Consider the following 57,671-nt stretch of genomic DNA (forward strand, 5'->3'; position numbering starts at 1 on the left):
CAAACAAACGGAAATATTGCGATTGCAGGAAATAAAATGAAATTACCGAAACTTGGCTTTGTTCGTTTTGCAAAATCAAGAGAAGTAGAAGGGCGTATTTTAAATGCTACCGTTAGACGTAATCCAAGCGGGAAATACTTTGTTTCAATTCTTGTTGAAACAGAAGTGCAACCATTAGAAAAAACAGGTTCGTCTGTTGGTGTTGATGTTGGATTAAAAGACTTTGCTATCCTTTCGACTGGTGAAGTATTTGGAAATCCTAAGTGGTTTCGTACATTGGAAAAGAAGTTGGCTGATACACAGCGGATTCTTTCCCAACGTGTAAAAGGCTCTTCAAATTGGAATAAACAGCGTGTCAAAGTCGCTCGCATTCACGAACGAATCACCAACGCAAGAACAGACTACTTGCAAAAAATCTCTACCGAAATTGTCAAAAACCACGACATCATTGGTATTGAAGATTTGCAAGTGGCAAGTATGCTAAAAAATCATAAATTAGCGAAAGCAATAAGTGAAGTATCTTGGTCACAATTTAGAACCATGCTCGAATACAAAGCCAAATGGTATGGCAAACAAGTCATTGCTGTGTCAAAAACATTCGCTTCCAGTCAGCTTTGTTCTTGTTGTGGTTACCAAAACAAGGACGTTAAGAATCTAAATCTTCGTGAATGGGATTGCCCTTCTTGTGGCACGCATCATGACAGAGATATTAACGCAGGACAAAACCTTAAAAACGAAGCCGTAAGACTTCTAACCGTAGGAACTACGGGGTTAGCCTACTAAGATAATCAAAGGATACTTTGATGTTCGTAGGAATCCCCCACTTCAAACAGTCCGCAAGGACGTTAAGTGGCGGGTAGTTCAACCAAATGATTGAATAATAGAGAAAAAACTTCATCATGTATCCAAAAATCTTTAAAAATCCCTCCAGCAGATTTGGAGGGATTTTTTGTTTACAAAAGTGGGATTATCGGATTATTAGTTGTTATTTATTTTTTTTGAAAAAGATTTTTGTTCCTTCTTTTGTTTCAAGAAAACCTTCCTTAATCTGTGAATTTTCTATGGCTTCTTGCTGTTCTCTTGTTACAACTAAATAGCGATCTCCATTGATGTTTTCAGAAGGCGTTTGTTTTATCTCAAACTGTTCATTAGCAGCAAATACCTTTGCATTTTCAAAATTGATTGATAGGGTAAGAGCTCCTGTAAACCAAGGGGTTAAAGCTAATTTAGATATTTTTTTCATGATAAAAACCTCCTAATCCTCTAATATAGTACAAATATCCAAAATTATACAATTCTGTTTGCCTAATAAAATCTCCTTCAGTTCCAGAATAAAGCGTTTTTTATTTAACAGAAACTTCTACATAAAAGAAGAGGACAATCTTAATTTTTTTGAATTTCCTATATGTATACGATAGACATACACTATAAAATTAGATTTAAACCGTATTATTAAAGTAATTAATTTTTGATTGGAGTACTTTATATGGTTGGCATTAAAAGAATTAGGTATCTTTAAAATAAAAAGTAATAAGATTGTTGTGAGTGACCCTTGTTATCCAATAGAATTTGCAATTACTGAAGATGAATTATTTAATAACAAGAAGGCTTGTCCGTAATCATGTTAACAATGTCATGTGGAGGATTGCAAAGAAAAGAAGTATAAATTGCATCTTTTTTTGTCATTGGGGGATAATTTGCTTTTTTACTTTCGATAGTGATAAGTTATGTAAATCTCACATGTATGGAATATATAACAGGGAATTTATCTTTTGAATGAGAATGTAATAACTTATAAAAAGGAATTATAAGAATACCTTGTCAATATTTATCCATTTTAAGTATAAAGGAGAGTAAATAATGAGCGAAGGTAATGTTCCACTTAAAGAGCAAAACCAGGAAGATTTGAAAGGAGATCAACAATATATAGAAAAAGTACCTTGGAGATTAGGGAAAAATCTAAACGACAATCATGTAGAAAAATTAAATAGGCTAATAATAAATCATCATCAACGTATGTTTCATTTACTAAATAACAAGTAGCTTTTACAAACATGATGAAAATATATGATCTAGGGTATATTCATAAACCAGTATTTATATGCATTTTATTATGTGAAAATGTAAGATAATTAAAATGTAGTTTTCAATAATCACATAGTCAGAAAAGACAAGATAACATATAATGAGAAAGGATTAAAAAAAAAGGTGAGGTGGAACTATTTTATGAGTAATCCGAGCATAGGAGAGTCGGATATAAGATCGACATCAGAGGCAGTCATACAACTGAATATTCGAAGCGGATTACTTCGTAAAGATAGTTACCGCTTCATGTGAATTTCGGAAAGATGACTTCCTCTATAAGTGAGGAGGTTTGTACAATGGTACAAAAAATCTGGAATCAAATTACAGGGCAAAAAAAAGAAGCTACGAAAATTCAAGGTTTTGATATTGACTTAAATCAAGAAAGCTTAACACGTATTGACCGACTTGTAGATCGCTACGAATCAGAAATCCTTCACCAACTTGATAGTGCATATACACAGCGAACAAAGTGGGCAGATCGACTAGCTGATAAAATTGCACAGTTTGGAGGTAGCTGGCGATTCATTATCTGGTTTGCATGTTTTCTTGGTGTCTGGATTATTTGGAATAGCCTGTCTATCACAAAAGGAGCACACTTTGATGCTCCGCCGTTCATTTTATTGAACTTATGTTTATCTTTTATAGCAGCATTTCAAGCTCCTGTTATTATGATGAGCCAAAACCGTCAAGCTGCGCGTGATAAACATGAATCTGTTATTGACTTTGCGATTAATTATAAAGCAGAGCAGGAGATTGATGATATGCAAAGTCATCTTCACCGTATAGAAGGTGAATTAAATGAAATTAAAGATTTATTGAAACAATTAAAGACAAAATAAATATATTGCTTTTATAAATCAAAAGCTAATCATCTATTTACAGAATATAAATAGATGATTAGCTTTTTTTATATTATTTGTTTGTATCAATAAAAAAGGCTATGTTTTAAAACAATGTTGAAAATTGATATATCTTTACAGATAAGCTCCAATTAATCCTATATACATGATTGGAGGTCGCATTATGGGCAAATGTAAAGCCTTTAATTCCAGATATTCAAAAATTATCATTATATCGACAAAAACAATTGCTTTCTTATTTAGAAGAAATGCTTGTATTAGGTTTACAAGCAGGAATTACATACTTACCAAATAAGTCTAAGGATGAAAGCACTTTATGATGTTCTAAGCCACCAAAGTTCATTACTGCCATAAAGTTTGTAACACCTATTTCACGGTAAGACTGAATTTGTTTAATAACTTCATCGGGACTTCCGATTACTGGATTAAAATTCTCTTTAAGGACCTCATATGAGATATTTTTCCCATGCGGAGTGTTCATAAATAATTGATAAGGACCTTTTGCATTTGATTCAGCTTCTGCAGATGTTTCACCAACATGAACATGGAAGGCAACGGGGATTTCTAATTGATCTGGATTACCGTGTCCTGATTTTTGATACACATTTTTGTATGTATCGATCAGCTTTGCTAATTCATCTCGTGATTTGCTAAATCCAAGCCCCATGAAATTGCTTCCCATACTGGCAACATGAGTAGCACCTTTTTCACTAGAGGTTGCAATCCAGTGAGGGGGAAACGGAGTTTGAATTGGCTGGACACTAAGCTTGATTTCTTTATATTGAAAAAAGTCCCCTTGATGAGAAAAAGACTTACCTGACCATGCTTTCTGTAACACTTCTAGAGATTCGTTAAATCGCTCCGCTTTATCCTCTAATGAAATATTATAACCATCAAATTCCTTCTGATCATATCCACTACCTAATCCCAAATCTAATCTCCCGTTTGATAAAAGATCGACAACCGCATAATCCTCAGCAATTCGTAAAGGATTATGTAATGGAAGTACTGAAACACCTACACCAAGGCGGATTCTATTCGTTCTTTGAGATACCGCAGCGAGTATAACTGCTGGAGAGGGGTTGATGCCAAAATCTGAGAAATGATGCTCTGTAAACCATACCCCATCAAAATTCATTTCCTCAGCTCGAATGGCTTGGTCCAATACCTCGTTGTAGAATTGTCTGGGTGTTCGGGATGATTGATTTGGGTAATGGTCAAATATCGTTAATGTACTAAATTTCATTTCATTTCACTCCAGGAAATTTTATTTAACTTCTTTACTTCACGGATAGATTACAAAAACTTAAGATGATACTGTACTTAAAAATAATCATTTTAGTTTTCCGAATCATTCCACTGACGACTCATTTCTAAACCATAATCCATGTCGTAAACTTCTTTTATAGCTTTAACCTTTTCAAGACTCTCTTGGCTAAACATGGGTTTGTTTTCAAAAGCATGAAGAACAATTCTTTCAAGAAGAACGCCTAGTGAAACATCGTGATACTCTGCCATTGCTTTTGAAACTTTTACCATTCTTTTTTCCATTCTCATGCCAGTTTGTACACGTTCAACTTTAATTTTTTGATCTTTTCCACTTGCTTGTTCGTTATGTTGTTTCATAATTACACATCCTTTTTGCTCAAAATCACCATTATGTTATTTTTATACCGATGTACCATTATAACGGTGTTGGGCATATTGTCAATTATGTTATTTTATTAGAGCTTTAAAAGAAAAAACAGCAAATGTCCTGGTTAAACAGGATATTTACTGTTTTTAGTTGGAAAAGTGTTTTTTCTTTTCTTCAAGTTTTCCAGTTAATTCGTTAAAATTTTGAACTACATCTGGCATCGATAATTGCTTTGCTAATGAACACCCTTTTTGAATGGATTTAGAGGCTTCTTCCAATAAATTTGCTTTTATTTGAGCATCCGCAAGACAATACCAATAAAACCAGGCATTCATTTCTGAAATTTTATCGTTATAGAATTTTTCAATGGCAGGGTAGTATTGGGAATATAATTCAGCATCAAAAGCGAGTTTTTTACCGTTCCATTTTAATACATCTACAAGGTAGCTATCAGCAAGGTACCACTGCCAAACTGCTAAACCTATCTTTTGATTTCCATACAAAATATCCATCTTATGATAAGGAACATCTGCAATCTTTTTGAATAAGTTATTATTCCATTGGAAAACTTCAAGTTTATTTCCTGCTGCTGCACCAATCGTAACACCAAATAAATATTCTTTTATACCATCACCGGTAATATCAGCTAAACCTGAAAGTTCCAAATCAACACCTTGAGTTTTTGTCTCCCAAATTTTTTGCCAATTATTATGTTCTCTCTTTAAAACTATTACTTCAAACTGAGAGGGAGAGGGTTGTTCTTTTGCTTTAATTTGAAAAGTAGCGATTATTTCTTTCTGTCCATCCTGGTTGAAGTCGTAGAGTTGAATTGGCTTTGTAGAAAAAGGATTTTCAGGGCTTACAAGTAGCGAATTTGACGGTTTAAACTCCTTAACAATTTTCATTAGATTTTCTTGCTGATTCTCTTTAGCGAAAATAAGCATTGAAGAAGAGTTTAAAATCCTTAATGAGAGTAAGATAATGAGCATTATTTTCATTTCAATATATCCCCTTCAGGGTGGTATCAAAGGTTATAATTCCCTGACATTACTTTGTATATTATGGATATATAAATTTATCTTAGTATTGGGATAACGCTGTGGGATCTTATTCCTTTAGTATTAATAAAATCCTTGGGAATTGAACAATTTATCTTTTTCTTATTCTACTTATTTAATTTCCTGTACATTTGTACCTATAGGAATAGAATCACTAGTTAATCTCTGACCGAATACCAATTTCCATTGATTTGATTCCTTAAACATAGGAATCGTTTCTGAAATCTTATAATTACCAAAGTCTTGTTCTAGTTTAACTAAAGCCAAACTCGTTCCAACAACTGTTAACTGCTTAAGCTCTGTTTTTAACTAATCTCTAAGCTAGTTTGAAGAAAGGGATATAACTTTATGTATCATGCAGGAATTTACACATAGCTATTTGCAATCATTGTTATTGATATGCAAAGTTAAAACCCTTTGCTTTATAAAACGTGAATTTACACACACACATATATATATGTAAGAATAGTTACTTGTCCCGTTGGGCCGATTTTGCAAATGGTTGCATATAAAACCTTTTCAATTGAAACGTTTAACCCAGCTTCATCATCATTATCCCGTTACGTAATTAATGCCTTTTTTAAATTTGTTGATAATATTTAAATGCTCCTGTAAAATTATACTAGTTCCTATTTGTGCAAACGCTTTCGTGATAAAAATGAGAGGGGAATGTTAGCTTATAATCTTTCCAATGAATGTTAATAAATCTTTATTTTATAAGAGGCAGGTGTAATAGGATGAAGGAATTTATTTGATTGCTATAATACTTTAGCTGTATAACGGCTAATATTTGTAAAAGGGGAAGTAGGGGATTTATAAATGATTGAAGTAAAGAATGTTACGAAAAGCTATAAGATTTTAGAGCGAAAGCCAGGTTTAATGGGTGCAATAAAAGCTTTAATAAAACGTAAATATTATGATAAGCAAGCGGTAAAACCAATTTCTTTTTCTGTTGAAAAAGGAGAAATGGTCGGATATATCGGATTCAACGGTGCTGGAAAGTCAACCACTATTAAGATGTTGTGTGGAATCTTAACTCCAGATACTGGCGAAATTAGGGTGAATGGAATTATTCCATACAAAAACCGACAGGAAAATGCTAAAAATATTGGAGCTGTTTTTGGCCAACGTACACAACTTGCTTGGGATATACCAGTGCGGGAATCTTTTGAACTATTAAAACATGTTTATGAGATACCAGAAACAAAATATCAGGAAATGTTGCATTTATTTGAGGATGTATTGGATTTAGGGACTTTAATGCCATTACCTGTTCGACAGTTGTCACTGGGACAAAAAATGCGTTGTGAGTTGGCTGCTGCCTTTCTTCATCAACCTTCTGTTGTGTTCCTAGATGAACCTACAATTGGTCTAGATATTGATGTAAAGGTGAAAATACGTAGTTTTATTAAGGAAATGAATAAGAAACTGGGCGCAACAGTTGTATTAACTACACATGATATGCAGGATATAGAAGAGCTTTGCCAGCGGATTATTATTATTGATAAGGGGTCTATTATGTATGATGGGGACTTACAGGATCTTAAAGATCGTTTTTCTTATAACCGCATCCTATCTTTAGAATTAGAAGAGCACACAATGTTTGAAATTCCTGTATCATTACAAAATGACATCGTGATACATAAGAGTGAGGCAGAAAATATATCTCACGTAGAGCTGAGTTTTCACACAAAGACTGTTTCATCTGAATTTGTACTTTCAGAACTCGCAAGGCACAATAAAATATCAGATTTGACTATTTCAAATCCTAAATTAGAGACGATTATTAAAGATCTTTATCAGCATGGAGGTGAGGAATCCCTTGAGGAAATATTGGGAAATGCTTAAAGTGCAGATAAAGCTAGATACTTCTTATGCAGCATGGTATTGGGCAGGTACATTTGCAATTATTGTTAAATTATGCACGTTATATTATTTTTGGACTGCTGTTTACGAGAATAAAGAGACTGTTGGAGCACTTTCACTAACTAATATGCTAACTTATATGGTGATTGCTTTATTATTGGAACAATATGTATCAGGCGTTGGGGACAATTTAGCTAGAATGATTAAACAAGGTGACATAGCACTGGAACTTATGAAGCCGTACCATTTGTTAGACAAACTGGTAGCTATGGATGTAGGACAAAAAGTTTCTAATTCTATTCGGACAACGTTTCCTATGTTACTGTTTTCCATTTGGTTTATAGGGATAGAACTCCCACAATCATTAGAGTCTTTTGGATTATTTATCATCAGTGTAATATTAGGTGTTTTAATCGGGACACAATTAGACCTTATTATTGGTATATTAGCATTCTGGACCGTTAACGTATGGGGGCTGCGCCTTCTGCGAGACTCTATTATTCAGTTCTGTTCTGGTGCACTCGTCCCATTATCGCTTTATCCACATTGGTTTCAAGAGATTAGTATATTCTTACCATTTCAGTCTATGGTCTATATACCTGTTTCTATTTATACAGGTGCTATTTCAGGTTCTGCGGCTTACATAGCCATTGCGACACAATTTATATGGTTCATTCTCATTGCAGTTCTTGCCCGATTCTTATGGGCTCTCGCAATTCGGAAAATCACAATATTTGGGGGGTGAGTGACGTGTTACACACTCTTAAACGGTACGCATTCTTGTACACTGTCTATTTTAAACAGCATTTAAAAGTTATGATGGAGTATAAAGTAGACTTTTTTATAGGGATTTCGTCTGTTTTCATTCAACAATTTGCATCTATTTTTTTTATAAAAGTGGTATTTGATCATATTGAAACTTTAAAGGGGTGGAATTTTTATCAAATCCTTTTAATCTATGGAATTGCCTTTGCAGGAAGGGCAATTCATCATATTTTCTTTGATAACTTGTGGACGATTGGATGGCAATACATTCGGACAGGAAATTTAGACCGTTTGCTTATCCGTCCTATTAACCCACTGTTCCAAATTGTAGCAGAGCGCGTTCAACAGGATGGATTTGGCCAACTTATAATAGGGGGAGTTGTTCTTTATTATTCCATTAGTAATCTAGATATTGCTATGACAGTAGGAAATGTATTAATGCTGCTTGTCATGATTATTTCCAGTGGGTTTATTTTTGTTGCATTAAATCTGTTTTTTATTACGTTTTCCTTTTGGATGACAGATAGTATTCCTGTTGTATCAGCGGTATTTAGTTTAAGCGATTTTTCACGTTATCCAATTACTATCTATAATAAAGTTATAGCATTTATTTTAACATTTATTATTCCTTACAGTTTTACATCTTTTTATCCAGCTGCCTTTTTCTTTGATAAGGGGTACAAATGGATTTCTTTGTGCACACCATTCGTTGCTATAATACTATGTTTCATCGCTTATCGTTTCTGGAAATATGGATTAAGTGTATTTACTAGTACAGGAAGTTAATTTTAAGAAACCACCTGAAGTAACTACAAATTTATTATCAAATTTAAAGAATGACCCTGATGAATATGCAAGAAAGTCGATTGGAAATGCAATTCTTGATATTTCTAAAAAACATCAAGAATTAATGCAAAAGGAGTTAAATAATTGGAACTCTAAAGAGGCATTTGTATTATTTACTTATCAAATTGCAAATCGTTATTTGATTTATTAGCTTAATGGGCAAAGTGTTATATTACAAATTTGATGTGTAGCGATTGCAAAAAAAGAAGTGAAAATTGATGTGCACCCTAATAGTTAGACCAAAAATCTAACGATTGGGGTGTTTATTTTGGTTAAATATGATTTTGAATTAAAATTGCGTAGTGTGAAGAATATCTTGAATGAGTTAGACAATGGATTAACCTGTATAAAAAGTTTGGTGCTGAGGGATTAAAAAGAAAAACTCCTCTTACTCTATTCGCTTTATTCTGAATGTTATAAACTGGAATAAAAAATGATATAGGAGAAAGATGATGACAATGAAATTAGTAAAACCAACACACCACCATAGGGAACAAATCATGGCTTATCGGCAGGCATTCCTAAATTCAAGAGAACAACCGTATGGTAGTTGTTCCTTACAACATTTTGATTCCATTGACGAATGGCTTGAAAAAGTTAAAATTCAAGAAAAAGGAGAAAACTTACCGCCAAATCGAGTTCCATCCACTCAGTTTTTGAGTATTGAAAATGGGGAATTAGTCGGTTTAATCAATATCCGCCATCGATTAACGCCAGAATTACTGATGGAGAGCGGACATATCGGTTATAGCGTGCACCCTGAAGAGCGTCGAAAGGGTTACGCCACTGAGCAACTTCAGCTTTCCTTAATTGAAGTGAAAAAATTAGGGTTAGAGAAAGTGTTGATAACTTGTGACAAAGCAAATATTGGTTCTGCCAAAACCATTCAAAAGGTTGGTGGTATCTTAGAAAATGAAGTAATTTCCCCTAATACTGGCGAAATTGTTCAGCGTTATTGGATAGAACTATGATTTAGCAGATTTTCAAAAATCATACTTGAAATCATATCGAAACTGGATGATAACTAAAAGAAAAATTGGAGTAAGGAATCACTTTGAAAAAGTCTAACTTTTGGAGTTCAGTACAAATTGCACCTCTTTTTGTCATTGGATGGATAAGAAATGATTCGCTTTTTTACTTTCAATAACATGCGTTATATCAACTTTGTATATATGATATTCATACCTAAATAGATGATAAAAAGCTCTCTATAAAACAGGAGAGCTTTTTATCATTTACTTTTGATCGAACACAAATATTTCTTTATATTTTCTCGCTTTTATCGTTTTACTATCAGAGAATGTCTTAGGTAGCTCTTCCTCCCATGTAATGATAACAGTAATACTCTTTGCTTTTACTGACACAGGAAAGTTAGAAAAATGGCATTCATTATTTGGAACTGTTCTTTCAGTTTCCGGTGCGTCCATGTTTGCCCGCAAAGTTTTGGAATCGTTAAAGTTACTGTATATATCTACATCTAAATTATAAGCATTTTCCCCCATGTTTTTCACATCTAGACTATATGTATTAACTAGGCCCAGTTTTGGTTTTGAAAGCCTGGGTTCATTGTCAGATTTATTAATTTTTAAATACCAACGTTCAGAGGACTTTGATATAGGAAGGTTACTAAACGAAGAAGCTTTCGCTAATATATTACTATTGAATATAAAACACATCATACAAAAAAGAACAATTGTTATTTTTCGCATACTATAACCTCCAAAGTACAAGATTTCATCGTATTTATCATTTTCTTAAATACAAGGTAATATGTACCGAGGAATTAGTAACAAAATATGGGGGAATTGATGGCAGCTTTCGATAACACCGATTATTTGAAAGGTGAGTAATCCGTAATGTTTTCTTTTATTTAATAGGGAGGAACTGAATTATTTAATAACAAGAGGGCTTGTCCGTAATCATATTAACAATGTAATGTGTAGGGATTACAAAGAAAAGAAGTGCGCTTCGCACTTCTTTTTGAAGTCCCGCCGACGGCGGGTTGTAATAAATGGAGGTCTAATTCACATTTATCATAAAGTTATATTATGTATTTTTATAATTAATGTGACTATTGAAAATAATTTGGTTCACTACTACATAAATTCCTATATTTCATACTTATCCTTCCTCACATTTAACATCGCTCAGAATAATATGTATCTAGAGGGTGTGACAATATTGGAAAAAAACATTGAAATTACAAAAAATATACAAGTCATACGGTCTATCCAACGCGATCTCAATATTGTGACAGTCGCACTATTGTTAACTGGACAAATCACCATTATAGGAGTTTTTGTGACATCAGGAGGGTTTCGCGTTGCATTAGGAGGACCATTAACAGGGGAACCTCGAATCGAAGGTAAATTTGAAAAACAAACTACGAATGTGATTATTGATGTAATAGACGTTATCCTCGCCGTTTTAATACTCAATGATGAAATTGGTGTTACGGGTAGCTTTATTGGACCTGGCAGATTTACCATTAATGTTAGTGGACCCATTTTTGGTGTTCCTAAACTCGAACCTACTCTTCCTCACTTGAAAAGAGATTATACTTTCTTTCAAAAGGTTGTGTCCAAACATTTTGATGTTAATCCTAATTTATTAAAAATACTTACAAAGGAATGATGACATGGCTTTAACGGATATTCCTACTATTCAACCATCTAAAAATGGAGTTTTTCTTCTAGCTATTTCTTTAATTACTTTTATCTTCTTTTTTACCCAACCTAAAGAAGAGATCATACAATAACCCCCAACAGTCCATATTGGGATTCCGCCCCATCGCCATCAAGCTAACAAATAAAAATACCCCAAAACGAAAAAAGTGAACTTAATTATCATAAATGAATGTAGCGAGAAAAAATTTCGTTTTGGGTGCACTTCAAAATCTTAAGTTGATGGGTATGTGGTGCTACCCCAATAATAAACCGAAATCTCTTGATTAAATAAAAGAGATTTCGGTTTTCTTATTGTATGTTACAAGCTAAGCTTTCGAAGTACTCCAAAAACAAAAATGAACTAAATTCTCACTATAGTTGTCTATGAGAATCTAGTTCATTTTTGTCGTTTTGGAGAACGATTAATTTTTTAACTTGATGGCGATGTGGCGGGACCCCATCTTTATGTTTGCACGTATATTTTCGTTAAAATGTGAATGGGAACCCTAGATACATTATTTTAATTTTGCTAAACGACCTGTTAACGGTTCACGCCAATCTTCTGCTAGTTCTGGAACAGCTACAATTTTCTCCATTGCCTCTATATCTTTCCGTCTATGAAAATATACTTCGTTAGAAAATAGAATAGAAACTGAGTCCGGATGACGTTCCAGCAGTTTTATTTGTGAATCTTTACGAACGATACCTTCTTCAAGAACGCGACATAAATAACCAGTATAACCGGTCGCTACAATGCGAGGTAAAATCCCAGGAATGCCAAGTCTTTTTGAAATGGAACTGCATGGGATTCGGCTTTGTGTAACTTGAATAATGGCCTCGCCTAATTGATATGTATCCCCGATGAATACATCACGTTCTAACATATTTGTTACAGTAATGTTTTCACCAAATGTAGACGGAGGGAGCGTCGTTTGAAATTCTTGTTCCCACTGTGCGTAATGTTCATATGGATAGACGCAAACGGCTCGATCAGGTCCACTGGAACCTTAGGTCAGCTACAACGTCTCCCAGAAATCCATCTTTTGATAGGAAAACCTCTTCCGCAAGTTCTTTACAGATACCTGTTGTCATTTCTTTATTTACTCCATATTTCATTGGTTTCGGTTTACCAATGCTAAAATGAACAAGTTCGATTCCCATATATGTTCTCCTTTATGATTGTTTTCAATATTGTTGTAGCTTTGAAATAAAGTTTGATCAAACACACCTTACAAAAAATAAAAAGAATCCATTTAAAAATAGATTGATCAAAATGGATTCTTTTCAAGTAGATTTACATCTTGTTTTTATAAAAAATTTTGTTCACTTCTGTGGCCCTTATGCCATTAAACTACCCCTTTGTTGAAGTGCAATGCCTAAAACCCCATAAGATCCTTTACATGTTTAGCGTTCTTTTTAGATGTTAGTTTTTCAAGTAATAAAAATGCAACATCAAACGCTGTACCTGGATTTGATGATGTAATAATATTCCCATCCTGAACAATTAAATCATTTTGTACTATTGCACCGAAATTCTTTAACTGCTCTTTTCGTTTACTCGTTGGATGACTGTATGTGGTGGCTTTTTTATCTGTAAGAATTCCGCTTTTACCAAGCGCTAATGATGCAACACAGATACTGGCAATAGGCTTCTGCTTGGCATAAAAATGTTGAATAACATTTAAGAATTCTCTACTGTATGCATCCCGATAAAAACCAGCTTCTTCAAACCCTCCTGGAATAGCCAGTGCATCAAACTCATCTAATTGAATATCATCAACCGTTTTTTCGGGTATGACAGTAAAATTCCAAGTACAGGTTAATTTATTCCGAAGACCAACTGTTACGACCTCAGTTGATCCATCGCCCTCCCATTTATTCCAACCTAGTACATCTGTAAATACACTAGCTTCTACTGCTTCAAATCCGTCAGCTAATAATAATAAAATCTTTTTCATATCGCAAATCGCCTCCTGATATCCTTATTTTATACAAATATAGAAGGCTGATAAATAAGTTAAATAAGGATATTCGATTGTTTGGCTTTATTATATAAAGAATTTAGGTTATTCTATTTTATAAAAAAAGGTTGGATAATTTATGGATCAAATTGATAAAAAAATCGTGGGATTATTACAGTCAAATGCAAAAATTTCAATGAAGGATTTAGCAGAGGCCGTTCACTTATCTTCTCCGTCAGTAACTGAGCGAGTACGGAAGTTAGAGGAGCAACAAATTATTGAAGGTTACCATGCACATGTTTCTCTAAAAAAAATAAACCGTCCAATTTCTGCACTTATATTGTTTAAATCAAAGGATTGTAAATCATTAGCTAACTTTTGCTATAATCATCCAGATGTACTTGAGTGTTACAGAGTAGCAGGGGAAATTAGCTATATTGTCAAATTAGCAACGTACTCTGTAGAAAGTTTAGAACAATTTATTGATGATTCAATGCAATATGGTACGCCATCAACGAATATCGTGTTATCTTCTTATGAAAAAAAAATAATTGCTCCCTTTATTAGTGAAGAATAAAAATACTAGCATAATCAATTAACTATTGCTTACTCAATAATCCTTTAAAAATAGCCCTGATTTTTCTGCCTTGTATAAAAGAATCAGGGTCTCTAATCGTTTTTATCGTTTTGAGGTAACCCATTTTTATTAGCTTGATGGCGATGTGGCGGTACGCCTATTAGTTTAAAAACAAGAAGCTGTTAAAATGACATATCAGTTCGCTTTAACATTTATTGTTACTTTTTTATTTATAGGAGTTATAGGAACATTGGGATTTCTACGATACAAACGAAAAGATAAAAATTGGCATTACTATCTTTCATTTGCTTTTGTGTGTTCAATGCTGATTCATACGTGGCTCTAAATTGAACTACCCCCACGTAGACGCAAACGCGTCTTGAGGTGGATTTCTAATATGGAAGTCATTTTTTAAAACAAAAATGAAACAAAACAGTGGTTGGTTTGTATTGAATAAGCAATCATAAAACATTGTTTCTTGTTTCGCTAATGGGGCGTTAGTTGAATAAGAGATTCGTTTCTTTTTTACTTGCTAGATTATCAACATTATTCTTTAACAGAGCCAATAGCAAAAAGGTTTGTCCGTAATCATATTAACAATGTAATGTGTAGTATTTGCAAAGAAAAGGGGATTTAATATAAAAAAGAAGGTTAACACTATTGAAAGGGTCCTGTCGGAATTTTGTACGCTAAGCGATTTTTTACATAGAGAAAGCCAATTTCCTGTACACTAAGGAAGGATTGGCTTTTTTCGTTTATTGAGCTATTGATTCTTGTTAGTCATTCATGTCGCGCCTCGCCGCATGGATGGCTAACAGGAGATTTTGAGGGTTTATTTTTTATCCATTCTTAAACTCTTCAGAAAAATATGAGTAATTCCTGCATTCTATTTTTTTATATGACAAGGTGGTGTAGATGTATCTTTAGTTTCCTGCGTTTTATTGCTGTAGTCTATAAACAAGTACACACCAATTGCTACTAAAACACTAGCTGCTATATAGGATAAGATTTTCTTTTTCATATAGTCTCCTTTACTCTATAAGTACTCTAAAATAGTACGCTGCAATTTATTATCCTACCCATTTTTTCACAGACGGTATTCTCTTTATTACCAACCAATCCAGTGCAAGAGCAGCAAGTAATGAAGCACCCACTAACGGGAACACAATACCTAGTACAATAATAAGAACTACTGTACCTTTCATTAATTTGAAGTTTTTGGGTAAAGAAGGAGCACCCAACGTACCAGAGGGCTTGCGTTTCCACCACATCATAACACCTGTCAAAGAAATACCAATTAAGCCAAGACAGATAATGAGATCTAACAATTGGTTTGCTAGGCCAAAGTAATGCCCTTCATGTAATGCCACTCCGATAGAAATTGCTTTGGCCAGAATTCCATAATCCTTAAAACGTAAATCTGCCAGCACTTTCCCGCTATATTGGTCAATATGCAAAGTTGCTTGTCCTTCTGGCTTATCAGGAGAAACAGTTACTGTGTATACACCTTTTTCTCCTTTTGGAAAGGTAATAGAGTATCCTTTCCCTACTTTATTTTCATCTGCTATTTTCATGATTTGTTCCACAGAAAGAGGGGCTACACTTACTTTAGACTCTGGAACTGGCAAATTTTCTGCAGCCCAAGGAACTTTCGCTACATCTTTAGATGGAACTGTTGACGTTGGTAAATTACCGTCCCATAATCCTGTTGGATATCCTGTGTGTGTAGTTGTTGCAATTCGGTTAATGAAATCTCCCCATAATCCAGACCAAGGAAGACCTGTTAGTATAAAAATAGAGACAAATAAAGAAAACCAGAAAGCAGGAACGGAATGTAAATCCCTTAACATAATACGCTTTCCTTTAGAAAATCTCGGGATGAGCGTGCCAAAGATGGATTTTCTATTGCGTGGCCACCATAAATATAATCCAGTAATAAGTAAAATCATTGCCCAACAAGCAGCCATTTCTACGATTCGATCTCCTGTTGTCCCCATCATGAGTTCACCGTGCAGGCGTTCCACTTCATTCATGAATTTCTCGTCATTCTTTAAGTCTCCTAAGATTTTTCCATTGTAGGGATTCACAAATACTGTCATTGCTATGTCTTTATCAGTGATGCCGACTTCTGCTGGACGGTCTGCTGCAAAAGAAGGTTTATATCGTGTGATAGAAGCATCAGGGTAAGCTTTTTTAACAGCTTCTATCTGCTTTTCGGTTGTCATCCTTTCTTGCCCTTCTTGTACATAGTAATAATCTTTGTACATTACATTCTCAATTTGCGGTTTAAATAAATAAATGATACCTGTAATTGCCAATAAAATAACAAATGGAGCAAAAATAATACCAGCATAAAAATGCCAACGCCACACAGCTCGATATAAGGATTGCGCTTTTGAAAGCTCTGACTTATCTGCATTTTTTGTGGCAGTGTGATCTACTTTTTGTTGTTCTGCAAACATACTTTGTTCTCCCCCTATCTCTTTCATGTCTTATTTCTCTTTATACATGTCAGCAAGGATTATAAATCCGATTTTTAATATATATAATAGGTGTGAGGGATTTGTGAAATCTTCTTGAATTCATTTAAAATTCTTCTACATGGCTAAAAGAAATAATGTAACATACACTAAGTAAGAGTTTTGAGAAACAAGTTTGTATTTAAATTTAAAATGTTCTGTTTGAAAAAAACCTGTAATAGTTGATGTTTCAATTAAAAAGTATAATGGTTTAGTTAGGTGTATACAGCTGATTGAGGGGATAAATTTATGTTACGAATTTTAAGAGTGATTCACCGAATCGCTGGAATAATTGGGGCTTTGTTAGTTTTAATAATGGCGATAACGGGAATATTGCTTAATCATCGTTCTCTTATTGGATATAATTCAGATACAGCAATGAAAATGCAAATGTTCCTTTTTTCTCTTCATTCTGGGACTTTGGGTAATATATCAATAAAGTGGTTAACTGACTTGGGTGCAATTTGTATGGTTATTTTGAGTATCACAGGTATATGGATGTGGTTTAAAACAAAACATCATACAAAACTGTAGTAGTTAAACAAATGAAAAGGAGATATAAATAATGAGAGTAAAAGGTTTTTTAACAGTTTCACTCATTCTATTATTGGGTTTAGGCCAAGCTGGATGTAGCACTGCACAAAAACATACACATGATCAATCGGATCAATCGAAATCCGTACCTGGTAAAACCGAAATAGCAAAAGCAATACAAGATGAATTAAATGGACTAGCAACCATCGAGTCGGACGTTAACAAGGACGATTTTAAAGGTGCTGGTGATACCTTTGAAGGAATGCATGAGGAATATCACTCTAATATTCTTGGTCCTCTGAAAGACAAAAAGGGAGATACATATGCGAATGATATGCACAGTAAATTTGATGCATTGGAAGATGCATTAAACAATAAAGATAAAAACAAGGCTTTAGATCTTATTAAAGTTAACCGCGATAACCTAAATACAGCTGCTAAAGATTTAGACGTATCTATAAAATAACATTAACTCATAATGTACTTTTGATAAAAAGCACAGAAAGAAGCTGCCCGTTTTGATTATTGGGCAGCTTTTTAGTTATAAAATTAGATGAATTTTTTCGCCACATAATAATTCCAGTGTATGAATTCTTGTGATAATGAAAATGGAGCATTGTAGTAATATATATATAATTTTTTTAATCATCCAAAATGAAATGGAGTTAGTTTTAATCTTTGATACAGGTCAACCGGAATGGGGAAAGCATATTGGTGTCCACCGCTTCACAAATGTGATGTGTAGGTGACGAAATACACTTTTTTTCTTTAGGTACAAGCACAAAAAGTGCGTTTTACATGATTGTAAAACGCACTACTGTTGCTATTGCATAACAGATTGTTTTAGTGCATCCAAGTTCTTTTTCATATAGCTAATATAGTCAATTCCCTTGTCTTGTTCTTCTTTTGTAATTCCTTCAATGGGACTTAATACAACTGTTTTTGCTCCCGTTTCATCCGCTAGGGTTTTTGCTATTTTTGGAGAAGCGATTTCCTCAAAATAAATGACCTTAATATTGTTGTCCTTTACATACTTTTGAAGTTCCGCTAATTTGGCTGGACTTGGTTCTTGATCAGGAGCAAGACCAGCAATTGGAATTTGAGTAAGGCCATATTCTTTTGCTAAGTACCCAAATGCTGCATGTTGCGTCACGAATTCTTTACGTTTTGCATTACCGAGAGTTGTTCTAAACTCGTTATCTAAATCTTTTAGTTTTGCAGTAAATTGATCTGCATTTTTTTCATAGTCTTGTTTATGAGTTGGATCTGCTTCTATAACTACTTGCTTAATATTTTCTACTTCTTTTTGGGCTAACACTGGATCTAACCATACATGGGGATCCATCGGATGTTCTTGCGCCTTATCAGCATGCTTATCTTCTTCCTCAGCGGTTCCTTCCATAAGTGAAATATCCTTACTTGCATCCACCACTTTTATTTTTTTATTATCAAGGCTTTTTAATACTTTAGGTACCCATGTTTCCATGGAGTCACTGTTGTATACAAACACATCGGCACCTTCAATTTTAGCAATATCTTTTGGAGAGGGTTCGAAATCGTGTGGTTCTGTCCCAGCAGGAATTAACACATCTACTTTTCCATTGGATCCAACCACATTTTTTGTAAAGTCGTACATAGGATAAAAGGTTGTTACGACCTTAAGAGACTTGTCTTGTTTTGTAGTACCCTTTGCCTCATCTTGTTTAGAGCAGCCCGCAATAGCAGTCGAAAGGGCCAAAGCGGTTATTAATGCACCATATTTCCATTTTTTCATGATGTACTCATTCTCCTTTTGAAATTTAATATAAATAATAATTATCCATACTCATATGATTCTTTCCAATCAAAGGGTAGGGGAGCCACTTTTTTCATTTTATATCAATCTCAAAATTCACTTATTGTAAAGAAAATTGAGACGTATAGGTGTTTTGAACGTGAGTAATATCTACATCTCATCCAATTAAAACTATGCAAGGTTCCATAGTTTGCTCTTGAGGGAATTTACTAATGTACAATTGGTTGGAACTATATTGAAATGGATAAACACCTTCTCTTTCTTTTAATGCTATATATCCTTTGCCTCTCACTATGCCTGCTGGTAAAGAAGTAAACCATTTTTTAAATTGTGCCCTAGATATTGGAGGTACATCCTGGATTGTAATAGTTTTAATTCCATTGTGATGTTCATGATGATGTGTATGATCATGATTACAAGAGTGATGATCTTGCTCAGGATGATTGTGACTACATGTAGAATGATGAGATGAATATACAATAGTATTTGCTCGCTTTTGTAATAATTCTTCTACATCTACACTTCCATAAGAAGCTTCCATCACCTGTGTGTTTGCATCTATAACCTTCGCAAGTTTCATTTGAACTTTCTGTAATTGCTTTTTATTTACTAAGTCTACTTTATTTAGCACGACCACAGTGGCGCCTGTAATCTGATTCTTAAGTAACTCACGAACAGATTTAAATGAAAAAATACTTTGCTCATCTAAATAACTACTTGCATTCACAACACTAATAATAGATTGAATATCAAACAAATGAACAAGAGGTGGGCTAGCTATAGCTTCTACAATTTCTAATGGATTAGCAACACCTGTTCCCTCAATGAATAGAACATCAATAGGGCTTTTAACATGTGAATCTAAAAGAGAAGTTAATGTTGTCTTTAAGTCTTCCTGAATCGTACAACAAATACATCCATTTAACAGCTCAAATACGTGACTATCTCCAAATAAATGTGCCTCAACGTTAACTTTCCCTAGTTCGTTTAGTACAATGGCAGGTTTCATGTTCTTGGTTTTACAGTACTCTAGAATATGAGTTAATAGCGTTGTTTTTCCGCTTCCCAAAAAACCTGAGATGATATAAACGGGTATATTTTTCATATTTCTCCTCCTAATATGGGGAATTTAAAACGTAATGATTACGATTTAAAGTATAACAAATATATAGTCATAAATACATACTATATACTGACAATATTTTATGAAAACATTGTACTACTTGTAAGAAAGAATTCTCTTATTATAGGGAATAGCTTATCTAGTAAGAAAAGTGAGTGTCTTTGAAATATATAAGTGTTCATAAAGTGGTTTCCTAGGTATAGGAATAAGAAATCCCTTCAGCTCTCATGTCTGAAGGGATTTTTTCTATTCCAAATTGTTAACTTGATAGCGATGTGGTGTGACCACAACATCAAAAGGAATTTATCTACAAACGGTTCGAGTTAGATTTTTACTCTTCGAATGCGAAAGAAATGAATGGCCCTGTGTTTCTAGTAAATATTTTGCACTAGAGCCTTATTTTCAATCTTGATAACACTGCTTAACTTAAAACTTTTGATACACATATTGTGTTTTCGGAGGAGTAATTTTTTTTATTGCAGTAATTTTTATAAGGGGTGATGAAGTATCCTTCTCAGTTGTTTGATCTAAAACACCTGTGGCCGTAACCCATTCTCCGTTCTTTAGAGAGGCTGCTTCTTTACCTGTTGCTAACATCCCCCATACTGTGGCATCTGCCACACAGCAGGTAATTTCATATCTTGCAATAAAAACTTCATTTTTACTATAATCTTTTCCTTTGTAAATAAATCCAGTAAGCGTAATGTTCTTTCCTTTAAATCCTTTGACATTACCCAAAATTAGTTGCATTGCAGGCAGATAATTATCATCATCTATCTGAATTGTATTCATACTCATCAACTTTTTTTGTAATGTATCATAATACTCTCCTGGAGATTGCTCTCCTCCGTCCGTGGACGATTGAGTTGTAGTGGAACCACTTGAATCCTGCCCTAATTGATCTCCTGTATTTTGTCCTGATTGTCCACTTGAACTTTGCCCTGATTGATCTCCTGTATTTTGTTCTGGTTGTCCATTTGAATCCTGTTTTGGTTGTCTCTGTGCTAAACTCACTCCGCGTTTCGCAACGATGCTTGCATCAATTGTATGATCTGAAAACAGGAACGCTGTAATAATTGGAGTAAGAAAGAGAGAATAGAACAACAGGGCTCCTTTTTTAGTGCGAGGAAGAGAATGATCATGATCACAGCATCCACACCCAGATTTCTCTTTTTCACCACTTCTCCAGATTTGGACAATACCTAACAATGTCACAACAGAGAATGTAAAATAAATAAATTTCACCATTTTAGGAGCAATAAAGTTCTCAATGTGTCCCGTTATAAGTAACTTAAGCAGCAGCATTCCAAAACCAATTAAAATAATTCCACGAACGTACATATGAAACGATTGTGTTTCTCTGTGGCCCATACTTTTCTCTCCTCTCTCACCGTATTCCTATGAAAAGAATAGGAACAGCTAAAACGGCAATATATACAACTGCTGCAACAATACATATAAATTCTATAACAAACCCTTTTTTAAAATAAGCAAATAACATAAGGGTGTTTTTGAAATCAATCATTGGTCCAAACACTAAAAATGCCAGCAAAGAAGAGGCAGAAAATGTATGACTTAAAGAGGCGGCTATGAAAGCATCAGCCTCTGAACAAACAGAAAGAACGAATCCAAACCCCATCATGACAAGGGGGGACAGATGTATATTTGAAGCAAGTCCCATCAGAAAACTACGATCAAAAAACGTTTGAAAGAGACTAGCGGCAAAAGCGCCTATAAGAAGAAACTTTCCTGTATCAAAAAATTCATCGCTGGCATGATACAATGTTTCTTGCCAACGGCTTCTATGAACATGATGAGTTCCATGATGATGTGTTTCTGGTTTCTTGCTTTCGCGTAATACATCGCTGTTTCCGTATAGAAAATAAACGATAAGTCCAATAATTACAGATACAAAACCTGCAAGTCCCAAGCGATAATAAGCCATGTTGGGAAATGTTGAGAATGCATAGTACGTTGAGGCAAATACAATAGGATTAATAATAGGTGTACTTACTAAAACAACCATTCCAACATGAAGAGGCATTCCCTTTTTAATAAGTCTTCTTACAATAGGTACAATGGCGCACTCGCAGACGGGAAAAATAAGTCCTACGAGTGCTGCAGGAATAATGGCAAGAAGATAATTCTTAGGAAGCACTTTTTTTAATGTATCCTCTGAAATAAATGTTTGGATAAAAGCCGAAATAAATACACCAATTAACACAAACGGAATGGCTTCAAAAAAAATACTTAAAAAAATCGTATTTACATTTAACCAACTTGTCGGAATGACGCTTTTTAAATAAGTAAGATTTGTATAATCAATAAAGAAAAAAAGAAATATAAAAAGTGTTATCAATAAAATTCCAATTATCATCTTATAATTTTTTGATAAAGGCAATGTAATTTCTCCTTGTTGTACTATCCATCTGTAAACGAAAACACGTTTAATACTCTTAGCTTTAAAAGGGAAGTTAATGTTGTTCTTACATCTTCTTGGATTGTACAACCAATACACCCATTTAATAGTTAGAAAACGTAATCATTTCGATTTGGATTATAACAAGTATATAGTCATAGGTACATACTATATACTGACGCTGCATTGTGAAAATATTGTACGAATTGTAAGAAAGAATGCTCGTATTATAGAAAACAGCCTATTTGATGAGACAAGTAGAGTTAACTGACTAATGGATAAATGAAATATTTTTTGTGTCAGTTTTTATAGTTTATTAGACACATTGAATTTTAATAATGAGATGTATAGAATATACAGTTTATCCCGTATTAACGGGCAGTAAGCCCCCTACCTCAAGATTGAGAGAAAAGCGAAGAAGATAGGTGGGAGATAACTGCTGGCATGCGCCCGATTGGTTCAAATAACCATCAGTGGGGGATGAAGAAAACCCCACTGATGGAAGTTTCACTTTATGTAAAGGGGAGAGGTAGGTGAGTATAAATATGCTTACTTCTGCGATGAAACATATGTACTTGTTAATAGAAAACACAGGAAGCCTGAGAGGATTTTACTTGGTATATGCTATTAATGTTATTTTAAGTTGTATCTCAGTTGAATTCCAAAAGTGTATTTCTAAATAAGGTATGAGTTTTTTTATCCCTAGACGAACCTAAAACCGAAGGAATGGACAAGGAGGGGACTTATCCCATGGGATTTCTGGCTTCTTGTCTTTTGCTAGGAGAATCAAATATGTAAGTGAAAATTAATTTCGGTTTTTAGAGAGGGACAATTCAAGACAAGTTTAAGGTCTTCGGCTTTTAGTGTATAGATATTGAGATGCACTTTCAAAGTTTGATAGGGATTTTTGTAATTTGTATAGTTCGTATGTTGGAGAAGGGGTACTGATGGTAAAACGTGGATTTTATACGCTAAGGATATGCAGGATTTCATGCAGGCTACGAGAACGGTTTGAACTGTCAAATGCTGTTGTGACAGGGAGGTATGAAATCCTGCATACAGCGGAAAGAACGGAAGGCTGACAAACTCTTGGTATGAATGGCTTTCTAGGATTTGGTTACTGCTGATAATGATGTGTTATGTAAACTTCACATGAATACGGTATGCATTGTTTCTTGTTCAACTAACGGGGCAGAATAGTTGAACAACTTCGCCGTTTATTGTGGATTTAAAATAAAGTCACGATGTTTATAAAAAAGATACGATGTTTTGAATAAAGTCGCGATGTTTGCAAAAAAGTTACGATGCTTTACCCCTTTGTATATAGTTATCTAAGGGGTTTTTATAGTGAAAGGAAAAGTACGTCTGAATTAAAATGTCATTATGCATAATAGAGAACTATGTAAAGATCCTAATTGTAAATTTTGTGCTTCTAATAACCAATAAATAGAAAAGTTTAAAAAAACACATTAATTATTTAGTTTTTGATCCACTTACATATTAATCAAAAATATAATAATGGGTAAGGAGGAGAAAGATATGGCTACTATTCGTAAAGAAATCGTAATTGAAGCAAATGCTGATCAAGTATGGGACGCAGTGAGTGATATTGGTGCTGTACATCAACGGTTTGTACCAGGGTATACTTTGGATACCCAGTTAGACGGTAATGATAGAATTCTATATTTTCCACATGGAGGAGTAGTACGTGAACGGATTGTTTCGATTGATGCCAAAACATATCGGCTCTCTTATGCAGTTGTCGAAGGAAGTAATCCACCCTTAATTCATCATCATGCTTCTTTTCAAGTTTTTGCAAAGGATGAGAACGAAAGTATTCTCGTCTGGATCACTGATTTTCTACCAAATCATACAGAACCTGAAATGAGAATCCGCATTGATCGAGCATCTCAAGTAATAAAGCAGACCATTGAGAAGGAAGTAAAATAGTAAACTTAGAAAAATAATATTGAGCCATCATCGCTCAATCAATCTAGATTGTGAAATATTGTATTTAAAGTAACGGGTAGCGTTAGTTGAAGAAGAATTAAGTGATTTTAGGATTGAGATCATATTTTAGTTATTCCATTAAAGGGCGCGATTGTGGAGCAACATAGATAGGAAATGATCAAACTTTTTTATAAAAAGAAGGAGCCGATTAAAAATATTAAGAGCGTTTATCAAGGTTATTAGTATCAATTTGATCAAACTTTATTTTAAAGCAACATTTATTAAAAGGAACTGCACTACATTAAACAATTACCATATAAAAGAGGTTTATAGCCCAACAAGGATAGATCTGTCTCATTACCTCATACGCACTAATATTGCTCAACTAAAGGAATTTGTTGTGGAATGATGCCATTGGTCCTTTCTTACGTGTTTATAGGAAGTGTGAAGAAATTCAATTAGAAGGAAAGAGATATGTATTAGTAGAAATAGCATTTATCAATGTAAATAATTGGAGGGGTAAATATGCCATATATTAATCTTCAAATAACGAAGGGTGCAACTCGTGAACAAAAAGCTCAAATAGTAAAAGAATTTACAACTACTCTTGTTAACGTACTCGGTAAAAAGCCAGAACATACTCATATCGTTATCCAAGAAATTGAGGATGAAAACTGGGGGTTTTCTGGAATATTGACTGATGATTTTCGAAAGATGTCGTAAATATTTTGCTATAGGGTCTCGAATGTTCAATAAAGGGTAGCATCAGGATTTTGACAATTTACAACGCTAAGACAGAAAACTTTGTATCAATAGGGTTTAATCTATTGGGACCTAACCAATTTTGTGTTAAATAAAGCTTGCTAGTGTCTCATATGATTTGTCTCAAAAGTCTTATCGTTGTTAAATCCTTCATTTTTAACGTTGCAAACAGCTTAACGTTGTAAATCCGCATTTTCGGGACGCTACCCCATTATAGAAATGTTCATCTACTGTTAAGTATAATTAGACGTATTAATGTTCCAGAAAATCAAACAAAAATCAAAGGATTAATTATTGTACAACAAACTTATTTACCGAAATGGAGGACCATTATGAAAATAAATACCGTTAAACAAAATAATATTGAAATTGCTGTTATAAGCAGTAGCGAGATACTAATAAAAGATGTTCAGTCGGCATTGGATTTTATGGCGACAGTAGCGTATGAAACTGGCTGTAACCGTATAATTTTGAATAAATCGGCAATATGTGAGGACTTTTTTCATTTAAGTACGAAACTTGCAGGGGAAATATTACAAAAGTTTATCAATTATCATGTGAAAATAGCTGTTATAGGGAACTTTTCTGTATATTCAAGTAAGAGTTTGAAGGACTTTATCTATGAGAGCAATAAAGGGAAGGATATATTTTTCTTTCCAGATGAAAAGCAGGCAATTGAAAAATTAAGTTTAGTGTAATCATTACTAAAGAACATAATTCTTTTTATATATCAAGGATTGTGAAAGGTTGTACTTAAGGTAGCGGAGTCTGTTAGTTAAACAACAATGGAGGAAGCTCCTTAAAATAGGGTTTCCTTTAATTTTCTCCAATTTTCAACATTAAAATTTAACAGAGCCAAAATAATAACTACCGATAACACTGATTATGTGAAAAGAGAGTAGTCCGTAATCATGTTAATAATGTAATATGATAACTAACAGACGAGAGATGCATGTCCAAAAGTTTCTCCGCATGAAAAATATGAACAGTGGGAAGAAGTATTAAAAACTAACTAATAAAAACAAGACCCCTAACTCATTTATAGTTAGGGGGTCTTGTTTTTGTACAAGGATAGAAAAATTTAATAGTTTACTAGCTATTTCTTAAATCGGAACGGAACAGTTGAAACGATAACATTCTTTTTATATAAAAGGTATACCCTTAATAAAACACTTGATTGGTTGTGTAAGATGTTATGCCAACTTTTTTTGGTTATAAATTGTGGAATGAGTACAGTAACTGACTGATGATTTTCCTGTGCTTTATCTTGAATCATAGCTACTAATTTTGTAAGAGGTCTCATTAAGCTTCTGTAAGAAGAAACGACTGTAATAAGACGAACATCTGGTTTCCATTCTTTCCATTTTTGTTGCATTTTTATTTCACTTTCTTTGTCGAAGGCTACATATACGGCGATGACAGTATCACCAATAGCCTCGGCATAATTAATGGATTGTTCGACTACTTTTGTGATTCCTGCAACGGGTACGATGACAATGTTTCCTTCAAATTTGTGAGAAACTGCATTTGGATTGATACGTAGTTGTTCTCCAACGGAATCGTAATGTTTATAAATACGATGACAGGTGTACACAATAATTGGCAGGAATATAACGACATACCATACTTGTGTAAACTTTGTGATAAAGAAAATCAGTAATACAGATAGTGAAATAAGCGCCCCTACTAAATTTGTTAGTAATTTAGGTAACCATCCTTTTGGCTTTTCGCGTAACCATTTTACAATCATTCCTGTTTGCGACAAGGTGAAAGGAAGGAATACACCAACTGCGTATAGCGGGATTAGTTGCTCTGTTTTTCCTTGAAACGCAATTATTAAAATAATAGAAGCGATTCCTAGTGTCAAAATTCCATTTGAATATCCTAAGCGATCACCGCGCATTAAAAACATGCGAGGCATGTATTTATCTGATGCTAGGTTGAAAGCTAATAATGGGAATGCAGAGAATCCTGTATTAGCAGCTAATACTAAAATAAGTGCTGTTGTTCCTTGTATAAAGTAGTAAACATAATTTCTTCCGAATACATCTGATGCAATTTGAGATACAACAGTTTCAGTAGGCTTCGGAGCAATACCGTACCAAAATGCCAAAACCGTGATTCCAGTAAATAAGACTCCTAGAATTGTTCCCATCATAACTAATGTTTTAGCCGCATTTTTAGCAGCTGGTTCTTTAAAATTTGGAATAGCATTTGAAATAGCCTCTACCCCTGTTAATGCAGAACATCCAGATGAGAATGCCTTTAATAAAAAGAATAATGTAACGCCAGGTACTGCAGTACCAATAGGTGTATGTAAAGTTGTCGGCGCTTGTCCAGTTACAATTTTAAACACTCCAACAGTAATTAATAAAATGAGTGCTAATACGAAGAGATAGACAGGATAAGCTAGAATAGAAGCAGATTCTGTTACTCCTCTAAGATTCAAGATTGTAATGAAAATAACAAGTATGACCGCGATTGGAACGGTATACTGATGTAAAGCCGGAAACGCAGACGTAATCGCATCTGTTCCCGCTGATACACTTACAGCTACGGTAAGGATATAATCTACCAGTAAGGAGCCGCCAGCAACGAGTCCGGCATTTATACCTAAATTTGTCTTAGAAACAACGTAAGCTCCTCCTCCATGCGGATAGGCAAAAATAATCTGTCTGTACGATAAAATAAGTGCGGTTAATAAAATAAGAACCCCAATTGCAATTGGAATAGAGTACCAAAAGGCAATCGATCCAAGTGCTGCAAGAATAATTAAAATCTGCTCCGTTCCATAAGCAACGGAAGAAAGAGCATCGGATGAAAGAATAGCCAATGCCTTTAGCTTATTTAATTTTTGTTCGCCTAAGGCGTTTGATTTAAGGGGTCTACCAATTAAAAACCTTTTGAACGATGAAAACATGGATGCACCACCAATATATAAATTTTCCAATGAACAGAATATCACAATTGGTAGCAAGTGAATAGATATTTTTATTATGAAATTTGTATCCTTTTATAATAAATTGACGAAACAGTGACAGAATCACTTTTTTACTACATAAAAAGAATGGATATAGCCGAGATAGAAAGAAAGGGATTAAGTCACTTTTCATTGTATTGGGAAGCTGATGAATGATTGTATATATAGTAATTTGAAATAAAATTCAACAAAACTCTTTTTCTATCATTTCGTATTATTCATTCTTGCATTGTATAATAAATAAGCAAAGTATCAAGGATATATTACCTAAAGTAAATGGTGTAGCTTGTGATACGTATTGGTATTCTTTAATGAGATATGTATACAAAAAATACTGAAAATTATGTTAAAATAATGTTAATCGTTTGAAAAGGGGGATTCTATTATGAAAAAAGATCGTCTTGCAAAAGTAGATTTAACCAAAAAAATTGAATCGAAACAAAAATATAATAAGAAGCTTGAAAAGTATCAAATGCGTTTACTAGCGTTGCAGCAGATTTTACGAGAAGAAAAAATAGCCGTTATTTTGGCTATGGAAGGATGGGATGCTGCTGGAAAGGGGGGAGCAATTAAACGAATTACCGAGCATCTTGATCCGCGTGGCTTGCAAGTAAATCCAATTGGTGCGCCTGCTCCTCATGAAAAACGTTATCATTATCTGCAACGATTTTGGCGGAAAATCCCGCAATATGGCCAAATCACTATTTTCGATCGCTCTTGGTACGGTCGTGTATTGGTTGAACGTGTAGAGGATTTTGCTACAAAAGAAGAGTGGACTAGAGCATACGATGAAATCAATGATTTTGAAAAACTATTAACAGATGATCATTACATAGTAGCGAAATTTTTCTATCACATTAGCAAAGATGAACAGTTAGCGCGATTTAAAGAGCGAGAGCAAAATCCTCTTAAGAAATGGAAAATTACAGATGAAGATTGGCGAAATCGCGAAAAGTGGGATGAATATGTCGAGGCAATGGAAGATATGTTTGAAAAAACAGATAAACCGAATGCAAGGTGGAATATTATACCTGGCAATGATAAATTGTATGCGCGTGTAAAAACATTGAAAGTGATAATTTCATTAATTGAGGACTATTTCTCAGAACATGGTATAGAACTGCCATCATACTATCATGAAATGAAAGAAGCAAAGCAAGAGGAAACTGAACCAGTACAAGATATAAGTCGTTAAATTTGTACGGAATGAATCTTGTTAACTGATTATGGTATTACTTTTATGTATTAATATATATAAAGTGGGACTAAGTACTCACCGCATCCAAGTCGTTCTCTTTCGTTTGTTGTAGGAGTATTCATAATAAGACGCATGGGCAAAAAATGATGAATAAAATAGAAAAATAACGATTTTTTTGTGGAAGTAAATGGAGTTTTCATTCTTGTGTCAGCTATATAAATGTGTTAAAATTTATGTAACTTTTAATGAACGGAGGGGTCTCCTTTGATCTTAATCAGATTACGTCTCAATACTTTGTGCCGATAATTGAATAGCGCTCAAAGGCTCTGTCTGTGTGCAGAGTGAACGGGATTGGTCTGTCTCTTTAAAGGAACCCTATTAAACTTATATGTGAAAAGAGGGAGGGACGAATACGCCCTCTTTTTGTTTTGCCTTTAAAAACAGAATGATACGATGCATGTATACAAACGATTTTTAGGATTGGTGTATTATGCTGGGTTTGACGACCATTGAACAAGCTAGAGGCGATGTTTTTATGCTTATTTGTCGTGCTCTCATCCGTTTATGAAAAACACAGGCAGTAGCTTGTGTTTTTTATTTTGCGCGTAATCGAAATGGAGGAATAAATATATGGAAGAATTAGTACAAAAAGCAATATTAGTCGGAGTGAATTTAAATAGTCAAAGTGATTTCGAATATTCAATGGAGGAGTTAGCGAATTTAGCGGAAGCGTGCGATGTGGAAGTGATAGGGCAAGTTACACAAAATTTACATCGTGTGAATCCATCCCATTATATTGGAACGGGTAAAATTGAAGAAGTGTCAGCGTTTGTGAAAGAAGCAGATGCAAATTTGGTAATTTTCAACGATGAGTTATCTCCTTCACAAATCCGAAATTTGGAAGCAGATATAGATTGTAAAGTGATTGATCGTACGATTTTAATTTTAGATATTTTTGCGCAGCGTGCAAAGACAAAAGAAGCGCAATTACAGGTTGAAGTTGCGCATTTACAATATATGATGCCTCGTTTAATTGGCCTGCGAGAATCGCTTGGAAGACAAAGCGGCGGTGTTGGTACGAGAAATAAAGGTGTCGGGGAAAAGAAATTAGAGCTTGATCGCCGTAAGATTGAAGAGCAAATTGCAGCGTTAAATAAAGAATTAGAAGCACTTACTTTGCATCGTCAAACGCAGCGTAAACAACGTAAGAAAAATGAAGTACCTGTGGTTTCCTTAGTAGGATATACAAACGCTGGTAAATCAACAACGATGAATGCGATGCTTGAAATGTTTAATGGATCTGCAGAGAAACAAGTATTTGAGAAAGATATGTTATTTGCGACGCTTGAAACAGCTGTGCGATATATTCAATTGCCAGATAACAAATCATTTTTATTAACAGATACAGTTGGGTTCGTAAGTAAATTACCGCATCATCTTGTGAAAGCGTTCCGTTCGACGTTAGAAGAAGTAGCGGAGGCTGATTTGCTCATTCATGTTGTGGATTATGCGAATCCAAACTATGAGCATCTCATTGATATTACAAATCAAACGTTAAAACAAATCGGTGTTGAAAATATCCCAACGATTTATGCTTATAATAAAGCGGATATGATGGATATTGCAATTCCGAAGGTACAAGATAATCGTGTGTATTTGTCTGCTAAACAAAAAGTAGGTATAGATGAGCTTGTACAAATGATTCGCACGCAAATTTATCAAGATTATACACAATGTGAAATGTTAATTCCGTATGATCAAGGGCAGCTAATTTCTTATTTTAACGAACATGCTAATGTCTTATCGACGGACTACGAAAATGAAGGTACGAAAATTACCGTGGAATGTAAAACGAGTGATTTTGAAAAATATAAAAAGTATGTAATACGCTAAAGAGTTCGTTTGAAATATGAAGAGAAGAGTTGCTGTATAGCAACTCTTCTTTTTCGTTATTTTTTCTTTGCATATACACATGTATCTCGTAATTCAGTACCATCTACAGATACACTGTTATTCTCTAAAATGCCCTCCAATTTAAAGCCTAGTTTTTCGGGTATAGCACGGCTTTTTACATTTTTTGAGTCACACCGAATTTCTACTCGATTAGCACTTAATTCGTTAAAGGCAAAATCTACAATTCCTGTAACGGCTTCTGTCATGTATCCTTGCCCGCTAAAACGGGAATGAATCCAATAACCAATCTCAAATTTCGGAATATCCCAGTTAATACGATGTAATCCTGAAGAGGCAACAAATTCACCTGTTTCTTTCAGGAAAACGAGTAAACGTAAATCTTCGCGTGCCAAGAATTTTACGTGAGAATCTCTAATGTTTGCTTCTACTTCTTGTTCCGTTTGTTCTTTTTGAGCAAAAGGCATCCAAGGTTTTAATTCTTCAATAGACTCATTGATCGCTTCAAATACTTCTTTTCCATCTTCAGGTCTTGGCATTCGTATGAGAAGCCTCTCTGTATAAAATTCAGAAGGGAAGTTTAATAATAATGGATTCATATTAAATGCTCCTTACTTGTTCTTTTATATTATGATACTTGAATGGGTGTATATGGTAAAAGGTTTTCTGAATTTTAAAAACTAATAAAAAGGGTATTTACTAGATTTCAACTTTTACGTGTTTTTCATACGACAGTAAGCAGAGAAGTGGAAAAAGGTGAAAAAGAGGTATAAAATAGGTTTTGTTTAAAAAGTCAGAAAAATAAGCGGTGTATGAAATATATGCACAGGCTATTTTCAGCACAGAAGGAGAGGAGCGTGTAACATGCAGATAGCACAAAAGCCGAATGCGATGACTACACCAACGATTTACCGTATTTTATTTGCGATTAGCTTCGGTCATTTTCTTAATGACTCGATGCAGGCAGTTGTGCCAGCGCTATTTCCAATTTTGGAAAAGTCGATGAATTTATCTTATATGCAAGTTGGTTGGATTGCCTTTGCTTTGAATATGACATCATCCATTATGCAGCCAATGTTTGGAATGTATTCAGATAAGAAGCCTTCCCCGTATTTACTGCCACTTGGAATGCTCTCAAGCATGCTTGGGATGATTGGACTTGCGTTTGCACCGAACTTTTTTATTGTTATTTTATCCGTTTTATTTATTGGGCTTGGCTCAGCTGTGTTTCATCCAGAAGGTGCACGAGTTGCTTATATGGCAGCAGGAGCAAAGCGTGGTTTAGCACAATCAATATATCAAGTAGGGGGAAATACAGGGAATTCACTTGCGCCAATTTTTACGGCACTCGTATTTGTTCCACTTGGCCAAATCGGTACGGTTTGGTTTACGGGCTTTGCGGTAGTTGGCATTGTTTTATTATACTTTGTTTCTACATGGTATAAAGGGGAGTTAGCAAGCGGGGCTGTAAGAAGGAAGAAACGAGCTGCACTAGAAGCTGAGAATCTAGTGATAAGCAGCCGTGTTAAGTTTGTTATTATTTTACTTGTATTTTTAACGTTTGTTCGTTCGTGGTATGGAGCTGGGATTGGGAATTTTTATCAATTTTATTTAATTGAGCATTACGGACTATCTATTAAAAATGCACAGTTTTATGTGTTTGCTTTCATGATTGCCGGTGTACTTGGAACGTTCTTTGGAGGACCGTTAGCTGATCGGTTTGGAAAACGAAATATTATTGTCTTTTCCATGCTTGGCTCAGCGCCTCTAGCATTATTATTGCCACACGTTTCGCTTGTGTGGGTTGTCCCGTTATTTCTTTGTATTGGATTTATTAGTTCTAGTAGTTTTAGTGTTATTGTTGTGTATGCACAGGAGCTTGTTCCTGGAAAAGTTGGTATGGTATCTGGTTTAATCGTCGGACTCGCATTTGGACTTGGAGCATTAGGAGCGGTTGTACTTGGTAAATTAGCAGATATATATAGTCTTAACTTTATTATGCTGCTATGTAGTATGTTGCCGTTAATTGGTTTATCATCATGGTTACTGCCAAATGATCGTAAAACGACGTAGAAATGGATGGAAGAGGAGCTCTGAATATGAAAGTGTATCATAACGTTACAGAATTAATTGGGAATACACCTGTCATACGTTTATCTCGGGCTGTGCGAAAAGATGCCGCCGATGTATATGTAAAATTAGAGATGTTTAACCCGTCACGTAGCGTGAAGGACCGTGCAGCTTATAATTTAATTCATATGGCAGAAGAAAATGGATTCATACGACCTGGAGATACAATTATTGAACCGACAAGTGGTAATACTGGAATAGGATTGGCGATGAATGCAGCAGCGAAAGGGTATAAAGCAATTCTTATTATGCCTGATAATATGTCCAAAGAGCGCATTAACTTGCTGAAGGCATATGGAGCTGAAGTAGTACTTACACCAGCTGCTGAACGGATGCCAGGGGCAATTGCAAAAGCATTGGAATTGCAGCAACAAATTCCAGGCAGCTTTATTCCGCAGCAGTTTGAGAATAAAGCAAATCCTGATATTCATCGCACTACAACAGCAGTTGAAATTTATAAACAAATGAACGGTGAATTAGATGCATTTGTCGCAACTGCTGGAACAGGTGGAACCATTACAGGGACAGGAGAAACATTGCGAGAAAAGCTTCCTGATTTGTATATCGCAGTTGTGGAACCGAAAGGATCTCCCGTTTTATCGGGTGGTACTCCGGGCCCGCATAAATTAGTGGGAACAAGTCCAGGGTTTATTCCAAAAAACTTGAATACAGAGATTTATAATGAAATTATTCAAATTGCTGATGAAGATGCAATTGAGACGATGAGGAAGCTTGCGAAAGAAGAGGGGATTTTAGTAGGACCATCATCAGGAGCTTCTGTGTTTGCTGCGATTACACTAGCGAAAAGACTAGGTGTTGGGAAAAAAGTATTATGTATTGCACCAGATACAGGAGAGCGGTATTTGAGTATGGGGCTATTTGAATGATTGCTATGAAAGAGGATGTATATGAAACATACATCCTCTTTTTCTGCTTGTCATAGTTTCAGTATGCAACATCATTTTTATGAGTTTTCTTAAAGTGAAGCACTCGTTAGTTTGGAGGTATTGACCTTTTAGGTAATTCCCTCTTAGCTAGAATGGAATATTTTCCTGGATTTCTTATATAGAAGTGAGGTACTTCACATAAATATGGAATTGTACAAAAATAAAAATACATATTCATTACATCCTATCATCTCTCGATAGAATTTTTTATTTTTTAGAAGGGAATTTTAAATTATTACTGAATGTAATAGATTGGATAGAAAAAATATTAAAAATGATATAGTGATTAAGCAACTGAAACTCTACTGTTGTTGGAAGCGAGTAACCTAGACTCTTTAGTTCAATTTGAGATTTAATATCTGGTGATGTAATCTTGACATGCTACATTGGGCATTGAGCTTTAACAGAAACTTGGGGATGAGAAGCCTTGGCGATGGAAAGGATTAGGAATCTCGGATTTGGTATTTACTTATATAAGGGAGTGGAAAAGTCTATGATTAGTAAAGTCGGTCAAATTATGTTGTATGTAAATAACCAAGATGAGGCAGTAGATTTTTGGACAGAAAAAGTAGGATTTAGTGTAATTTATGAAGAAAATAACGGTCAAGGAATGAGATGGATTGAAATTGCTCCAACAAAGGGTGCAGGAACAAGCATCATTCTGCACAATAAGGAATTCGTTGCTAAAATGTCACCTGAATTAAATCTTGGTACACCTTCTTTAATGTTTTTTTCGGAAAATCTCGATGAATTACGTAGCAACTTATCAAATAAAAATATCAAAGTCGGAGAAATTGTAAATATGCCTTCTGGCAGAGTATTTAACTTTGCAGATAATGAAGAAAATTACTTTGCTGTAATGGAAAAAAAGTAATTTTATAATATATGGAATAATGGTCAACCATTGCTTATGTACCTTTTATGGAACTGAGAATGGAACCAATATCCATTTTAGACGGCTGACAGGAATAGCCGGTCGCCTTTTCCGTTACAAGGAGACGTTTCTTCAATAAGCCTTTATAAATAATTCATTTCTCTAGGTCTATTAAATTGCCAAGATCCCTGCTTTTTGAACAAAAGCAGGGATCTTTTCTATGTTTAATATCGTACTTATTTGTTAAACACTACACTACATTTAAGAAATTTATATTTTTAATTTGTTTTTTTACTCAAAACAGACCAGTGTGTTGGACGAGAAAGCAAATGAGGCAATTTTGTGTGTGCATCGCCCTTCGCCGAGTTAATTTGAACTTGGGTGAGAAAAATACTCTCTGTGAGATTTGCTCCTCTAAGGTCGGCGTCTCGTAAATCAGCACCGATCAGGTCAGCTGCTCTCAAATCGGCGCCTCGGAGGTCGGCTGCAATAAGGAATGCTCCTCTTAAATTTGCTCCTCTGAGATCTGCTCCTTTAAGCTTTGCACCCATGAGATCTGCTCCCCGATGGTTAATCCTCTTGCTTTTTTTTGAATTCTTATGTTGGCGACGTGCCTCCGTCCATACTAGTTCGCTTGTCTTTAAAAGCAGAGCGTTGATATTTGCTCGGTGTAATGGAACGTCTAGCTCCATGAGTGAATCGGGACTCAGTTGAGAAAGTCGTTCCGTCTCATCAAGCGCGAGGCTAAGCTCTCGGTGAATCGGACGAGTTGCTTTCAGCGTTAAGGCTTCAGTTAAATACCAGAGCATTTCATGGAGTTGTTGCATAATTGGAAACACATTGTACATTTTCTGCGCCTTTTTTGGATCTTTAAGCCAGTCTACTCCTTCGAAAGTGACTTGGGAAACCTTTTGTCCTGCGCCGAAGCATTCAAAAACGGTGCATCCTTTAAACCCTTGCTGTCTGAGGTCTTTATGAATACTGCAGCGAAAGTCCGCTTGCAGATTAGGGCAGGGTTTGCCACCATCTTTATCAATTGCAAAATCTGCCGAAGCTGCGAAGGGGAGTGCAACACAACATAAGGCGAAACAGTTTTCACAGTCAGCGCGCAAATTGTTACGACTCAAGTCGCGTTTTGGATAATCATGGTTCTCAATCAATATGTGGACCTCCTTAGTTTCCGTATTAATTTTATAAATTAATATATGAGATTAATAGTTTGGTTGTTGCTTCATTTATGTTAAAAAGCGCCTTCCAATTTAAATACTATTACTGAATAATTTCCCAGTCAATTATTGGTTATATTTAGGGGGAGTTTTAGAAAAGATGTCTTTTAGATAAGTATTTACTATAACTAACTACTACGTTAGTGTAATGTGAGAAAATAAGCTGTTCAACTGTAGTTCAAATAAATATCGTACATAGTATATCACCTTCTAAAATGGTAGTTACTTTATTTTGATAAAAAAAGGTGTAACTTACAAATGTAAGTTACACCTTTTCAATGCTTATCGTTTTAATTTTTTCAACAATGGCAGGCGATTGATACGATCACCAAGAATGTCAGAAGCAAGTCCACTTGTAAATACAAAAGCAAAGTAAACAAGTCCGCCAAGGGCACCGCATACGACTACAATTATTAAAGACTCTATATATGTTTGTCCTGGGATTAACCATTTTAATAACGTTTTTGCCCCAACTACTACAGCAGACATTGCTGCAGAGTAAATTGTAATAAGTAATACGGTTTTACCTGTCTCTATAATGTTAAACTTTGTATATTTCACAATGCAATATAACATGATTACATCAGAAACGAGGTAACCAAGTATAGTTCCTAATACAGCACCGTGTCCACCTAGCGCATATAGAAGTGGTGTATTGACAAGAACTTTTACAATGATACCTGCAGTAAAAGCAATCATCGTTTTACGCTGATAATCAATACCCTGTAAGATAGCTGCTGATACGGTGAAAATAGCGCTCATTACAGCAGATGGTGCAAATGAGATCAAATATTGTGATCCGTCTAATGCTGTATTGTGATCAAAATAAACCATACGGAATGCATCATAAGCGATGCTAGCAAGTCCAAATGATGCTGGAATTGTGAAAAATAATAATATTGTAAATATCTTTTCAATTTGATTTTGCAACTCATCTAATTTCCCACCCGTAAATGACTGTGTAATTGCCGGGATGATTGAGAGCGAAAATCCTGTTGCCAGTGATGCTGGTATCATAATAAGTTTTTGAGCATAGTTCGTAATGTAAGCAAAAACAGCATTTGCTTTATTTAGTGGTGTGCCTATTGCTTGCAGTGCATCGGCAACCGTATATTGATCCACTAATGTATAAAGTGGAATGGCAATACCGACAAAAACAATTGGAATCGCATAGCGAAGCAGTTCCATATACATCTTTGTTAAGGGAACCGAAGAAGAGCGCACCTTTCGTTCACCTTCTGGCGCGCGTAGTCCATTATACTTTTTCCAATACATAACGAGCATGGAAACACTGGCAATTGCTCCAATAACAGCGCCAAATGTTGCGACTGCTACAGAAGATGCAACCGATCCGCCTAATATTTTAGAAACAACAAAGCTTCCAACTAAAATAAAAATAACGCGAGCAATTTGCTCTACAACTTGTGAAACAGCACTTGGTTTCATATGCTGAAAACCTTGGAAATAACCACGTGTCACGCTCATCGCTGGCACGATAATAAGTGCAAAACTTAGCGCACGCATTGTTAGTGTTACATCCTCAACGAATCCAGGCTCTGGTGTTTTAGAGCGAATAATTAATTCGGATACATAAGGTGCCCCGAAAAATAAAATTAAGAAACCAAGGAATCCCATAACCATCATTACTTTTAAGCTTGAATTATATAATTTTTTACTTGTGTTGTAATCTCCTAAAGCGTTATATTTGGCAACAAATTTTGAAACGGCGATAGGGATACCTGCTGTTGAAAAGCTTAATAAAATTCCATACCAGGAGTATGCATAAGAATATAAAGCAACTCCATCACTCCCAACTAAAGCTTGAAATGGGAAGAAATAAATAAAACCTAAAATACGTGAAATCATTGTGGCGCCGCTTAGTAAGGCAGTGCCTTTTAATACTTTTGAAGTAGACAAAATACTTCCTCCTACTCATGTTGCTTAAGAATCATCTTTTTCTACTATAAACTTGTCTCGGTATTTTATAAAGTAAAATACTAAAATAATTATTACAGTATTTTTACAAAGTGTGTTTGTTTGAGGGATTTTAGTAGGAAGTTCCAATTTTATAAAAAGTAGGATAAGTTTGTTTTTTTAGGATTAGCCTTTTCAATTGTAGCTTAAATGCTTCTTAATAATACAATTGTTAAAAAGGCATGAAGATGCAATTAGGAAAAATTTATCATATAATAAGTATGATTCCAAAGGGATATTGGGAGGTGTTGATATGGCAATTATAATGAAATTGCTAGATACTGCAGCGTCTCATGCAAAGCCAAGTATGGAAAAGGCGATACTTTGCATGAGGTAGACAAAGGATTTAACATACAATCGCCTAAATGGACTTGTATCATTTCTCTTATATTTGGCTTTGCACCTTATTTAGATGAAACATAAAAAATAAGGGGCGAGCGGAAATGAAATATGTAAAAGCAGCGACTGTTTTACCTGAAAATTTGATTATAGAAATTCAAAAGTATGTGCAAGGAGAAACAATTTATATTCCAAAACCAGAAAATGCTTATCATAAGTGGGGCACGCGTTCTGGAGGGCGAAAGCAACTTGATGATCGAAATAAAGCAATTAAACATGCTTTTAAAGATGGAGTATCCATTCATCAATTAGCAGAAGAATATTTTCTTGCCGTTGAAACGATAAAAAAAATAGTGTATTCAAAATAGAAATTGTAAGCACTAATTATTGCATAAACAATAATTAGTGCTTTTTCATGTAAAGTTTGTTTCTAAATTATCCTCTGCATATTATAAAGACCGTGGATTGTATAAAATAAAAAATAGATAAACAATTTTGTATGGAGTGATAAAGATGGAAGCTTTTATTAGAAGTGATCAATATAATTTTATAAAATCACAAGCTTATATTCTAGTGAATGGACATGCAACAGCAAACGATAGAGGTGTTATTGCCGCTCTAAAGTCTCTTGCGATAGAAAAGGTGTTACATGCTTTTGAAAATCTTACTGATGAACAAAAAGAATTAATTGATATGATTTTGACGGTTGAAAATAAAGAGGGTGCAGAATCATTTTTGTTTAAGTTAACCCCATATGTAATACCGTTTCAAGAGGTGACCCAGCAAACATTAAAAAAATTATTTCCTAAGGCTAAAAAGCTTAAACTACCCGCAATGGAAGAAATCAATATGAAAGAGACATCTTACTTGAGTTGGATTGATAAAGGAACAAACAGAAAGTTCATTATAACTCGGAATAATAATAAGCTTGTAGGTATACAAGGTACATTTCAAAGTATAAACAAAAAAGGAATTTGTGCATTGTGTCACAGGCATGAAGAACTGGGAATGTTTCTTGTTGAAATAAAAGGGGATGTACAAGGTACTTTTGTTAAAAAAGGAAACTATATTTGCCAAGATAGCATAGTGTGTAATCAGAATATGACTTCACTAGATAAGTTATATGATTTTATTGAGAGATTGAGAAAATAACTTATAGTAAAAAAATAAGTACAGAAAAGGGTGATCTTTTATCATCCTTTTTATCTCGCTTTAACGGGCAGTAATACTCCCACCTCAAAATTCGGCGAAAGCATTGTCCAGCTCCAGTGGCTAGAATGTTCGGTGGCTTCGCTTCTTCCTACGAGGTAAAAACACCTCTACGTCAGAAGCTCCATCCCCCTCACATTCTGAACGAACCACTTCCGCATTTCTTCGTTGTCCAGCTCTAGTGGCTAGAATCGCAGGTCGTTTCGCCCCCTCGGACGAGACAAAAAGCGCCTCTCTGCCTTAGGCGAGGGCGTCCTGCGATTCTGAGCAAGCCGCTTCCGCTTTTCTAAAGAAGTAAGATGGGAGATAAACTGCCCGTAAAAGCCCAATTGGTGAGAGCTGATAATCAGTGAGGGATGAAGAAAAAAACCACTGATTAAAGTTTCACTTTATGCTGTATGGCATGGTTTATTCAATTTTGCATAGATGAAAAAAGATGAACAGTAGGGAAAGGATCCCTTTTTGCATGGCATGATTTTTGCATTTTAATAAAAAAGATTCAGGAAAGCTTTTTGAATGTGAAAATTATGTTGATAAAGGGGAAATGACGTATGAAATATCCACTAACGCCAGATGTAAAACCAGAGTTTTGTACGACAGGTTCATTTATGAGATTACCATCAAGTAATGAACAAGCAAAGATTGCAATTCTAGGAATGCCGTTTGATACGGCTGCTTCTTTTCGCGTTGGTGCGCGTTTTGCTCCGCAAGCAATTCGTCAAGCGTCTATGACTTTGTTCCCATATCATCCGATTCACCATGTTTACCCGTTTGATGATACAAATGCAATTGATATTGGTGATGTGTCTGTAATCCCGCACAATATTCATCGTAGCTATGATGTAATTGAAGAAACTGTTCTTGGATTAATGCAACAAGGAATTATCCCGATAGGTCTTGGAGGGGATCATTCAGTTACATTAGCAAGTCTTCGTGCAGCAGCGAAAGTTCATGGACCTGTCGCAATGATTCACTTCGACTCCCACACAGACACATGGGATACATATTATGAAGAGAAATATTGGCACGGTTCCCCATTTATTCGTGCACATGAAGAAGGGTTACTACAACCTGAAAAAGTATTCCAAATTGGTATCCGTGGTACATTAAATCATCCTGGTGATATAGAAGCTAGTAATGATTTAGGATATAACGTCATTACAACGGCTGAATTATGTGATCGTGGTTTTGAAAGCGTTCTTGAGCAAATGCGAGTAACGATTGGTGATACACCATGTTTCTTAACATTTGATATTGATTTTGTAGATCCATCTTGTGCACCTGGTACAGGTACGTTAGAAGTGGGGGGATTTAACAGTCGCGAGACATTAAACATGGTGCGTTCATTAAGTGGATTTAATTATATCGGTTTCGACTTAGTTGAAGTATTGCCGCCATATGATCAAGCTCAAATTACTTCTCTTTTAGCAGCGACACTTGTGCATGATTTTGCTAGCTTAATTGCTTTACAGCTGAAAAATGAAGATAAGTAAGAGGGCAATTATTATATTGAAATATAAAAAGACTGATGAAACAACTTTTCATCAGTCTTAAAAAATGTCCATTAATTATTTTTTCTGCCAATTTTCCTTGATAAAGTCTTCACGACCAGACTCTTTTCGTTCCTGGGCATATTTCTCTGGATTCTTTTTATAAAAATGTTGATGGTATTCTTCTGCTTCGTAAAATGGAGCAGCTGGGCGAATTTCTGTTACAATTGGATCTTTAAACATACCGCTTTCTGTTAATGCTTGTTTTGATTTTTCAGCAAGCTCTTTTTGTGTGTCGTTGTGATAAAAAATTGCTGTACGATAAGATGGACCACGGTCAAAAAACTGTCCGCCATCATCAGTTGGATCAATTTGCGGCCAATATAAATCTAATAACTTTTGATAAGGAAATATAGTAGGATCAAATGTAATTTGAACAACTTCTAAATGTCCAGATTCGCCAGATTTTACATCTTCATATGTTGGATTTTCAACATGTCCTCCTGCATAACCTGAAATAACTTTATGTATACCGGGCAGTTCATCAAATGGCTTTACCATACACCAAAAGCAACCACCAGCAAAAGTTGCAAGTTCATATTGTTTTTCTTCCATCGCGTATAATCCCCCTAAATTGATATGTTTTATATAGTATCGTATATGTTGTTTATCATAGCAAGAGAAAAGTCTGGAAGAAAAGCAAAAAATTCATTGACTTTTATATTATGTTCCTATTATCATTTCTTAAATAGGAATGATTACGATTTATAGTAGAGAGGAGAAAAACTTCTTGTTAGATTGGATTATTATTGGTGGCGGTATACAAGGTTGTACAGTAGCCACTTTCTTATTGAAAAGCAATAAGACAACAAAAAAACAGATATGTATTATTGATCCGCATTTTAAACCACTCCATAATTGGAGTTGTATGACAAATAGAATTGGAATGGAATTTCTTCGTTCACCATCTGTACATCATATTGATCCTGAACCGTTTCATTTACAAAAATTTGTCGGAAGTCGTGGGGAGTATAATCATTTTTATGGATCATATAAACGACCTTCTTTACAATTATTTAACGCGCATTGTCAAAGTATATTCAATGAAATTGAATTGAATGATTGTTGGAATCAAGGAAGAGTAAATCATATTATGAAAACAAGTAATGGATGGACTGTAACAACAGAAGATGGGACTGCTAGAACTGCAAAGCATGTAGTCATTGCAATTGGTGTCAATGAACAGCCATTTCTGCCAGAATGGGCAAAGCATATTCAAGATGTTTATCCAAATCATGTAGCTCATATTTATGATAAAAATTCACAAGAGTTGGATTTATTCGAACCACCATTTCTTATCATCGGTGGAGGAATAACTGCTGCTCATTTATCAATTACATTAAGTAGGCGTTTTCCTGGGAAGGTAATCTTATTAAAGAGGCATCCTTTTCGTATCTATGATTTCGATAGTGATCCTGGTTGGTTAGGACCTAAAAATATAAACGCTTTTCATAAGATGGAAGATTTTAATAAACGCAGGAAAGAAATTCAGCAAGCTCGTCATAAAGGATCTATACCAAACAATCTGTATCAGACGTTACGACAGCTTCAAAAAAAGGAAAAGCTCTGCATTATGGATGGTGAGGTAGATTCATTTTCCATAAATTTAAATGAAAATCACATATGTTTAGATTTAAAACACTCAGACGACAAATTGAATGTAAAAAGTATACTACTTGCAACTGGATTTCAAAATACTTTACCAGGTCAAGAGTGGCTATCTTCTTTAATTGAGCAAGAAGATTTAAGTTGTGCTGCATGTGGATATCCAATTATCACGAAATCTTTAGAATGGGCACCAGGCCTATATGTTGCAGGAGCTTTAGCAGAATTAGAAGTTGGGCCTGTGTCGAGAAATATTGCCGGTGCTAGAAAAGCTGCAGAAAAAATTATTAGTAGTATAAAAAAATAAATCGTAATGATTACTATTATCAAAGAGGTGCTTATATGAACAAAAAGATACCAGTAACTGTACTTAGTGGCTATTTAGGAGCAGGTAAAACAACGATTTTAAATCATATATTGCAAAATAAAGAAGGTTTAAGAGTTGCTGTCATAGTAAATGACATGAGTGAGATTAATATTGATGCAGAGTTAGTACAACAAAGCGGCGGATTATCAAGGGTAGAAGAAAAGCTCGTTGAAATGTCTAATGGATGTATATGCTGTACGCTACGTGAAGATTTATTATGGGAAGTAGAAAGAATTTCAAAGGAAGGGAATATTGATTATATTGTGATTGAATCTACTGGTATTAGTGAACCAATTCCAGTAGCACAAACATTTTCTTATATAGATGAAGAATTAGGGATAGATTTAACACGTTTTTGTCAATTGGATACGATGGTAACGGTTGTTGATGCAAATCGATTTTGGCAGGATTTTCATTCAGGAGAAAGCTTATTAGATCGGAAAGAAGCAGTAAGTGACCTAGATACAAGAGAGATAGCAGATTTATTAATTGATCAAATTGAATTTTGTGATGTGTTAATACTAAATAAGTGTGATTTAGTAGCAGAAGAAGAGTTAGACAAGTTAGAAAGGGTTCTTAAAAAACTACAACCAGATGCAAAATTGATTCGCACAATAAAAGGGAATTTTAATCCTAAGGAAGTGTTACATACAAATTTATTTGATTTTGAAAAGGCACAAGCTTCAGCAGGATGGATTAAAGAACTCACATCCGGACACCAGCATCATACACCTGAAACAGAAGAATATAATATTTCTTCTTTCGTATATAAAAGAAAGTTGCCATTTCATTCAGAACGCTTCTATCGATGGATACATGCAATGCCAAACCATATTGTACGAGCAAAAGGAATTGCATGGTGTGCAACAAGAAATAATATGGCCTTGCTTATGTCACAAGCTGGACCGTCTGTTTCAATTGAACCCGTATCATACTGGGTAGCCTCTTTACCTGAAATACAGAGGAAACAAATTTTAATAGAAAACCCGCACTTATTAGATGAGTGGGATGTTGAATATGGAGACCGGATTACAAAACTTGTTTTTATTGGAACAGATTTAAACCCACAGCAAATTACAGCGGAATTAGATAAATGTTTATTAACAATAGAAGAATTTGAATCTGATTGGAGTACCTTAACAGATCCATTTCAATGGGAGATGTAAATTGAAAAAATGGTAATGGAATAAGCGTATGAAAATCTTCGTTTTGTTGAAGGTATGGTACGATTTGTTGCAGCTGATTTCTCCCGGGCGGTATGACTCCCACCTCAAGATTCAGAGGAAAGCGAAGAAGATAGGTGGGGGATAAAGAAAACCCCCACTGATTATCAAGTAATCTTTTTATAAATGTTTATATGCAAAATAAAGAGGAAGCCTTAAAAGGTTTCCTCTTTATTTTGTAGCATGTTATTCTGCCCTATTATTGTGTCCGTTTATTAATAATGTTTCCATCTTTATCGATTTGTACATTATTGGAAATAGACTGTAAATATTGCAGCATGTTTTGTTTTTCGGTATCTTGAAGCGGTGTAATTTGGTTATTACGAATCATATAAGGATTAAATGACATTTGTACGTTTTTTCCTTTAAACTTAATTGTTAGTACACCAGTTTCTGCACTATGTCCTGTTACATAATCAGGGAAGAGGAAGTTTCCAAGTGAGTACGCAACGGGAACTTTGTTGTAATATTCGAAGCCTTGTAACCAGTGAGGATGACTTCCGACAATTGCATTTGCTCCTGCTTCTACCATTTTTTGTACATATTCTTTTTGATAGTCAGCTGGACGATTTGTTTTTTCGACACCCCAATGCATATACACAATCATATAATCGGCATCTTTCTTTTGTTCTTTAATCGTTTTCGTAACTAAGTTTAAATCGTAGCCATTTGCAATTCCGGGTTTATCATTTGTAGCTACCCATGCAGAATCAGGCATAAAACGAACAAATGAGATAAACTTAAATTTTTTACCTTTAATTGTAACTTCTCTCGCTGTATACGCATCTGATGCATTTTTGCCTGCACCGATATAGGGAAGGCCTATTTTTTCTACATGGGAGATTGTATCCATTAAGCCATCTTGAAAGTAATCGAGTGTATGGTTATTTCCGATATTAACAATATCATAGCCAGTATTTTTAATAGCTTGTAATGTGGAGGGATCGCTTTTAATCCAAAATAGTTGACCAGGATATTTTTTCTCGCGAGTTGTAAACGCAGATTCTAGATTTACAAATGAATAGTCCGCTTTTTCTATTTCCGGTTTTACATGCTGAAATGGATAATCAGCACCTTTACTTTGAATAACAGGGTGTAATTGCCAATCAAACATTGTATCACCGGAGAATGTAAGGGTAATTTCAGGATCTTCTTTCGGTTTTTTTGTTGGTTCTTTTCCTTTTGCCTTTTCTGTTTGTTTATTTTTTACTCCTGTGTTTTGTTTATTTTTCGTTTCTGAATTTAGCGCATAGTTAATCAATAAGATTATAGGGGCAAAAAGTATGGCTAACAGTATAGTGCGTTTTAGTAATGTTCTTTTTCGAATTTTCATAAATAGTCCTTTCCTTATAAGTTAATAAATACATTAAATGTTAATTTTATATATATTTTTATAATGATTTCCAATAACAAGGTAACATGAGAGCTGGATTATGGCAACATGCGGATTGAAAATATTAAATTTTTAAAAAATAGTCTATAATTCTACTTATAATTTTATATATAGAAAGAATAGGTGGGAGAGAATGGTTTTACTTGGGGCTTTAGTAAATGGACTATGTATTATTGTAGGGACATTATTAGGTAGAATTTTTAGTGGCATTTCGGAAAATGTGAAATCGACTGTTATGCATGCAATTGGTTTAGCAGTAACGGTGCTTGGTTTACAAATGGGATTAAAAAGTGAAAATTTTTTAATTGTTATTTTAAGTCTTGTCATTGGAGCGGTAATCGGGGAATTGCTTATGTTAGAAGAAAAATTAAAAAGTTTAGGAGATTGGCTAGAGAAAAAGGTAGGTTCAGGTGGAAAAGGGAGTATATCGCTCGGGTTTGTAACTGCAACGTTAATATTTGTAATGGGAGCAATGGGGATTATTGGTGCTTTAGATAGTGGTATTCGTGGAAATCATAATGTTTTATATACGAAAGCGATTATAGACGGTTTTATTTCACTTATTTTGACGACTACGTTAGGAATGGGGGTATTATTTTCAGCTGTCCCCGTTATTTTATATGAAGGATTGATTGCTATTTTTGCTATGCAAATTGATCGTTTTGTACCAGAAACATTAATGAATAATTTTATTGTTGAAATGACAGCGACTGGCGGGATTATGATTTTTGCCATTGGATTAAACTTACTTGAAATTATCAAAATTAAGGTAGCCAATTTATTGCCTGGTATACTTGTAACTGCAGTTCTTGTTTCTATTATATATGGGTATACACATTATTTTTAATAAACAGCAGGAAGATGACTTAGTGTGATAATAGTTATTTAGGGAAGGGAGTTGGGATGAGATGTATGAAATAAAATCGTTAAGCACATTATCGTTCGAAGAAGCTACAAATTTGTGGAATGCTGGGTTCGAAGGGTATTTTATCGAAATTAAAATGACAATGGATGCTTTTTTAGCAAGAATGGCACAGGAGGAATTGTCACCATCTTTTTCACTTGTAGCGTATTATAACGGTGAGCCAGTTGGCATTATCTTAAATGGAATTAGAATGATGCATGGTAAAAAAATTGCGTGGAATGGTGGAACAGGCGTTGTTTCTCAATTTCGTAATCGCGGAGTAGGCAGAGAATTAGTAAGAGCTTCCCTAGAGCTATATAAAAAAGAAGGAGTAGATATCGCGACGCTTGAGGCAATTAGTAAAAATGATGCGGCTATTCATCTTTATAAAAAGATGGGGTATGAAGTAGTTGATCAACTCTTGATGTTACAGCATACAGAGATATTAGAAGAGGATGCTTTTCAGTTGCAACAGAGTAATACATACCAAGTGAAAAGAGTTACAGCGCAGGATATACATACTATTCAAGTATCAAATAAAGAAATAAAACCTTGGCAGACGGAATGGATGAGTGTAAGAAAAGATGGAGAATTATTAACTGTGTATGATGATACCAATGAGGAATTAGCGTATTTTCTCTATAAAAAAGTACTTGATCAGACAGGAAAACAACAAGCAACTGTGTTGTATCAAAGTTATGTAGATGCAAACCGTATAGATCAGGAAGATATTGTTCGATTTGGATTACGCGAAATTTTCTCTCCTTTACAAGGGAAGTTGAACAAGATGACTATGAATCTGCCAGCTTCGAATGAAGTGACGGTTCGTATTTTACAAGAAGCAGGATTTGTAGTTGCGAATGAACAAGTGTTTATGGTTCAACATTTATCACGTCTTAACGAGCGATAAGATGTTAAAATAGCTTCAATGAAAGTATAGAGTAAGTTTGTTTTGATAAAGAGGAATAAAAGAGAAGTCCAGTATTGAATTACTGGACTTTCTCCACATTAATATCTCTATAATATCGAGAATTAAAATTGTAAACAAAGATAGCTTAAGGTTCCATATTCATAGCTGCGATGAATTATTTTTGGTTCTGCAGTGCCGCTTCCCATTGCGATGAATAGAGGCACAAAGTGTTCTGCTCTTGGAACAGCTAAACGTGCATGAGGAGCTTCAGTTTCCCAGTTGAATAGGGCGTCTGTATTGTTGTTCTGAATTTGATCAATGAGCCATTCGTCAAATTCAACAGCCCATGGTTCAGGCGTAGTTTGTTCCCATTTCAACATCCGTAAATTGTGCACCGTAACACCGCTGCCGATGACTAAGATATCTTCTTTTCCAAGTCCTTGAATGGCTTTTCCGATTTCATATTGCTCTTTTGCAGGAAGGAACGGATTTACTGAAATTTGAACGACAGGTACATCCGCTTGCGGATACATACGATATAGAAGTGTCCAAGATCCATGATCTAATCCGCGTGTTGTATCTTTTTGAACGGCAATACCTCGGTTTTTAAATTTTTCTTCTAGCATTGCTGCAAGGGCGGATGACCCTTTTGCAGCGTATTTTATTTCGTATAATTCAGGAGGAAAGCCACCAAAATCATAAATCGTTTCATATGCATTGTCTGAAGAAGAAATAGTTAAAACTTCACTTTCCCAATGAGCTGTAAAAATGACAATTGCTTTTGGTTTATATGTTTTACCAAGAGTTTGTAAAAATTGTGTATAGCCGGTATTTTCAATGGCTAACATAGGAGAACCATGTGCTAAAAATAATGATGGCATCATAATCATTTTACCTCCAATAATTTGATTACTTTATGTAAGTAACTATATAACTTTATTTTAGTTTCGTCAAGAATGAAATAGAAGAAATTACAATATCATGATTTGTAATAAGTAAAGCTTTTACATATAATTTAGAGTAAGAAAAATGAATGTTGATTCATTTTATAGGGGGATAGATTCATATTGTTGTTAAATAGATTTTAGGATTGGGGGAGTCAAATATGAATATACAAGAAGGCTTCGTTATGACGTTGGATGGAACGGAAATTCATTTACGTCAATGGTTGCCAGAAAATGAACCTCGTGGGATTGTTCAAATTGCACATGGTATGGCAGAACATGCTGGTGCATATACAGAATGTATTGAAGCATTATTGAAAGCTGGGTATGGGGTATATGCTCATGATCATCGCGGGCATGGAAAAACAGTGAAGCAGGAAGAAGATTATGGTCATTTTGAGCCGAATATAGGATGGAATCAAGCCATTTCTGATGTAATCTTCGTTTCGGAACTTATTCGTAAGGAATACACTTGTCCACTTTTCTTATTAGGACATAGTATGGGGTCTTTCTTATCAAGACGTGCTGTGCAGCTTCGCGGTGAGTTATATAATGGATTCCTTATTTCAGGAACAGGTGGGAATCCAGGGTTTTTAGGAGTCGTTGGTCATAAAATGGCAACAATTGAAATGAAACTTCGCGGCGCAAAAAAGAAAAGTCCAATGCTGAACTTCTTGTCATTTGGTAATTTTAACTCACACTTTAAGCCATACCGGACGAAATTTGATTGGTTGTCTTCGGATGCGACTCAAGTTGATAGATACATAGAAGACTCATTATGTGGATTTATTTGTACAACGAGCTTTTACCGTGAATTATTTAACGGTGTGCTGCTGGTGAATAAACTTGAAGAATATAAGAAAACACCAAAAGATCTTCCTATTCATATTTTTTCAGGAGATCGTGATCCAGTTGGGAATATGGGAAAAGGTGTACAAGAAGTATATGATATGTATAAAAAATGCGGTGTTAAAGATGTAACGCTACGTTTATATGAGAATGGAAGACATGAAATGTTCCACGAAGTGAACAGACAAGAAGTATTTCAAGATGTGATTTCTTGGTTAAATGAGCATATTGTGTAAGATGAAAGCCTCTCCTTTTTCTATAGGTGGGGTTTATTTTTTAGTATATAGCATAATTAATATTCAGAAATAAAAGAATTTTTAATGTGATAAATTACACGTACATTTCTTCGTTGTATGCATAAAAGAAAAAAGGGAGAGAAATCAATGATTGTTAGAGAAGCATTATTAGAAGAAGCAAACGAGCTAAGTAACCTCGCATTAACCTCAAAAGCAACTTGGAATTATAGTGAAGAATTCATATTAGCATGTAAGGAAGTTTTAACAATTACGGAACGATATATCAAGAATAATTATGTGTATATTTTAGAAGAAAAACAAGAAATAATCGGCTTTTTTTCTTTCCAAAGAAAAGAAGTAGACAGTCTTGATTTTCTATACTTACACCCAAATTACAAAGGGAAAGGCTATGGCAGAATTCTTTGGGAAAGTGTTGTTCAAAAAGCAATGGAATTAAACATTAAGAGTTTTACGATTGATAGTGATCCGCATGCGAAAGGGTATTACATAAAAATGGGGGCGAGACTAATAGGGGAAACGCCTTCTACTGTTTTTAAAGATCGTCTACTTCCGCTATTGCAGTATGATATGTAAACTTATTCATTTTAATTGGATATTTTGAATTTAATTAGGAGATGCTTAATATGAAGTTTAGGGAAATAGAGAAGATGAGTGATGTTTTATTACAATCTTGGTCAATAGAAACCAGTTCAAAATGGACACCAGATCATCCAGCTGGAGGACAATGTGGTGTAACAGCATTAGTAATCAATGATCTCTTTGGAGGAGAGATCATGAAGACGAAAGTTCCTGAAGGCTGGCATTTTTATAACAGGATCAATGGTAAAAGATATGATTTTACAGCTTCGCAATTTTTAGAAGAGATAACATATATGGACATTCCTTCTAATAGAAAAGAAGCATTTGCAGATACAAATGAAACACAATACAATGCTTTAAAAGAAAAAGTTTTTATCCATATAAAGGAAATTATTTCGTAATAATTATCTTTTGACTCCTTTTAGCCAATAAGTTACTATAGTGGTAGTAACTTATTAAAAAGGAATGTTTATATCTAAAAGAGTCGAGAGGGGAAATATTCTTGAAAACAGCTTATGTAAGCGCTACAATCGTGACTTTAAATGAAAAGAATGAAGTATTGAAAAATGGATATATCATTGTAGAAGATGGTCAAATTATAGAAGTACAATCAGGAGAATTACCTAAGGAGAAACAAGTGGATCAAGTTATTGATCTTCATGGAAAGTGGGTCCTACCTGGTCTGGTGAATACGCATACGCATGTCTTGATGAGTATTTTACGTGGAATAGGTGACGACATGCTCCTGAAGCCATGGCTTGAAACGAGAATTTGGCCACTTGAAAGCCAATTTACACCAGAGCTTGCTGTTGCTAGCACAGAGCTTGGTTTGTTAGAAATGGTGAAAAGCGGTACAACAGCATTTTCTGATATGTTTAATCCAATTGGAGTAGATCAGGATTCTATTATGGAAGCTGTTCGTAAAAGTGGAATGCGCGCTGCTGTATCTCGAACATTATTTAGCTTTGGAACGAAAGAAGATGAAAAGAAAGCAATTCATGAAGCGGAGAAGTATGTGAAACGTTATTGGAATGAAGATGGTATGTTAACGACGATGGTCGCTCCTCATAGTCCATATGCATGTACTACGGAAATGCTAGAAGAGTGTGCACGAATTGCAGTGGAAAATAAGGCGATGGTTCATATTCATCTTTCCGAAACAGAGCGTGAAGTTCAGGATATTGAAGCACAATACGGAAAACGTCCAGTAGAGTATGTAGCAGATTGCGGTTTGTTCCAGAGACCAACAGTAATTGCACATGGTGTCGTGCTAAATGAAAATGAGCGCACTTTCTTAGCACAAAACGATGTTCGCGTTGCACATAATCCGATTAGTAATTTAAAATTAGGATCAGGTATAGCAGATATTCGAGCAATGTTAGAGAGTGGAATGAAGGTTGGAATTGCAACAGATAGTGTTGCTTCTAATAACAATTTAGACATGTTTGAAGAAATGCGTATTGCGACTTTATTGCAAAAGGGTATTCATAAAGATGCAACAACATTACCAGTGGAAACAGTTCTCTCATTAGCAACAAAAGGGGCAGCAGACGTAATTGGGATGAAACAAATAGGTTCACTTGAGGTAGGAAAGTGTGCTGACTTTATTACAATTGATCCGTCTAAAAAGCCACATTTACAACCTGCGGAAGAAGTGTTGTCGCATCTTGTATATGCGGCAAGTGGAAAGGATGTTTCAGATGTTGTTATTAATGGGAAACATATTGTTTGGAACGGTGAATGTAAAACATTAGATGAAGAGCGTATTATTTTTGAGGCGAGCCGTTATAAACGAGGACTAGTTATGTAATAGGAAGTAACATCTCTACATTAATTAAATGTCGAAGAACCTTTGCCTTTAACGCAAAGGTTCTTTGTTTTATCTTATATTTTACAAAATAAAAAGAGAATGTCTTACAAATCCAATGCATTCAGATTTGTAGAAGACATCCTCTTTTCCATCAACCAATAAATGTTTGATATAACAAGAATATATTTAAAGCGATAATTAATACGGCAATCAACCATGCAATAGCTGTTGTAAGCCGGTGATTCACTAAACCACCCATAATGCTCTTTTTACTTGTGAAAACAATAAGCGGAATTAATGCAAATGCAATTCCAAATGATAATACGACTTGACTCATTACGAGGGCGTGAGTTGGATTCACACCTAATGAAATAATAACAAGCGGTGGAATCATTGTAATAAATCGTCGCAAATATAAAGGGATGTGCATACGGATGAATCCTTGCATAATAATATCACCGGACATCGTACCCACGGAAGAACTAGATAAGCCGGCAGTTAGTAAACCAATCCCGAAAAGAGTTGCTGATATAGGTCCGACTAAGTGTTCAAATCCGTGAAAAGCGACATCTAAATCTTCGACATGTAGTCCGTTTTTGAAGAACAGAGCAGCTGCTACAATTAACATACTTGCATTAATTGCTCCAGCAATGACCATTGCAATTACAATATCGATAAATTCAAAGCGGAAAATCTTTTTTCGTTGTTCATCTGTCGTTCCTACTACACGGCGCTGTGTTAAAGCAGAATGTAAATAAATTGCGTGTGGCATAACCGTTGCCCCTAAAATTCCTGCGGCAAGTAAAATACTATTTACACCTTGAAATTTAGGAACGAAAAGTCCTGATAGAAGAGGGCTTAGTTCTGGCTTTGCATAAAATACTTGTACACCAAAAGCAATAACGACTATAAAGACCATACCAGTAATAACTGCTTCTAATGGGCGAAAACCCCTGCGTTGAAACTCAAGAATAATAAATGATCCAACCGCTGTAATTAATGCAGCCGGTAACAATGGAATACCAAATAGTAAATATAACCCTAAGGCAGCACCGATAAATTCAGCGAGATCAGTCGCCATAATTACTAATTCACCTTGTATCCATAAGCCAATAGAAACAGGTTTTGGAAAATGCTCACGAGCAACTTCGGGAAGGTTTTTTCCGGTTGCAATTCCTAATTTAGCTGATAGAGATTGGATCAGCACTGCCATTAGATTCGAAACAAGGATAACCCAAAGTAGCAAATAGCCGTACTGAGATCCGGCTGCAATATTCGTAGCGAAATTACCTGGATCAATATAAGCTACAGATGCAATAAAAGCAGGGCCTAAAAATGGTAATAATCGTTTTAGCCCCTTTGTTTCACCACTTAAAGCTAATTGCGCTGATTGCATCGTCTTATTTTCTGGTGGAAGGTGTTCTCGTTCTTTTATGTTTTCTGTCATGTTTTGTTTCCCCTTTTGTTTGTTTTCTTGGTGCAATTTGTTTTATTTATGTTAGTTATTTTTTATTAAATCACATTTCTTTTATTTGAACATAAATTTTTCCTTTGTGCAAATTATATTACATTAGGAAAAAATAGTGCTAGTTTATTGATGCATTTTAATGAATTTTAAGTTAAGTATTTATCCCGCATTAACGAGCAGTAAGACCCAACTCAAGGTTGAGAGAGAAGCGAGGAAGATAGGTGGGGGATAACTGCTGGCATGCGCCCGAGTGGTGAGAGCTTTCCATCAGTGGGGGATGAAAAAACCCCACTGATGGAAGTTTCACTTTATGAAACATTAAATAAATGGGGTGTTCTGAAATGAGTATTTGTGTATAGTAAAAATGACAACTTTGAAAAGAAGAGTTAGATAGAAGATCAAGTGTATATTTTGAAAATGTAAAATACTTCACATTTCTAATGTGATTTTAATCTTGTTTTCATCTATTATTTAGTTTTCATTGTTAGAATGTCCAAAGGCAGTAATTTTTTGGAGGTTTTGATAATGCACGCAGCAATTCATGCAATTTCTTTGTTTTTGGCTAAGCTCGGTTATGGCGGTGTCATGCTAGCACTTATGATTGAGGTGATTCCGAGTGAAGTTGTTCTATCGTACGCAGGATTTCTTGTATCACAAGGACAGATGACATTTTGGGGGGCTGTTCTTGCGGGAACGATTGGAGGAACAATTGCTCAATTATTCCTATACTGGTTAGGATATTATGCTGGCCGGCCTTTTTTATTAAAATACGGAAAATATTTGTTAATTCGCCCTAAACATTTAGAAATGGCTGAACGATGGTTCCACAAATATGGACCAGGTGTAATTTTTTCCGCAAGATTTGTTCCAGTAGTAAGACATGCTATTTCTATTCCAGCAGGAATCGCAAAAATGTCTGCAACAAAGTTCACGATTTACACAGTGGTTGCAATTGTTCCGTGGAGTATGCTTTTTATTTACTTAGGTAATGTATTAGGAAGCCGATGGGAACAAGCTAATCAAGTGTCTGGTCCGTATGTGAAGTATATTATGATCGGCGCGCTTGTCATACTAGCCGTCTATATAATTAGAAAAATTACAAAGAAAAACGTGTCAAAAGCATAATCGTACTTTTATGATATAAAGGGGCTGTCCCGTAAGTTAGTTACACTGACTTATGTGACAGCCCTTTTTAATAGGTACACAAAAAAATCGATCCCACTATAGTTGTAAGTAACCATACAAACTATTGATTTAAAATACAGATGAATCATTTGTAGTAAAGTTGAACCATTTATACAAAAGATAAACGGAATTATCTAAAATTCAGTTCTCTTATTGAAACTAAAGCACCCGTTACTCTATTGAGGTAGATACGTTATTTATTAGAAAGATTGTCAATCACTTGAATAGCTAGTTTCAACGCTTTTATTCTTCTTTCTAAAAGCGTTCTTTGGGGACTACCAGCCTTTGACTTAACATAAATGTTCTCAATTGATGGAAGCAAACCAATAAGAACATTGCGAGCTTCTGTTAAATCTTCCTGGATGTAATGATGTGATCTTTGGTTCCAAACGTTTTCTAGCATTGCTAAGCCGATGCAAACAGCTTTGAGTCGTTTCTTTACTAAGGTAGTATTTGCGCCTTTCTGAGTCATCTGTGACAAGGCATTTTCGAGTTTACTGATTGTCGATTGTAAAGATTTTATTGATTCCAATTTATCTACATTTGATATGTTTTCCATGTTAGTGCTGTCCCTTCTACGTTTCTGAATTATTTTGCTTGATACTTGATAAAATCGTTAAGAATCTGATTTCACTCGCAATATTTGAACATAAATAACTAACTCTCTTTGAGAGGGATACTCAACAATCTGGCTCAATTGTTGAACACAAGTTAACTAACACTCTTCAACTAACCTACCTGTTAGTCCAATAAGAATTAAACAACTTTATTATTTTTTAAGCGACTTTATTGTAAATTAAACAACTTTATTGTCACTTAACACGATCTTAGAATTAGTTATGGTAATCTAATAGTAACTTTGTTAAAAAAGGGGAAATTATCCAGTGAAAAAATTATATTTAATTTTAGGGCTAATTGGTACTGTTTTTCCGTATTATTTTTTTATTCAGTTCCTCAGGAATAATGGACTTGATTTAGGTTTATTAATAGAATTATTATTTACTAACACGATATCGGCCTTTTTTGCAGTTGATTTTTTAATCTCAAGTGTTGTTTTCTTGATATTTATGTTCAATGAATCACGAAAGTATAACATTAAAGAAAAATGGATCTGTCTCTTATCTCTGTTTACAGTTGGATTATCTTTAGCTCTACCTTTATTTTTGTTTTTTAGACATTCTTATATTAATAGTAAAGATGAAGTATAAATTAGAAAATAAGCATGTTCCAGCTAAAATAAGTAAAATGCTTATTCAAGTATTGGGCGCGATTGTGAAACAGCATAGGTAGAAAGGATCAAACTTTTTTATAAAAACCAAACTTAAATCTGCTAGAGAAGAATCCATTTTGATCAATCTTTTTTCAAAATGGATTCTTTTTATTTATCGTAAAACTTGGGATTGCGAGGTATTTTTGATCAAATTTTATTTCAAAGCTACAAATTGAGTAAGCGAAAAATCCCGCTTTCAAGCGAATCTTTGTGTCAATTGATGGTCTATTATGTTGTGATTTGTGTTGTCAAAAGTTGTGTGATTTCTAATTTTGTACTCCAAAAGAGAACCCGTTATGTAAAACATCGGTTTTTTATTTGACTAAAAATCAACAATGAAATTTAACAGAGCTGAAAACAAAAAGAGCCACTTTCTGTTAGAGAGTGGCTTTGTATGAATACGATCACTACATGTTACAGGGCTAGTATGTAAGTAATTACTTAAATGCATATTGCCTTATTTACTGGAGGAAGAACCCCTGTTCTATCATTTTCTAATCAGTCTCGTTAAAGCCATCCCAAGAAACCCAACACCCATTCCTATCAGCCATCCAATTTGGGAACTTCCTAACAAAGATCCCACTCCTCCACCAAGAAACATGCAGCCAACGAATACTAATCCTCCAACGCCCCATTTCTGCTGATCCATAATTCAATCACACCCTTTCAATAAAACATATGCTAGTAGCTAACTAACCTTTCTTGAATATGATATGTTAATTATTTTGCTAGAGGTGGTATAGTTGTTTGGCTTAGGATTAGCAATGGTCAGGGAATTCAAAAGATGGAGATTGACGGCTTTGATGGGATTGTAGGAGGTGAATTTAACTTTTAAGTATCATAACTTAAGAGTTGTGGAACAAATTCTTCTTCAACTAACCAGCTAATAGAAGCTTGGTGATTTTCCACAATCGGGCGCCATTCTCCTTTAGTAGATGACATACAGAGGGTAGTGTTAGATATAGATGACTTTTTACTAAATTAATACACTTTTTAGAAAACGTCAGTATTCCTATGTGAATGAAATGAGCTTTCTAAATGAAGCTAACAAAGATCTGTGAACAAATTTGAGAAAAGGAGATTTTTGTGGAATAAGGATCAGAAACGATTTTTTATGAGTAACAATTCAACTACTTTCATTTGTTTA

The 57,671-nt window shown here is 34.8% G+C and carries 55 protein-coding genes and 1 pseudogene; 33 read left to right on the forward strand and 23 right to left on the reverse strand.

Going from position 1 to position 57,671, the window contains the following annotated elements:
- A partial coding sequence (gene tnpB / locus ACFQZ1_RS21330; RefSeq protein ID WP_377884168.1) for an IS200/IS605 family element RNA-guided endonuclease TnpB occupies nucleotides 1-783 on the forward strand: 783 nt, incomplete at its 5' end.
- A gap of 202 nt (nucleotides 784-985) precedes the next feature.
- Here the strand turns inward: tnpB and ACFQZ1_RS21335 are convergent.
- Complete coding sequence (locus tag ACFQZ1_RS21335; protein WP_377884169.1) at nucleotides 986-1,243, reverse strand: hypothetical protein; 258 nt, start codon at nucleotides 1,241-1,243, stop codon at nucleotides 986-988.
- A gap of 617 nt (nucleotides 1,244-1,860) precedes the next feature.
- Here ACFQZ1_RS21335 and ACFQZ1_RS21340 point away from each other — a divergent pair.
- Nucleotides 1,861-2,043 (forward strand): hypothetical protein, encoded by a 183-nt coding sequence (locus tag ACFQZ1_RS21340; protein WP_377884170.1) that lies wholly within the window; start codon nucleotides 1,861-1,863, stop codon nucleotides 2,041-2,043.
- A gap of 338 nt (nucleotides 2,044-2,381) precedes the next feature.
- Nucleotides 2,382-2,924 carry a DUF1003 domain-containing protein gene (locus ACFQZ1_RS21345; RefSeq protein WP_377884171.1) on the forward strand — a complete coding sequence of 181 codons (543 nt, stop codon included), beginning with the start codon at nucleotides 2,382-2,384 and terminating at the stop codon, nucleotides 2,922-2,924.
- Between the two features lie 256 nt (nucleotides 2,925-3,180).
- Here ACFQZ1_RS21345 and ACFQZ1_RS21350 read toward each other — a convergent pair whose 3' ends face one another.
- The 3 genes from ACFQZ1_RS21350 to ACFQZ1_RS21360 form a co-directional block, all read right to left on the reverse strand.
- A complete protein-coding gene (locus ACFQZ1_RS21350; RefSeq protein WP_377884172.1) occupies nucleotides 3,181-4,191 on the reverse strand; it encodes an LLM class flavin-dependent oxidoreductase in 1,011 nt (336 codons plus the stop codon).
- A 92-nt stretch (nucleotides 4,192-4,283) separates the two neighbouring features.
- Nucleotides 4,284-4,571, reverse strand: coding sequence for a hypothetical protein (locus tag ACFQZ1_RS21355; RefSeq protein ID WP_377884173.1), 288 nt, complete (start codon nucleotides 4,569-4,571; stop codon nucleotides 4,284-4,286).
- 156 nt (nucleotides 4,572-4,727) lie between these two features.
- A complete protein-coding gene (locus ACFQZ1_RS21360) occupies nucleotides 4,728-5,579 on the reverse strand; it encodes a hypothetical protein (RefSeq protein WP_377884174.1) in 852 nt (283 codons plus the stop codon).
- Between the two features lie 879 nt (nucleotides 5,580-6,458).
- Between ACFQZ1_RS21360 and ACFQZ1_RS21365 the strand changes: the two genes are divergently transcribed.
- From ACFQZ1_RS21365 to ACFQZ1_RS21385, 5 genes are all read left to right on the forward strand, one after another.
- Nucleotides 6,459-7,487 (forward strand): ABC transporter ATP-binding protein, encoded by a 1,029-nt coding sequence (locus ACFQZ1_RS21365; RefSeq protein WP_377884175.1) that lies wholly within the window; start codon nucleotides 6,459-6,461, stop codon nucleotides 7,485-7,487.
- Entirely contained in the window at nucleotides 7,480-8,250 is a 771-nt protein-coding gene (locus ACFQZ1_RS21370) for an ABC transporter permease (RefSeq protein ID WP_377884176.1), read from the forward strand. The genes ACFQZ1_RS21365 and ACFQZ1_RS21370 overlap by 8 nt, the downstream gene beginning before the upstream one ends.
- Nucleotides 8,251-8,255: 5 nt before the next feature.
- Complete coding sequence (locus ACFQZ1_RS21375; protein ID WP_377884177.1) at nucleotides 8,256-9,056, forward strand: ABC transporter permease; 801 nt, start codon at nucleotides 8,256-8,258, stop codon at nucleotides 9,054-9,056.
- On the forward strand, nucleotides 9,031-9,267 hold the full coding sequence (locus tag ACFQZ1_RS21380; RefSeq protein WP_377884178.1) for a hypothetical protein: 237 nt from the start codon (nucleotides 9,031-9,033) through the stop codon (nucleotides 9,265-9,267). Before ACFQZ1_RS21375 ends, ACFQZ1_RS21380 begins: the two co-directional genes overlap by 26 nt.
- 307 nt (nucleotides 9,268-9,574) lie before the next feature.
- Nucleotides 9,575-10,087: a GNAT family N-acetyltransferase gene (locus ACFQZ1_RS21385; protein ID WP_377884934.1), complete on the forward strand. Its 513-nt coding sequence runs from the start codon at nucleotides 9,575-9,577 to the stop codon at nucleotides 10,085-10,087.
- 264 nt (nucleotides 10,088-10,351) lie between these two features.
- Here ACFQZ1_RS21385 and ACFQZ1_RS21390 read toward each other — a convergent pair whose 3' ends face one another.
- Nucleotides 10,352-10,825 (reverse strand): hypothetical protein, encoded by a 474-nt coding sequence (locus ACFQZ1_RS21390; RefSeq protein WP_377884179.1) that lies wholly within the window; start codon nucleotides 10,823-10,825, stop codon nucleotides 10,352-10,354.
- A 463-nt stretch (nucleotides 10,826-11,288) separates the two neighbouring features.
- Here ACFQZ1_RS21390 and ACFQZ1_RS21395 point away from each other — a divergent pair, with 463 nt between their 5' ends.
- Entirely contained in the window at nucleotides 11,289-11,750 is a 462-nt protein-coding gene (locus ACFQZ1_RS21395; protein WP_377884180.1) for a hypothetical protein, read from the forward strand.
- 547 nt (nucleotides 11,751-12,297) lie between these two features.
- Here the strand turns inward: ACFQZ1_RS21395 and ACFQZ1_RS21400 are convergent.
- Nucleotides 12,298-12,943 (reverse strand): annotated as a pseudogene (locus ACFQZ1_RS21400) (MOSC domain-containing protein).
- Nucleotides 12,944-13,158: 215 nt separating this feature from the next.
- A complete protein-coding gene (locus ACFQZ1_RS21405; RefSeq protein WP_002172590.1) occupies nucleotides 13,159-13,740 on the reverse strand; it encodes a DJ-1/PfpI family protein in 582 nt (193 codons plus the stop codon).
- Nucleotides 13,741-13,882: 142 nt separating this feature from the next.
- On the opposite strand from ACFQZ1_RS21405, the gene ACFQZ1_RS21410 reads away from it, so the two are divergent.
- Nucleotides 13,883-14,320, forward strand: coding sequence for an Lrp/AsnC family transcriptional regulator (locus ACFQZ1_RS21410; protein WP_377884181.1), 438 nt, complete (start codon nucleotides 13,883-13,885; stop codon nucleotides 14,318-14,320).
- A gap of 886 nt (nucleotides 14,321-15,206) precedes the next feature.
- Here the strand turns inward: ACFQZ1_RS21410 and ACFQZ1_RS21415 are convergent.
- A complete protein-coding gene (locus ACFQZ1_RS21415; protein WP_377884182.1) occupies nucleotides 15,207-15,341 on the reverse strand; it encodes a hypothetical protein in 135 nt (44 codons plus the stop codon).
- 49 nt (nucleotides 15,342-15,390) lie between these two features.
- The gene (locus ACFQZ1_RS21420; RefSeq protein WP_445291728.1) at nucleotides 15,391-16,809 is read right to left on the reverse strand and encodes a PepSY-associated TM helix domain-containing protein; all 1,419 of its coding nucleotides are present in this window, start codon (nucleotides 16,807-16,809) and stop codon (nucleotides 15,391-15,393) included.
- Nucleotides 16,810-17,088: 279 nt separating this feature from the next.
- Here ACFQZ1_RS21420 and ACFQZ1_RS21425 point away from each other — a divergent pair, with 279 nt between their 5' ends.
- Together ACFQZ1_RS21425 and ACFQZ1_RS21430 are read left to right on the forward strand one after the other, a co-directional pair.
- Nucleotides 17,089-17,373, forward strand: coding sequence for a hypothetical protein (locus tag ACFQZ1_RS21425; RefSeq protein ID WP_377884183.1), 285 nt, complete (start codon nucleotides 17,089-17,091; stop codon nucleotides 17,371-17,373).
- A gap of 31 nt (nucleotides 17,374-17,404) precedes the next feature.
- Entirely contained in the window at nucleotides 17,405-17,839 is a 435-nt protein-coding gene (locus tag ACFQZ1_RS21430) for a hypothetical protein (protein WP_377884184.1), read from the forward strand.
- Between the two features lie 357 nt (nucleotides 17,840-18,196).
- Here the strand turns inward: ACFQZ1_RS21430 and ACFQZ1_RS21435 are convergent, their stop codons facing one another.
- From ACFQZ1_RS21435 to ACFQZ1_RS21450, 4 genes are all read right to left on the reverse strand, one after another.
- Entirely contained in the window at nucleotides 18,197-19,147 is a 951-nt protein-coding gene (locus ACFQZ1_RS21435) for a metal ABC transporter substrate-binding protein (RefSeq protein WP_377884185.1), read from the reverse strand.
- A 178-nt stretch (nucleotides 19,148-19,325) separates the two neighbouring features.
- The gene (locus tag ACFQZ1_RS21440; RefSeq protein WP_377884186.1) at nucleotides 19,326-20,273 is read right to left on the reverse strand and encodes a CobW family GTP-binding protein; all 948 of its coding nucleotides are present in this window, start codon (nucleotides 20,271-20,273) and stop codon (nucleotides 19,326-19,328) included.
- Between the two features lie 444 nt (nucleotides 20,274-20,717).
- Nucleotides 20,718-21,662 (reverse strand): TIGR03943 family putative permease subunit, encoded by a 945-nt coding sequence (locus ACFQZ1_RS21445; RefSeq protein ID WP_377884187.1) that lies wholly within the window; start codon nucleotides 21,660-21,662, stop codon nucleotides 20,718-20,720.
- Nucleotides 21,663-21,678: 16 nt separating this feature from the next.
- Nucleotides 21,679-22,668: a permease gene (locus ACFQZ1_RS21450; RefSeq protein WP_377884936.1), complete on the reverse strand. Its 990-nt coding sequence runs from the start codon at nucleotides 22,666-22,668 to the stop codon at nucleotides 21,679-21,681.
- Nucleotides 22,669-24,249: 1,581 nt separating this feature from the next.
- Here ACFQZ1_RS21450 and ACFQZ1_RS21455 point away from each other — a divergent pair.
- The 3 genes from ACFQZ1_RS21455 (at nucleotide 24,250) to ACFQZ1_RS21465 (ending at nucleotide 26,120) form a co-directional block, all read left to right on the forward strand.
- A complete protein-coding gene (locus ACFQZ1_RS21455; RefSeq protein ID WP_377884188.1) occupies nucleotides 24,250-24,660 on the forward strand; it encodes an SRPBCC family protein in 411 nt (136 codons plus the stop codon).
- Between the two features lie 525 nt (nucleotides 24,661-25,185).
- Nucleotides 25,186-25,383: a tautomerase family protein gene (locus ACFQZ1_RS21460; RefSeq protein WP_377884189.1), complete on the forward strand. Its 198-nt coding sequence runs from the start codon at nucleotides 25,186-25,188 to the stop codon at nucleotides 25,381-25,383.
- Nucleotides 25,384-25,754: 371 nt separating this feature from the next.
- Entirely contained in the window at nucleotides 25,755-26,120 is a 366-nt protein-coding gene (locus ACFQZ1_RS21465) for a DUF4180 domain-containing protein (RefSeq protein ID WP_377884190.1), read from the forward strand.
- Nucleotides 26,121-26,518: 398 nt separating this feature from the next.
- On the opposite strand, the gene ACFQZ1_RS21470 is transcribed toward ACFQZ1_RS21465, so the two are convergent.
- Nucleotides 26,519-28,342: an APC family permease gene (locus tag ACFQZ1_RS21470; protein ID WP_377884191.1), complete on the reverse strand. Its 1,824-nt coding sequence runs from the start codon at nucleotides 28,340-28,342 to the stop codon at nucleotides 26,519-26,521.
- 445 nt (nucleotides 28,343-28,787) lie between these two features.
- Between ACFQZ1_RS21470 and ACFQZ1_RS21475 the strand changes: the two genes are divergently transcribed.
- On the forward strand, nucleotides 28,788-29,597 hold the full coding sequence (locus tag ACFQZ1_RS21475) for a polyphosphate kinase 2 family protein (protein ID WP_377884192.1): 810 nt from the start codon (nucleotides 28,788-28,790) through the stop codon (nucleotides 29,595-29,597).
- A 633-nt stretch (nucleotides 29,598-30,230) separates the two neighbouring features.
- The gene (hflX, locus tag ACFQZ1_RS21480) at nucleotides 30,231-31,493 is read left to right on the forward strand and encodes a GTPase HflX (RefSeq protein WP_377884193.1); all 1,263 of its coding nucleotides are present in this window, start codon (nucleotides 30,231-30,233) and stop codon (nucleotides 31,491-31,493) included.
- Between the two features lie 56 nt (nucleotides 31,494-31,549).
- Here the strand turns inward: hflX and ACFQZ1_RS21485 are convergent, their stop codons facing one another.
- A complete protein-coding gene (locus tag ACFQZ1_RS21485; RefSeq protein WP_377884194.1) occupies nucleotides 31,550-32,110 on the reverse strand; it encodes a GNAT family N-acetyltransferase in 561 nt (186 codons plus the stop codon).
- Nucleotides 32,111-32,375: 265 nt separating this feature from the next.
- Here ACFQZ1_RS21485 and ACFQZ1_RS21490 point away from each other — a divergent pair, with 265 nt between their 5' ends.
- The 3 genes from ACFQZ1_RS21490 (at nucleotide 32,376) to ACFQZ1_RS21500 (ending at nucleotide 35,462) form a co-directional block, all read left to right on the forward strand.
- Complete coding sequence (locus ACFQZ1_RS21490; protein WP_377884195.1) at nucleotides 32,376-33,584, forward strand: MFS transporter; 1,209 nt, start codon at nucleotides 32,376-32,378, stop codon at nucleotides 33,582-33,584.
- 26 nt (nucleotides 33,585-33,610) lie between these two features.
- Entirely contained in the window at nucleotides 33,611-34,528 is a 918-nt protein-coding gene (cysK, locus tag ACFQZ1_RS21495; protein ID WP_377884196.1) for a cysteine synthase A, read from the forward strand.
- 553 nt (nucleotides 34,529-35,081) lie between these two features.
- On the forward strand, nucleotides 35,082-35,462 hold the full coding sequence (locus ACFQZ1_RS21500) for a VOC family protein (RefSeq protein ID WP_377884937.1): 381 nt from the start codon (nucleotides 35,082-35,084) through the stop codon (nucleotides 35,460-35,462).
- A gap of 278 nt (nucleotides 35,463-35,740) precedes the next feature.
- Here the strand turns inward: ACFQZ1_RS21500 and ACFQZ1_RS21505 are convergent, their stop codons facing one another.
- Together ACFQZ1_RS21505 and ACFQZ1_RS21510 are read right to left on the reverse strand one after the other, a co-directional pair.
- Nucleotides 35,741-36,622, reverse strand: a complete 882-nt coding sequence (locus ACFQZ1_RS21505; protein ID WP_377884197.1) for a pentapeptide repeat-containing protein — start codon at nucleotides 36,620-36,622, stop codon at nucleotides 35,741-35,743.
- A 348-nt stretch (nucleotides 36,623-36,970) separates the two neighbouring features.
- Nucleotides 36,971-38,605, reverse strand: a complete 1,635-nt coding sequence (locus ACFQZ1_RS21510) for a putative polysaccharide biosynthesis protein (RefSeq protein ID WP_377884198.1) — start codon at nucleotides 38,603-38,605, stop codon at nucleotides 36,971-36,973.
- Between the two features lie 500 nt (nucleotides 38,606-39,105).
- Between ACFQZ1_RS21510 and ACFQZ1_RS21515 the strand changes: the two genes are divergently transcribed.
- The 3 genes from ACFQZ1_RS21515 to speB all read left to right on the forward strand — a co-directional run bounded on the left by ACFQZ1_RS21515 (nucleotide 39,106) and on the right by speB (nucleotide 41,703).
- Entirely contained in the window at nucleotides 39,106-39,369 is a 264-nt protein-coding gene (locus tag ACFQZ1_RS21515; protein ID WP_377884199.1) for a CD3324 family protein, read from the forward strand.
- 145 nt (nucleotides 39,370-39,514) lie between these two features.
- A complete protein-coding gene (locus ACFQZ1_RS21520; protein WP_377884200.1) occupies nucleotides 39,515-40,153 on the forward strand; it encodes a FusB/FusC family EF-G-binding protein in 639 nt (212 codons plus the stop codon).
- 608 nt (nucleotides 40,154-40,761) lie between these two features.
- Nucleotides 40,762-41,703 (forward strand): agmatinase, encoded by a 942-nt coding sequence (gene speB, locus ACFQZ1_RS21525; protein WP_377884201.1) that lies wholly within the window; start codon nucleotides 40,762-40,764, stop codon nucleotides 41,701-41,703.
- A gap of 75 nt (nucleotides 41,704-41,778) precedes the next feature.
- On the opposite strand, the gene msrA is transcribed toward speB, so the two are convergent.
- A complete protein-coding gene (gene msrA, locus ACFQZ1_RS21530) occupies nucleotides 41,779-42,315 on the reverse strand; it encodes a peptide-methionine (S)-S-oxide reductase MsrA (protein ID WP_377884202.1) in 537 nt (178 codons plus the stop codon).
- Nucleotides 42,316-42,490: 175 nt separating this feature from the next.
- Here msrA and ACFQZ1_RS21535 point away from each other — a divergent pair, with 175 nt between their 5' ends.
- The gene (locus tag ACFQZ1_RS21535) at nucleotides 42,491-43,672 is read left to right on the forward strand and encodes an FAD/NAD(P)-binding protein (RefSeq protein ID WP_377884203.1); all 1,182 of its coding nucleotides are present in this window, start codon (nucleotides 42,491-42,493) and stop codon (nucleotides 43,670-43,672) included.
- A gap of 35 nt (nucleotides 43,673-43,707) precedes the next feature.
- Nucleotides 43,708-44,898 (forward strand): GTP-binding protein, encoded by a 1,191-nt coding sequence (locus ACFQZ1_RS21540; RefSeq protein WP_377884204.1) that lies wholly within the window; start codon nucleotides 43,708-43,710, stop codon nucleotides 44,896-44,898.
- A gap of 256 nt (nucleotides 44,899-45,154) precedes the next feature.
- On the opposite strand, the gene ACFQZ1_RS21545 is transcribed toward ACFQZ1_RS21540, so the two are convergent.
- Complete coding sequence (locus tag ACFQZ1_RS21545; RefSeq protein WP_377884205.1) at nucleotides 45,155-46,288, reverse strand: CapA family protein; 1,134 nt, start codon at nucleotides 46,286-46,288, stop codon at nucleotides 45,155-45,157.
- Nucleotides 46,289-46,481: 193 nt separating this feature from the next.
- Here ACFQZ1_RS21545 and ACFQZ1_RS21550 point away from each other — a divergent pair, with 193 nt between their 5' ends.
- Together ACFQZ1_RS21550 and ACFQZ1_RS21555 are read left to right on the forward strand one after the other, a co-directional pair.
- A complete protein-coding gene (locus ACFQZ1_RS21550; RefSeq protein ID WP_377884206.1) occupies nucleotides 46,482-47,195 on the forward strand; it encodes a DUF554 domain-containing protein in 714 nt (237 codons plus the stop codon).
- Nucleotides 47,196-47,256: 61 nt separating this feature from the next.
- The gene (locus tag ACFQZ1_RS21555) at nucleotides 47,257-48,162 is read left to right on the forward strand and encodes a GNAT family N-acetyltransferase (protein ID WP_377884207.1); all 906 of its coding nucleotides are present in this window, start codon (nucleotides 47,257-47,259) and stop codon (nucleotides 48,160-48,162) included.
- A gap of 122 nt (nucleotides 48,163-48,284) precedes the next feature.
- On the opposite strand, the gene ACFQZ1_RS21560 is transcribed toward ACFQZ1_RS21555, so the two are convergent.
- A complete protein-coding gene (locus ACFQZ1_RS21560) occupies nucleotides 48,285-49,046 on the reverse strand; it encodes a DODA-type extradiol aromatic ring-opening family dioxygenase (RefSeq protein ID WP_377884208.1) in 762 nt (253 codons plus the stop codon).
- Nucleotides 49,047-49,267: 221 nt separating this feature from the next.
- On the opposite strand from ACFQZ1_RS21560, the gene ACFQZ1_RS21565 reads away from it, so the two are divergent.
- The 4 genes from ACFQZ1_RS21565 (at nucleotide 49,268) to ACFQZ1_RS21580 (ending at nucleotide 52,601) form a co-directional block, all read left to right on the forward strand.
- Nucleotides 49,268-50,191 (forward strand): alpha/beta hydrolase, encoded by a 924-nt coding sequence (locus ACFQZ1_RS21565; protein WP_377884209.1) that lies wholly within the window; start codon nucleotides 49,268-49,270, stop codon nucleotides 50,189-50,191.
- A gap of 147 nt (nucleotides 50,192-50,338) precedes the next feature.
- Complete coding sequence (locus tag ACFQZ1_RS21570) at nucleotides 50,339-50,785, forward strand: GNAT family N-acetyltransferase (RefSeq protein WP_377884210.1); 447 nt, start codon at nucleotides 50,339-50,341, stop codon at nucleotides 50,783-50,785.
- A 50-nt stretch (nucleotides 50,786-50,835) separates the two neighbouring features.
- Nucleotides 50,836-51,192, forward strand: a complete 357-nt coding sequence (locus ACFQZ1_RS21575; protein WP_377884211.1) for a YunG family protein — start codon at nucleotides 50,836-50,838, stop codon at nucleotides 51,190-51,192.
- Between the two features lie 101 nt (nucleotides 51,193-51,293).
- Complete coding sequence (locus ACFQZ1_RS21580) at nucleotides 51,294-52,601, forward strand: bifunctional S-methyl-5'-thioadenosine deaminase/S-adenosylhomocysteine deaminase (RefSeq protein WP_377884212.1); 1,308 nt, start codon at nucleotides 51,294-51,296, stop codon at nucleotides 52,599-52,601.
- A 151-nt stretch (nucleotides 52,602-52,752) separates the two neighbouring features.
- On the opposite strand, the gene ACFQZ1_RS21585 is transcribed toward ACFQZ1_RS21580, so the two are convergent.
- Complete coding sequence (locus ACFQZ1_RS21585; RefSeq protein WP_377884213.1) at nucleotides 52,753-54,048, reverse strand: Nramp family divalent metal transporter; 1,296 nt, start codon at nucleotides 54,046-54,048, stop codon at nucleotides 52,753-52,755.
- Between the two features lie 543 nt (nucleotides 54,049-54,591).
- Between ACFQZ1_RS21585 and uptA the strand changes: the two genes are divergently transcribed.
- The gene (gene uptA, locus ACFQZ1_RS21590; protein WP_377884938.1) at nucleotides 54,592-55,194 is read left to right on the forward strand and encodes an undecaprenyl phosphate transporter UptA; all 603 of its coding nucleotides are present in this window, start codon (nucleotides 54,592-54,594) and stop codon (nucleotides 55,192-55,194) included.
- A gap of 253 nt (nucleotides 55,195-55,447) precedes the next feature.
- On the opposite strand, the gene ACFQZ1_RS21595 is transcribed toward uptA, so the two are convergent.
- The gene (locus tag ACFQZ1_RS21595) at nucleotides 55,448-55,813 is read right to left on the reverse strand and encodes a hypothetical protein (RefSeq protein WP_377884214.1); all 366 of its coding nucleotides are present in this window, start codon (nucleotides 55,811-55,813) and stop codon (nucleotides 55,448-55,450) included.
- 325 nt (nucleotides 55,814-56,138) lie between these two features.
- Here ACFQZ1_RS21595 and ACFQZ1_RS21600 point away from each other — a divergent pair, with 325 nt between their 5' ends.
- Nucleotides 56,139-56,462, forward strand: coding sequence for a DUF2834 domain-containing protein (locus tag ACFQZ1_RS21600; protein WP_377884215.1), 324 nt, complete (start codon nucleotides 56,139-56,141; stop codon nucleotides 56,460-56,462).
- Between the two features lie 549 nt (nucleotides 56,463-57,011).
- Here the strand turns inward: ACFQZ1_RS21600 and ACFQZ1_RS21605 are convergent.
- Nucleotides 57,012-57,173: a hypothetical protein gene (locus tag ACFQZ1_RS21605; RefSeq protein ID WP_377884216.1), complete on the reverse strand. Its 162-nt coding sequence runs from the start codon at nucleotides 57,171-57,173 to the stop codon at nucleotides 57,012-57,014.
- Between the last annotated feature and the right edge of the window lie 498 nt (nucleotides 57,174-57,671).

It is taken from the genome of Bacillus sp. CGMCC 1.60114, from assembly GCF_042676365.1.
Lineage (GTDB): Bacteria > Bacillota > Bacilli > Bacillales > Bacillaceae_G > Bacillus_A > Bacillus_A rhizoplanae_A.

Bases quoted from the DNA above. Each gene is read 5' to 3' on its own strand.
- ACFQZ1_RS21335 (WP_377884169.1), bottom strand. From the start codon at position 1,243: ATGAAAAAAATATCTAAATTAGCTTTAACCCCTTGGTTTACAGGAGCT.
- ACFQZ1_RS21340 (WP_377884170.1), top strand. From the start codon at position 1,861: ATGAGCGAAGGTAATGTTCCACTTAAAGAGCAAAACCAGGAAGATTTG.
- ACFQZ1_RS21345 (WP_377884171.1), top strand. From the start codon at position 2,382: ATGGTACAAAAAATCTGGAATCAAATTACAGGGCAAAAAAAAGAAGCT.
- ACFQZ1_RS21350 (WP_377884172.1), bottom strand. From the start codon at position 4,191: ATGAAATTTAGTACATTAACGATATTTGACCATTACCCAAATCAATCA.
- ACFQZ1_RS21355 (WP_377884173.1), bottom strand. From the start codon at position 4,571: ATGAAACAACATAACGAACAAGCAAGTGGAAAAGATCAAAAAATTAAA.
- ACFQZ1_RS21360 (WP_377884174.1), bottom strand. From the start codon at position 5,579: ATGAAAATAATGCTCATTATCTTACTCTCATTAAGGATTTTAAACTCT.
- ACFQZ1_RS21365 (WP_377884175.1), top strand. From the start codon at position 6,459: ATGATTGAAGTAAAGAATGTTACGAAAAGCTATAAGATTTTAGAGCGA.
- ACFQZ1_RS21370 (WP_377884176.1), top strand. From the start codon at position 7,480: ATGCTTAAAGTGCAGATAAAGCTAGATACTTCTTATGCAGCATGGTAT.
- ACFQZ1_RS21385 (WP_377884934.1), top strand. From the start codon at position 9,575: ATGAAATTAGTAAAACCAACACACCACCATAGGGAACAAATCATGGCT.
- ACFQZ1_RS21390 (WP_377884179.1), bottom strand. From the start codon at position 10,825: ATGCGAAAAATAACAATTGTTCTTTTTTGTATGATGTGTTTTATATTC.
- ACFQZ1_RS21405 (WP_002172590.1), bottom strand. From the start codon at position 13,740: ATGAAAAAGATTTTATTATTATTAGCTGACGGATTTGAAGCAGTAGAA.
- ACFQZ1_RS21410 (WP_377884181.1), top strand. From the start codon at position 13,883: ATGGATCAAATTGATAAAAAAATCGTGGGATTATTACAGTCAAATGCA.
- ACFQZ1_RS21415 (WP_377884182.1), bottom strand. From the start codon at position 15,341: ATGAAAAAGAAAATCTTATCCTATATAGCAGCTAGTGTTTTAGTAGCA.
- ACFQZ1_RS21420 (WP_445291728.1), bottom strand. From the start codon at position 16,809: ATGAAAGAGATAGGGGGAGAACAAAGTATGTTTGCAGAACAACAAAAA.
- ACFQZ1_RS21425 (WP_377884183.1), top strand. From the start codon at position 17,089: ATGTTACGAATTTTAAGAGTGATTCACCGAATCGCTGGAATAATTGGG.
- ACFQZ1_RS21430 (WP_377884184.1), top strand. From the start codon at position 17,405: ATGAGAGTAAAAGGTTTTTTAACAGTTTCACTCATTCTATTATTGGGT.
- ACFQZ1_RS21435 (WP_377884185.1), bottom strand. From the start codon at position 19,147: ATGAAAAAATGGAAATATGGTGCATTAATAACCGCTTTGGCCCTTTCG.
- ACFQZ1_RS21440 (WP_377884186.1), bottom strand. From the start codon at position 20,273: ATGAAAAATATACCCGTTTATATCATCTCAGGTTTTTTGGGAAGCGGA.
- ACFQZ1_RS21445 (WP_377884187.1), bottom strand. From the start codon at position 21,662: ATGGGCCACAGAGAAACACAATCGTTTCATATGTACGTTCGTGGAATT.
- ACFQZ1_RS21450 (WP_377884936.1), bottom strand. From the start codon at position 22,668: ATGATAATTGGAATTTTATTGATAACACTTTTTATATTTCTTTTTTTC.
- ACFQZ1_RS21455 (WP_377884188.1), top strand. From the start codon at position 24,250: ATGGCTACTATTCGTAAAGAAATCGTAATTGAAGCAAATGCTGATCAA.
- ACFQZ1_RS21460 (WP_377884189.1), top strand. From the start codon at position 25,186: ATGCCATATATTAATCTTCAAATAACGAAGGGTGCAACTCGTGAACAA.
- ACFQZ1_RS21465 (WP_377884190.1), top strand. From the start codon at position 25,755: ATGAAAATAAATACCGTTAAACAAAATAATATTGAAATTGCTGTTATA.
- ACFQZ1_RS21470 (WP_377884191.1), bottom strand. From the start codon at position 28,342: ATGTTTTCATCGTTCAAAAGGTTTTTAATTGGTAGACCCCTTAAATCA.
- ACFQZ1_RS21475 (WP_377884192.1), top strand. From the start codon at position 28,788: ATGAAAAAAGATCGTCTTGCAAAAGTAGATTTAACCAAAAAAATTGAA.
- hflX (WP_377884193.1), top strand. From the start codon at position 30,231: ATGGAAGAATTAGTACAAAAAGCAATATTAGTCGGAGTGAATTTAAAT.
- ACFQZ1_RS21485 (WP_377884194.1), bottom strand. From the start codon at position 32,110: ATGAATCCATTATTATTAAACTTCCCTTCTGAATTTTATACAGAGAGG.
- ACFQZ1_RS21490 (WP_377884195.1), top strand. From the start codon at position 32,376: ATGCAGATAGCACAAAAGCCGAATGCGATGACTACACCAACGATTTAC.
- cysK (WP_377884196.1), top strand. From the start codon at position 33,611: ATGAAAGTGTATCATAACGTTACAGAATTAATTGGGAATACACCTGTC.
- ACFQZ1_RS21500 (WP_377884937.1), top strand. From the start codon at position 35,082: ATGATTAGTAAAGTCGGTCAAATTATGTTGTATGTAAATAACCAAGAT.
- ACFQZ1_RS21515 (WP_377884199.1), top strand. From the start codon at position 39,106: ATGAAATATGTAAAAGCAGCGACTGTTTTACCTGAAAATTTGATTATA.
- ACFQZ1_RS21520 (WP_377884200.1), top strand. From the start codon at position 39,515: ATGGAAGCTTTTATTAGAAGTGATCAATATAATTTTATAAAATCACAA.
- speB (WP_377884201.1), top strand. From the start codon at position 40,762: ATGAAATATCCACTAACGCCAGATGTAAAACCAGAGTTTTGTACGACA.
- msrA (WP_377884202.1), bottom strand. From the start codon at position 42,315: ATGGAAGAAAAACAATATGAACTTGCAACTTTTGCTGGTGGTTGCTTT.
- ACFQZ1_RS21540 (WP_377884204.1), top strand. From the start codon at position 43,708: ATGAACAAAAAGATACCAGTAACTGTACTTAGTGGCTATTTAGGAGCA.
- ACFQZ1_RS21545 (WP_377884205.1), bottom strand. From the start codon at position 46,288: ATGAAAATTCGAAAAAGAACATTACTAAAACGCACTATACTGTTAGCC.
- ACFQZ1_RS21550 (WP_377884206.1), top strand. From the start codon at position 46,482: ATGGTTTTACTTGGGGCTTTAGTAAATGGACTATGTATTATTGTAGGG.
- ACFQZ1_RS21555 (WP_377884207.1), top strand. From the start codon at position 47,257: ATGTATGAAATAAAATCGTTAAGCACATTATCGTTCGAAGAAGCTACA.
- ACFQZ1_RS21560 (WP_377884208.1), bottom strand. From the start codon at position 49,046: ATGATGCCATCATTATTTTTAGCACATGGTTCTCCTATGTTAGCCATT.
- ACFQZ1_RS21565 (WP_377884209.1), top strand. From the start codon at position 49,268: ATGAATATACAAGAAGGCTTCGTTATGACGTTGGATGGAACGGAAATT.
- ACFQZ1_RS21570 (WP_377884210.1), top strand. From the start codon at position 50,339: ATGATTGTTAGAGAAGCATTATTAGAAGAAGCAAACGAGCTAAGTAAC.
- ACFQZ1_RS21575 (WP_377884211.1), top strand. From the start codon at position 50,836: ATGAAGTTTAGGGAAATAGAGAAGATGAGTGATGTTTTATTACAATCT.
- ACFQZ1_RS21585 (WP_377884213.1), bottom strand. From the start codon at position 54,048: ATGACAGAAAACATAAAAGAACGAGAACACCTTCCACCAGAAAATAAG.
- ACFQZ1_RS21595 (WP_377884214.1), bottom strand. From the start codon at position 55,813: ATGGAAAACATATCAAATGTAGATAAATTGGAATCAATAAAATCTTTA.
- ACFQZ1_RS21605 (WP_377884216.1), bottom strand. From the start codon at position 57,173: ATGGATCAGCAGAAATGGGGCGTTGGAGGATTAGTATTCGTTGGCTGC.